Origin of the sequence: Streptomyces actuosus (assembly GCF_016921115.1) — a bacterium.
GTDB lineage: Bacteria > Actinomycetota > Actinomycetes > Streptomycetales > Streptomycetaceae > Streptomyces > Streptomyces actuosus_A.
The window spans coordinates 173,015-230,685 of sequence record NZ_JAFFZS010000004.1 but is presented as its reverse complement, the minus strand read 5'-3'; the positions used below and the strand labels follow the sequence as shown (position 1 = coordinate 230,685).

At 71.9% G+C, this 57,671-nt stretch carries 49 protein-coding genes and 1 pseudogene (1 of these 50 cut by a window edge); 20 read left to right on the top strand and 30 right to left on the bottom strand.

Annotation, left to right across the window (positions count from 1 at the left end):
* The 5 genes in view from tkt to pgl are tightly spaced (at most 34 nt apart) and all read left to right on the top strand, a layout consistent with a single transcriptional unit that may run on beyond the window.
* Positions 1-1,923, top strand: partial view of a transketolase gene (gene tkt / locus JS756_RS07955; RefSeq protein ID WP_205382289.1) — the 3' portion only. It extends 180 nt beyond the left edge of the window; the window shows 1,923 of its 2,103 coding nt (coding positions 181-2,103); its start codon lies off the left edge, out of view; its stop codon occupies positions 1,921-1,923.
* A gap of 34 nt (positions 1,924-1,957) precedes the next feature.
* The gene (gene tal, locus JS756_RS07950; protein WP_205382288.1) at positions 1,958-3,076 is read left to right on the top strand and encodes a transaldolase; all 1,119 of its coding nucleotides are present in this window, start codon (positions 1,958-1,960) and stop codon (positions 3,074-3,076) included.
* Position 3,077: 1 nt separating this feature from the next.
* Positions 3,078-4,601, top strand: a complete 1,524-nt coding sequence (zwf, locus tag JS756_RS07945) for a glucose-6-phosphate dehydrogenase (RefSeq protein WP_205382287.1) — start codon at positions 3,078-3,080, stop codon at positions 4,599-4,601.
* The gene (gene opcA / locus JS756_RS07940) at positions 4,598-5,698 is read left to right on the top strand and encodes a glucose-6-phosphate dehydrogenase assembly protein OpcA (RefSeq protein WP_205382286.1); all 1,101 of its coding nucleotides are present in this window, start codon (positions 4,598-4,600) and stop codon (positions 5,696-5,698) included. The genes zwf and opcA overlap by 4 nt, the downstream gene beginning before the upstream one ends.
* Complete coding sequence (gene pgl, locus JS756_RS07935; RefSeq protein ID WP_205382285.1) at positions 5,695-6,477, top strand: 6-phosphogluconolactonase; 783 nt, start codon at positions 5,695-5,697, stop codon at positions 6,475-6,477. The genes opcA and pgl overlap by 4 nt, the downstream gene beginning before the upstream one ends.
* 56 nt (positions 6,478-6,533) lie before the next feature.
* Here pgl and JS756_RS07930 read toward each other — a convergent pair whose 3' ends face one another.
* From JS756_RS07930 to JS756_RS07910, 5 genes are all read right to left on the bottom strand, one after another.
* Positions 6,534-7,373, bottom strand: coding sequence for a carbohydrate ABC transporter permease (locus tag JS756_RS07930; protein ID WP_205382284.1), 840 nt, complete (start codon positions 7,371-7,373; stop codon positions 6,534-6,536).
* A complete protein-coding gene (locus tag JS756_RS07925; protein WP_205382283.1) occupies positions 7,370-8,731 on the bottom strand; it encodes an ABC transporter permease in 1,362 nt (453 codons plus the stop codon). Before JS756_RS07925 ends, JS756_RS07930 begins: the two co-directional genes overlap by 4 nt.
* 6 nt (positions 8,732-8,737) lie before the next feature.
* Positions 8,738-10,060, bottom strand: a complete 1,323-nt coding sequence (locus tag JS756_RS07920) for an ABC transporter substrate-binding protein (protein WP_205382282.1) — start codon at positions 10,058-10,060, stop codon at positions 8,738-8,740.
* Positions 10,061-10,117: 57 nt separating this feature from the next.
* Complete coding sequence (locus JS756_RS07915) at positions 10,118-11,740, bottom strand: glycoside hydrolase family 13 protein (RefSeq protein WP_205382281.1); 1,623 nt, start codon at positions 11,738-11,740, stop codon at positions 10,118-10,120.
* A 171-nt stretch (positions 11,741-11,911) separates the two neighbouring features.
* Positions 11,912-13,180, bottom strand: coding sequence for an ABC transporter substrate-binding protein (locus JS756_RS07910; protein WP_205382280.1), 1,269 nt, complete (start codon positions 13,178-13,180; stop codon positions 11,912-11,914).
* A gap of 122 nt (positions 13,181-13,302) precedes the next feature.
* On the opposite strand from JS756_RS07910, the gene JS756_RS07905 reads away from it, so the two are divergent.
* The 3 genes from JS756_RS07905 to JS756_RS07895 all read left to right on the top strand — a co-directional run bounded on the left by JS756_RS07905 (position 13,303) and on the right by JS756_RS07895 (position 17,009).
* Entirely contained in the window at positions 13,303-13,818 is a 516-nt protein-coding gene (locus JS756_RS07905; protein WP_205382279.1) for a PadR family transcriptional regulator, read from the top strand.
* Entirely contained in the window at positions 13,815-14,582 is a 768-nt protein-coding gene (locus JS756_RS07900; RefSeq protein WP_205382278.1) for an ABC transporter ATP-binding protein, read from the top strand. Before JS756_RS07905 ends, JS756_RS07900 begins: the two co-directional genes overlap by 4 nt.
* Before the next feature lie 144 nt (positions 14,583-14,726).
* Positions 14,727-17,009, top strand: a complete 2,283-nt coding sequence (locus tag JS756_RS07895) for an ABC transporter permease (RefSeq protein ID WP_205382277.1) — start codon at positions 14,727-14,729, stop codon at positions 17,007-17,009.
* A gap of 18 nt (positions 17,010-17,027) precedes the next feature.
* Here JS756_RS07895 and JS756_RS07890 read toward each other — a convergent pair whose 3' ends face one another.
* The 11 genes from JS756_RS07890 to uvrC all read right to left on the bottom strand — a co-directional run bounded on the left by JS756_RS07890 (position 17,028) and on the right by uvrC (position 30,378).
* Positions 17,028-18,053, bottom strand: coding sequence for a sulfur globule family protein (locus JS756_RS07890; RefSeq protein WP_205382276.1), 1,026 nt, complete (start codon positions 18,051-18,053; stop codon positions 17,028-17,030).
* A gap of 93 nt (positions 18,054-18,146) precedes the next feature.
* Complete coding sequence (gene pgi, locus JS756_RS07885) at positions 18,147-19,802, bottom strand: glucose-6-phosphate isomerase (RefSeq protein WP_205382275.1); 1,656 nt, start codon at positions 19,800-19,802, stop codon at positions 18,147-18,149.
* A gap of 265 nt (positions 19,803-20,067) precedes the next feature.
* Positions 20,068-20,403 (bottom strand): RNA polymerase-binding protein RbpA, encoded by a 336-nt coding sequence (locus JS756_RS07880; protein ID WP_129797281.1) that lies wholly within the window; start codon positions 20,401-20,403, stop codon positions 20,068-20,070.
* Positions 20,404-20,631: 228 nt separating this feature from the next.
* The gene (gene secG / locus JS756_RS07875; protein WP_205382274.1) at positions 20,632-20,868 is read right to left on the bottom strand and encodes a preprotein translocase subunit SecG; all 237 of its coding nucleotides are present in this window, start codon (positions 20,866-20,868) and stop codon (positions 20,632-20,634) included.
* Positions 20,869-20,976: 108 nt separating this feature from the next.
* A complete protein-coding gene (gene tpiA, locus JS756_RS07870) occupies positions 20,977-21,753 on the bottom strand; it encodes a triose-phosphate isomerase (protein ID WP_205382273.1) in 777 nt (258 codons plus the stop codon).
* Positions 21,754-21,759: 6 nt separating this feature from the next.
* Positions 21,760-22,971, bottom strand: coding sequence for a phosphoglycerate kinase (locus JS756_RS07865; RefSeq protein ID WP_205382272.1), 1,212 nt, complete (start codon positions 22,969-22,971; stop codon positions 21,760-21,762).
* Positions 22,972-23,126: 155 nt separating this feature from the next.
* Complete coding sequence (gene gap / locus JS756_RS07860) at positions 23,127-24,134, bottom strand: type I glyceraldehyde-3-phosphate dehydrogenase (RefSeq protein ID WP_205382271.1); 1,008 nt, start codon at positions 24,132-24,134, stop codon at positions 23,127-23,129.
* 1,051 nt (positions 24,135-25,185) lie between these two features.
* Positions 25,186-26,175: a DNA-binding protein WhiA gene (whiA, locus tag JS756_RS07855; protein ID WP_205382270.1), complete on the bottom strand. Its 990-nt coding sequence runs from the start codon at positions 26,173-26,175 to the stop codon at positions 25,186-25,188.
* Positions 26,166-27,233, bottom strand: a complete 1,068-nt coding sequence (locus JS756_RS07850) for a gluconeogenesis factor YvcK family protein (RefSeq protein ID WP_205382269.1) — start codon at positions 27,231-27,233, stop codon at positions 26,166-26,168. The genes whiA and JS756_RS07850 overlap by 10 nt, the downstream gene beginning before the upstream one ends.
* Entirely contained in the window at positions 27,230-28,252 is a 1,023-nt protein-coding gene (gene rapZ / locus JS756_RS07845; protein WP_205382268.1) for an RNase adapter RapZ, read from the bottom strand. The genes JS756_RS07850 and rapZ overlap by 4 nt, the downstream gene beginning before the upstream one ends.
* A complete protein-coding gene (gene uvrC / locus JS756_RS07840; RefSeq protein ID WP_205382267.1) occupies positions 28,249-30,378 on the bottom strand; it encodes an excinuclease ABC subunit UvrC in 2,130 nt (709 codons plus the stop codon). The genes rapZ and uvrC overlap by 4 nt, the downstream gene beginning before the upstream one ends.
* Positions 30,379-30,675: 297 nt before the next feature.
* On the opposite strand from uvrC, the gene JS756_RS07835 reads away from it, so the two are divergent.
* On the top strand, positions 30,676-31,623 hold the full coding sequence (locus JS756_RS07835) for a hypothetical protein (protein ID WP_205382266.1): 948 nt from the start codon (positions 30,676-30,678) through the stop codon (positions 31,621-31,623).
* Between the two features lie 24 nt (positions 31,624-31,647).
* On the opposite strand, the gene JS756_RS07830 is transcribed toward JS756_RS07835, so the two are convergent.
* The gene (locus JS756_RS07830) at positions 31,648-32,067 is read right to left on the bottom strand and encodes a Rieske (2Fe-2S) protein (protein ID WP_205382265.1); all 420 of its coding nucleotides are present in this window, start codon (positions 32,065-32,067) and stop codon (positions 31,648-31,650) included.
* Between the two features lie 307 nt (positions 32,068-32,374).
* Between JS756_RS07830 and JS756_RS07825 the strand changes: the two genes are divergently transcribed.
* Positions 32,375-33,307 carry a carbohydrate kinase family protein gene (locus tag JS756_RS07825; RefSeq protein WP_205382264.1) on the top strand — a complete coding sequence of 311 codons (933 nt, stop codon included), beginning with the start codon at positions 32,375-32,377 and terminating at the stop codon, positions 33,305-33,307.
* A gap of 211 nt (positions 33,308-33,518) precedes the next feature.
* Here the strand turns inward: JS756_RS07825 and uvrA are convergent, their stop codons facing one another.
* Positions 33,519-36,650 (bottom strand): excinuclease ABC subunit UvrA, encoded by a 3,132-nt coding sequence (gene uvrA / locus JS756_RS07820; RefSeq protein ID WP_205382263.1) that lies wholly within the window; start codon positions 36,648-36,650, stop codon positions 33,519-33,521.
* Between the two features lie 222 nt (positions 36,651-36,872).
* Here uvrA and JS756_RS07815 point away from each other — a divergent pair, with 222 nt between their 5' ends.
* Both JS756_RS07815 and JS756_RS07810 read left to right on the top strand, forming a co-directional pair.
* Positions 36,873-37,559 carry a maleylpyruvate isomerase family mycothiol-dependent enzyme gene (locus tag JS756_RS07815; RefSeq protein ID WP_205382262.1) on the top strand — a complete coding sequence of 229 codons (687 nt, stop codon included), beginning with the start codon at positions 36,873-36,875 and terminating at the stop codon, positions 37,557-37,559.
* 45 nt (positions 37,560-37,604) lie between these two features.
* The gene (locus JS756_RS07810; protein ID WP_205382261.1) at positions 37,605-38,261 is read left to right on the top strand and encodes an MBL fold metallo-hydrolase; all 657 of its coding nucleotides are present in this window, start codon (positions 37,605-37,607) and stop codon (positions 38,259-38,261) included.
* Between the two features lie 350 nt (positions 38,262-38,611).
* Here JS756_RS07810 and aroQ read toward each other — a convergent pair whose 3' ends face one another.
* Positions 38,612-39,085 (bottom strand): type II 3-dehydroquinate dehydratase, encoded by a 474-nt coding sequence (gene aroQ, locus JS756_RS07805; RefSeq protein ID WP_205382260.1) that lies wholly within the window; start codon positions 39,083-39,085, stop codon positions 38,612-38,614.
* Between the two features lie 103 nt (positions 39,086-39,188).
* Between aroQ and JS756_RS07800 the strand changes: the two genes are divergently transcribed.
* Positions 39,189-40,235, top strand: coding sequence for a S66 family peptidase (locus JS756_RS07800; RefSeq protein ID WP_205382259.1), 1,047 nt, complete (start codon positions 39,189-39,191; stop codon positions 40,233-40,235).
* Here the strand turns inward: JS756_RS07800 and JS756_RS36620 are convergent.
* The 7 genes and pseudogenes from JS756_RS36620 to JS756_RS07770 all read right to left on the bottom strand — a co-directional run.
* Positions 40,225-40,556: pseudogene (locus tag JS756_RS36620) on the bottom strand (hypothetical protein); the annotation flags it as partial. The gene JS756_RS07800 and the pseudogene JS756_RS36620 overlap by 11 nt on opposite strands.
* A gap of 44 nt (positions 40,557-40,600) precedes the next feature.
* Positions 40,601-40,915, bottom strand: a complete 315-nt coding sequence (locus JS756_RS07795) for a hypothetical protein (protein WP_205382258.1) — start codon at positions 40,913-40,915, stop codon at positions 40,601-40,603.
* Positions 40,916-41,041: 126 nt separating this feature from the next.
* Entirely contained in the window at positions 41,042-42,043 is a 1,002-nt protein-coding gene (locus tag JS756_RS07790) for a TerC/Alx family metal homeostasis membrane protein (RefSeq protein ID WP_205382257.1), read from the bottom strand.
* A gap of 224 nt (positions 42,044-42,267) precedes the next feature.
* The gene (locus JS756_RS07785) at positions 42,268-44,319 is read right to left on the bottom strand and encodes a TerD family protein (protein WP_205382256.1); all 2,052 of its coding nucleotides are present in this window, start codon (positions 44,317-44,319) and stop codon (positions 42,268-42,270) included.
* Between the two features lie 82 nt (positions 44,320-44,401).
* Positions 44,402-44,980, bottom strand: a complete 579-nt coding sequence (locus JS756_RS07780; protein WP_205382255.1) for a TerD family protein — start codon at positions 44,978-44,980, stop codon at positions 44,402-44,404.
* 170 nt (positions 44,981-45,150) lie between these two features.
* Positions 45,151-47,304, bottom strand: coding sequence for an excinuclease ABC subunit UvrB (gene uvrB, locus JS756_RS07775; protein ID WP_205382254.1), 2,154 nt, complete (start codon positions 47,302-47,304; stop codon positions 45,151-45,153).
* Positions 47,305-47,354: 50 nt separating this feature from the next.
* Positions 47,355-48,212 (bottom strand): MHYT domain-containing protein, encoded by an 858-nt coding sequence (locus JS756_RS07770; protein ID WP_205382253.1) that lies wholly within the window; start codon positions 48,210-48,212, stop codon positions 47,355-47,357.
* A gap of 276 nt (positions 48,213-48,488) precedes the next feature.
* Between JS756_RS07770 and JS756_RS07765 the strand changes: the two genes are divergently transcribed.
* Positions 48,489-49,364 (top strand): glycerophosphodiester phosphodiesterase, encoded by an 876-nt coding sequence (locus JS756_RS07765; protein ID WP_205382252.1) that lies wholly within the window; start codon positions 48,489-48,491, stop codon positions 49,362-49,364.
* A gap of 71 nt (positions 49,365-49,435) precedes the next feature.
* Positions 49,436-49,990 (top strand): methylated-DNA--[protein]-cysteine S-methyltransferase, encoded by a 555-nt coding sequence (locus tag JS756_RS07760; RefSeq protein WP_205382251.1) that lies wholly within the window; start codon positions 49,436-49,438, stop codon positions 49,988-49,990.
* A gap of 105 nt (positions 49,991-50,095) precedes the next feature.
* Here the strand turns inward: JS756_RS07760 and JS756_RS07755 are convergent, their stop codons facing one another.
* On the bottom strand, positions 50,096-50,524 hold the full coding sequence (locus JS756_RS07755) for a VOC family protein (protein ID WP_205382250.1): 429 nt from the start codon (positions 50,522-50,524) through the stop codon (positions 50,096-50,098).
* Positions 50,525-50,624: 100 nt separating this feature from the next.
* On the opposite strand from JS756_RS07755, the gene JS756_RS36615 reads away from it, so the two are divergent.
* Positions 50,625-51,533: a pseudouridine-5'-phosphate glycosidase gene (locus JS756_RS36615; protein ID WP_307790400.1), complete on the top strand. Its 909-nt coding sequence runs from the start codon at positions 50,625-50,627 to the stop codon at positions 51,531-51,533.
* Complete coding sequence (locus tag JS756_RS07750) at positions 51,518-52,444, top strand: carbohydrate kinase family protein (RefSeq protein WP_240203456.1); 927 nt, start codon at positions 51,518-51,520, stop codon at positions 52,442-52,444. Before JS756_RS36615 ends, JS756_RS07750 begins: the two co-directional genes overlap by 16 nt.
* Before the next feature lie 52 nt (positions 52,445-52,496).
* Here the strand turns inward: JS756_RS07750 and JS756_RS07745 are convergent, their stop codons facing one another.
* Positions 52,497-53,291 carry a methyltransferase domain-containing protein gene (locus JS756_RS07745; RefSeq protein ID WP_205382248.1) on the bottom strand — a complete coding sequence of 265 codons (795 nt, stop codon included), beginning with the start codon at positions 53,289-53,291 and terminating at the stop codon, positions 52,497-52,499.
* 186 nt (positions 53,292-53,477) lie between these two features.
* Between JS756_RS07745 and JS756_RS07740 the strand changes: the two genes are divergently transcribed.
* Complete coding sequence (locus tag JS756_RS07740) at positions 53,478-54,596, top strand: magnesium and cobalt transport protein CorA (RefSeq protein ID WP_205382247.1); 1,119 nt, start codon at positions 53,478-53,480, stop codon at positions 54,594-54,596.
* Between the two features lie 24 nt (positions 54,597-54,620).
* Here the strand turns inward: JS756_RS07740 and JS756_RS07735 are convergent, their stop codons facing one another.
* Entirely contained in the window at positions 54,621-55,055 is a 435-nt protein-coding gene (locus JS756_RS07735; RefSeq protein ID WP_205382246.1) for a CBS domain-containing protein, read from the bottom strand.
* A gap of 106 nt (positions 55,056-55,161) precedes the next feature.
* The gene (locus tag JS756_RS07730) at positions 55,162-55,812 is read right to left on the bottom strand and encodes a nucleoside/nucleotide kinase family protein (protein WP_205382386.1); all 651 of its coding nucleotides are present in this window, start codon (positions 55,810-55,812) and stop codon (positions 55,162-55,164) included.
* A gap of 149 nt (positions 55,813-55,961) precedes the next feature.
* Between JS756_RS07730 and JS756_RS07725 the strand changes: the two genes are divergently transcribed.
* Together JS756_RS07725 and JS756_RS07720 are read left to right on the top strand one after the other, a co-directional pair.
* Complete coding sequence (locus JS756_RS07725) at positions 55,962-56,666, top strand: DUF2293 domain-containing protein (RefSeq protein ID WP_205382245.1); 705 nt, start codon at positions 55,962-55,964, stop codon at positions 56,664-56,666.
* 373 nt (positions 56,667-57,039) lie between these two features.
* A complete protein-coding gene (locus JS756_RS07720) occupies positions 57,040-57,519 on the top strand; it encodes an anthrone oxygenase family protein (RefSeq protein WP_205382244.1) in 480 nt (159 codons plus the stop codon).
* Positions 57,520-57,671: the final 152 nt, after the last annotated feature.

Here is a 57,671-nt window from a genome sequence, read left to right as displayed (position 1 = left end):
CCCGCCGACCCCGAGTGGGTCGGGCGCGACCGTTTCGTGCTGTCCGCCGGCCACTCGTCCCTGACCCTCTACACCCAGCTGTACCTGGCCGGCTTCGGCCTGGAGCTGGACGACCTCAAGTCCTTCCGCACCTGGGGCTCGAAGACTCCCGGCCACCCGGAGTACGGCCACACCAAGGGCGTGGAGACGACGACCGGCCCGCTGGGCCAGGGTGTCGCCAACGCGGTGGGCATGGCGATGGCCGCCCGCTACGAGCGCGGCCTGTTCGACCCCGAGGCACCGCAGGGCGAGTCGCCCTTCGACCACTTCGTCTACTGCATCGCCGGCGACGGCTGCCTGCAGGAGGGCATCTCCGCCGAGGCGTCCTCGCTCGCCGGCCACCAGAAGCTCGGCAACCTGGTCCTGCTGTGGGACGACAACCACATCTCGATCGAGGGCGACACCGAGACGGCCGTCTCCGAGGACACCGTCAAGCGGTACGAGGCCTACGGCTGGCACGTGCAGCGCGTCGCCCCGAAGCCGGACGGCGACCTGGACCCGCACGCCGTCTACAACGCGATCGAGGCCGCGAAGAAGGTCACCGACCGGCCGTCCTTCATCGCGATGCGCTCGATCATCGCCTGGCCCGCCCCGCACGCGCAGAACACCGAGGCCGCGCACGGCTCGGCGCTCGGCGACGACGAGGTGGCCGCCACCAAGCGCGTCCTCGGCTTCGACCCGGAGCAGTCCTTCGAGGTCGCCGACGAGGTCGTCGCCCACACCCGCAGGGCCGGCGAGCGCGGTGCGCAGGCGCGCACCGAGTGGGAGAAGTCGCTCCAGCAGTGGCGCGACGCCAACCCCCAGCGCGCCGCCGAGTTCGACCGCATCAGCGCCGGCGAGCTGCCCACGGGCTGGGAGGAGAAGCTCCCGGTCTTCGAGGCGGGCAAGGGCCTGGCCACCCGCGCCGCCTCCGGCAAGGTGCTCCAGGCGCTCGGCGCGGTCGTCCCCGAGCTGTGGGGCGGCTCGGCCGACCTGGCCGGCTCGAACAACACCACCATCGACAAGAACAGCTCGTTCCTCCCGGAGGGCAACCCGCTGCCGGAGGCCGACCCGTACGGCCGGACGATCCACTTCGGCATCCGCGAGCACGCGATGGGCGCCGAGATGAACGGCATCGCCCTGCACGGCAACACCCGCATCTACGGCGGCACCTTCCTGGTGTTCTCCGACTACATGCGCAACGCCGTCCGGCTGTCCGCGCTGATGCACCTGCCGGTGACCTTCGTGTGGACGCACGACTCCATCGGCCTCGGCGAGGACGGCCCGACCCACCAGCCGGTCGAGCACCTGGCCTCGCTGCGCGCCATTCCGGGCCTGAACATGGTCCGCCCGGCCGACGCCAACGAGACGGCGATCGCGTGGCGTGAGATCCTCCAGCGCTGGACGAAGGAGTTCGGCAAGGGCCAGCCGCACGGCCTGGCGCTGACCCGCCAGGGCGTGCCGACCTACGCGCCGAACGAGGACACCGCGCGCGGCGGCTACGTCATGTTCGAGGCCGAGGGCCCCGACGGGCAGACCACCGAGCCGCAGGTCCTCCTCATCGCCACAGGCTCCGAGGTGCACCTCGCCGTCGAGGCGCGGGAGCAGCTCCAGGGCGCGGGCGTGCCCACCCGGGTGGTGTCCATGCCGTGCGTGGAGTGGTTCGAGCAGCAGGACCAGGGGTACCGGGACAGCGTCCTGCCGCCGACCGTCACGGCGCGCGTCGCGGTGGAGGCCGGCATCGGTCTGACCTGGCACAAGTACGTCGGGGACGCCGGTCGCATCGTTTCCCTGGAGCACTTCGGTGCGTCGGCGGACGGCAAGGTCCTCTTCCGCGAGTTCGGCTTCACTCCCGAGAATGTGGCCGCGCAGGCCAGGGAATCCCTCGAAGCCGTTCAGCGCTGACGCCCATATATCGACACGTAGGAGATGTAATTCCATGACAGACGCACTCAAGCGCCTCTCCGACGAAGGCGTCGCGATCTGGCTGGACGACCTGTCGCGCAAGCGGATCACGTCCGGCAACCTGGCCGAGCTGATCGACCAGCAGCACGTCGTGGGCGTCACCACCAACCCGACGATCTTCCAGAAGGCGATCAGCTCGGGCGACGGCTACGAGCAGCAGGTCGCCGACCTCGCCGCACGCAAGGTCACCGTCGAAGAGGCCATCCGCATGATCACCACGGCGGACGTCCGGGACGCCGCCGACATCCTGCGCCCGGTCTTCGACGCCACGGACGGCCAGGACGGGCGGGTCTCCATCGAGGTGGACCCGCGCCTGGCGCACCGCACCCGGGCCACGATCGCCGAGGCCAAGCAGTTGGCCTGGCTCGTCGACCGCCCCAACACCCTGATCAAGATCCCCGCCACCAAGGCAGGGCTGCCGGCGATCACCGAGGTGATCGGCAACGGCATCAGCGTCAACGTGACCCTGATCTTCTCGCTGGAGCGCTACCGCGAGGTCATGGACGCGTACCTGGCCGGTCTGGAGAAGGCCTCGGAGAAGGGTCTCGACCTGTCGAAGATCCGTTCCGTGGCGTCCTTCTTCGTCTCCCGGGTGGACACCGAGGTCGACAAGCGGCTCGACACGCTCGGCACGCCCGAGGCGAAGGCGCTGCGCGGCCGGGCAGCGGTCGCCAACGCCCGCCTGGCCTACCAGGCCTACGAGGAGGTCTTCTCCTCGGACCGCTGGCAGGCCCTGGAGAAGGCGGGCGCCCGCAAGCAGCGTCCGCTGTGGGCCTCCACCGGCGTGAAGGACCCGGCGTACAAGGACACCCTGTACGTCGACGAGCTGGTGGCGCCGAACACGGTGAACACCATGCCGGAGGCGACCCTGGTGGCCACCGAGAGCCACGGCTCGATCAGCGGCGACACCGTGCGCGGCACCTACGAGCAGGCCCGCGCCGACCTCGACGGCCTAGAGAAGCTGGGCATCTCGTACGACGACGTGGTGCAGATCCTGGAGGACGAGGGCGTCGAGAAGTTCGAGACCTCCTGGAACGACCTGCTCGCCTCGACCGAGGCGGAGCTGAAGCGCCTCGCCCCTTCGGAGGGCTGAATTGTCAAGCAGCAACCCGCTGCGTGACCCCGCAGACCGACGGCTCCCGCGCATCGCGGGGCCGTCGGGTCTGGTCATCTTCGGCGTCACGGGCGATCTGTCACGCAAGAAGCTGATGCCGGCCGTGTACGACCTCGCCAACCGGGGTCTTCTGCCGCCGGGCTTCTCCCTGGTCGGCTTCGCCCGGCGCGACTGGGAGCACGAGGACTTCGCGCAGGTCGTGCACGACGCCGTCAAGGAACACGCCCGCACCCCCTTCCGCGAGGAAGTGTGGCAGCAGCTCATCCAGGGCATGCGCTTCGTCCAGGGCACCTTCGACGACGACGAGGCCTTCGAGCGGCTGCGCGGAACCATCGACGAGCTGGACAAGGCACAGGGCACGGGCGGCAACTTCGCCTTCTACCTCTCCGTGCCGCCGCGCTCCTTCCCGGTCGTGATCCAGCAGCTGAAGAAGCACGGCCTCGCGGACCAGACGGGCGGCTCGTGGCGCCGGGCGGTGATCGAGAAGCCGTTCGGCCACGACCTGAGGTCGGCCGAGGAGCTCAACGGGATCGTCCACGAGGTCTTCGCCCCCGACCAGGTCTTCCGCATCGACCACTACCTCGGCAAGGAGACCGTCCAGAACATCCTGGCGCTGCGGTTCGCCAACCAGATGTTCGAGCCGATCTGGAACCGGTCGTACGTGGACCACGTGCAGATCACCATGGCCGAGGACATCGGCATCGGCGGCCGGGCCGGCTACTACGACGGCATCGGCGCCGCCCGCGACGTCATCCAGAACCACCTGCTGCAGCTGTTGGCGCTGACCGCGATGGAGGAGCCCTCCTCCTTCGACGCCGACGCGCTCGCGGCGGAGAAGACCAAGGTGCTCGGCGCGGTGAAGCTGCCCAGCGACCTGGGTCGGGACACCGTGCGCGCCCAGTACGCGGCCGGCTGGCAGGGCGGCGCCAAGGCGGTCGGCTACCTGGAGGAGGACGGGATCGACCCGGACTCCAAGACCGACACCTACGCCGCGATCAAGCTCGGCATCGACAACCGCCGCTGGGCGGGCGTCCCCTTCTACCTGCGCACCGGCAAGCGGCTGGGCCGCCGGGTCACCGAGATCGCGGTGGTCTTCCAGCGCGCGCCGCACTCCCCCTTCGACACCACGGCGACGGAGGAGCTGGGCCAGAACGCGATCGTCGTCCGCGTCCAGCCCGACGAGGGCGTCACCGTCCGGTTCGGCTCCAAGGTGCCGGGCACCTCCATGGAGATCCGGGACGTGTCGATGGACTTCGCCTACGGCGAGTCGTTCACCGAGTCCAGCCCGGAGGCGTACGAGCGGCTCATCCTGGACGTGCTCCTCGGCGACGCCAACCTCTTCCCGCGCACCGAGGAGGTCGAGCTGTCCTGGAAGATCCTCGACCCGATCGAGCGGTACTGGGACACCAAGGGCCGGCCCGCGCAGTACCCGGCCGGCACCTGGGGGCCGGTCGAGGCCGACGAGATGCTGGAGCGAGACGGACGGAGCTGGCGCCGGCCATGAAGATAGACCTGACCGACACCACGGCCAGCAAGATCAACAAGGCGCTGGTGCAGGGCCGCCGGGCCATCGGCACGCCGGCCGTCGGCATGGTGCTCACGCTGGTCATCGTGACCGACGAGGAGAACGCCTACGACGCGCTCAAGGCGGCCGGCGACGCCTCGCACGAGCACCCCTCGCGCACGCTGGTCGTCATCAAGCGCATCTCGCGCACGCCCCGCGACCGCACGCAGTCCCGCCTGGACGCGGAGGTCCGGGTGGGCGCGGACGCGGGCACCGGCGAGACGGTCGTGCTGCGGCTGTACGGCGAGGTGGTCGACCACGCCCAGTCGGTGGTGCTGCCGCTGCTGCTGCCGGACGCCCCGGTGGTGGTCTGGTGGCCGGTCGGCGCCCCGCTCGACCCGGCGAGCGACCCGCTCGGCGCCCTGGCCCAGCGCCGGGTGACCGACTCCTACGCGGCGGAGCAGCCGGTGCGCGACCTCGCCGCCCGGGCGGGCACGTACACACCCGGCGACACCGATCTGGCGTGGACGCGCATCACACCGTGGCGCTCCATGCTGGCCGCCGCCCTCGACCAGGTCACCTGCGAGGTGCGGGGCGTCGAGGTGGAGGGCGAGGAGTTCAATCCGAGCTGCGAGCTGCTGGCCATGTGGCTGGCGGACCGCCTGGACGTCCCGGTGCGGCGTTCGCTGTCCGACGGTCCCGGTCTGACCGCGGTCCGCATGGACACCACGTGCGGTCCGATCGGTTTGGACCGTCCCGACGGCACCCTGGCGACCCTGTCCATCCAGGGCCAGCCGAACCGTGCGGTGGCGCTCAAGCGCCGCGAGACGGCCGAGCTGATCGCGGAGGAGCTGCGTCGCCTGGACCCGGACGACACCTACGCCTCGGCGCTGCGGTACGGGGTGGACCGGCTGCAGGGGGCGCCCGCCGGACCCCGGCCCGACGAGACGGCGCAGGCGGCAGCGGATGCCGGCGCGCCGGCGGACGATCCCGCCGCCGCGGACACCCCCGCCGAGTCGGCGGACGAGACGCCCGCGAAGAAGGCGGCGCAGAAGCCGGCCCGGAAGACCCCGGTGAGGAAGGCGGCGACGAAGTGAGCACCCCGCAGCTGGTCGTGCACCGCGACAAGGACCTGATGGCCCAGGCCGCGGCGGCCCGTCTGATCACGAAGATCGTGGACGCGCAGTCCTCCCGGGGCCACGCCTCGGTGGTGCTGACCGGCGGCCGCAACGGCAACGGCGTGCTGGCCGCGCTGGCCGCCGCGCCCGCCCGGGACGCCGTGGACTGGGGCCGGCTGGACCTGTGGTGGGGTGATGAGCGGTTCCTTCCCGAGGGGGACGCGGACCGCAATGTCACGCAGGCCCGCGAGGCGCTGCTGGACCGGGTGCCGCTGGACCCGAAGCGGGTGCACGCCATGCCCGCCTCAAACGGCCCGCACGGCGCGGACGCGGACGCGGCGGCGGCCGGCTACGCCGAGGAACTGGCCCGCGCCGCGGGCCCCGAGAACCACGGCGCGGTTCCGGTGTTCGACGTCCTGATGCTGGGCGTGGGCCCGGACACCCATGTGGCGTCGCTGTTCCCGGAGCTGCCCGCGGTGCGGGAGACCGAGCGCACGGTCGTCGGGGTCCACGGCGCGCCCAAGCCCCCGCCGACCCGGGTGACGCTGACCCTGCCGGCGATCCGGGCGGCGCGTGAGGTGTGGCTGCTGGCCGCCGGTGAGGACAAGGCCGGGGCCGCGGCGATCGCCCTTTCGGGCGCCGGGGAGATCCAGGCCCCGGCCGCCGGGGCCCGGGGACGGGCCCGGACCCTGTGGCTGATGGACACGGCGGCGGCTTCCCGGCTGCCGAGGTCGCTGTACCCGCCGGCATCGCCGTGACCGCGCTCCGGGCCCCGCCTCGCGGTGAGGCGGGGGCCCGGTGGCGGGGGCGGCCCCTACTTCACCGACCCCGCCATCACGCCTTGGACGAAGTGCCGCTGGAAGGCGAAGAACACCACGACGGGAACGACCAGGGACACGAACGCGCCGGGTGCGAGCACGTCCACGTTGCTGCCGAACTGCCGTATCTGCGACTGGAGCTGCACCGTCAGCGGCTGCGAGGAACTGTCCGCGAACAGCAGCGCCACGAGCATGTCGTTCCACACCCACAGGAACTGGAAGATCGCCAGGGAGGCGATCGCGGGCCGCCCCACCGGCAGCACCAGGCGCGTGAAGATCCGCCATTCACTGCCACCGTCCATCCGCGCCGCCTCCAGCATCTCCTTGGGCATCTCCGCGAAGTAGTTCCGCAGCAGGAACACCGCGAACGGCAGACCGTAGGCGACGTGGAAGAGGACCACCCCCGGGATCGTGCCGAACAGCCCGATCTGCCCGAAGAGTTTGGCGACCGGCAGGAGACCGATCTGCACGGGCACCACCAACAGGGCGACCACGACCAGGAAGAGCGCCTCCCGTCCGGGGAAGTCCAGCCAGGCGAAGGCGTACCCGGCGAGCGCGGCCAGCACGACGACCAGCACGGTCGCCGGAACCGAGATCAGCACGGTGTTCCAGAAGGCCCGGGTGATCCCGGCGTTGCCCAGCAGGGCCGAGTAGTTGTCGAAGGACAGCTGACCGGGGCTGGAGAACACCGTCCACCAGCCGCCCTTGGCCGTGTCCTGCGCGGACCTCAGCGACGACACGAACAGCCCCGCCAGCGGTGTCATCCACACCAGGCCGATCACCACGAGGCAGGCCTGCACCAGCCCGTTGCCCAGGCCGCGCCTGACCGCGTTCATCGCTGACTCCTTCGGAAACGACGGACGTTGAAGACCATGGCGGGGATCACCAGCAGCAACAGCAGCACTCCGAGCGCGCTGCCGAGGCCCTGGTTGTTGCCGCCGCCGAAGGACACCAGCCACATCTGCGTCGCGAGCACGGTCGCGTCCTGCTGCACCGGCCCCGGGGCGATGATGTAGACGAGGTCGAACACCTTCATCACGTTGATCACGAGGGTGACGAACACGACCGTCAGCACCGGCGCGAGCAGCGGAACGGTGATCCGGCGGAAGATCTGCCACTCGTTCGCGCCGTCCATCCGGGCCGCCTCCAGTGCGTCCCGCGGCAGGGCCGCCAGGCCGGCGCCGATCAGCACCATCGCGAACCCGGTCCAGATCCACAGGTAGGCGCCGATGATCGCCGGGGTGACGAGGGTCGGGCCGAGCCAGGAGACGCCCTGGTAGGGCTGGGCGAAGTTCGACGCCGGCAGCCGCACGGTGTACGACCCGTCGCCGAGGCCGGTGAAGCGGAACGAGCCGTCGGCGGCGGTGGTCGCCGAGGCGACCGCGCGGCCGTCGCGCACCGCTTCGACGCGCATCTCGGGCAGTCCGCTCTCCCCCGCGTCGACCGTGCCCGGCTTCCCTCCCCCACCGGGTGTGAAGTCGAGGTACACCACGCCGCGCACCTCGTCAGAGGCGGCGGCCCGTGCCGCAGCGGCGCGGGCCGGCTCGGCGTCCCGGGGCAGGTCGCCGGGGAGCACGCCGACCAGCCCCAGGGTCACCACCTGGCCGGGCCGCACGGCCGCGGTGGTCCGGTACGAGCCGTCGGCGCCCTCGGTCAGGCCCTGCCCGTCGCGGGCCCGGGCGGTGGGGTAGGTCGACGTGCCCGTGAAGGCGTCGTGGACGGAGACCACGGCGGCGTTGAGGACGCCCTTGTCCGGGTCCTGGTCGTAGGCGAGGCGGAAGATGATGCCCGCGGCGAGGAAGGACACCGCCATGGGCATGAACAGCAGCAGTTTGAAGGCGGTGGCCCAGCGGACCTTCTCCACCAGCACGGCCAGGATCAAGCCGAGGCCGGTGAGCAGGGCCGGGGCCACCACCACCCAGATCGTGGTGTTGCGGATGGCCTTGAGGGTGGCCGGGTCGCGGAACATCTCGGCGTAGTTCTCGCCGCCCACGAAGCGTGTGCCGGAGGCGTCGAAGAAGCTTCGGCCCACCGAGAACAGGACCGGATAGACGACGAGGGCGCCGAGCAGCAGCAGCGCGGGGAAGACGAAGAGGAGGGCGGCGATCCGCCCGCGCCGCCGGGCCCGCCGGACCCGCAGGGGTCCGGCGGCGGCAGGCGGACTCGCCTCTTTGACGACGGTGGAGGCGGTCACGGCCGGTCAGCCCTGGTAGGCCTTGGCCGCCGCGGACTCCAGCTGCGCCGCGGTCGCCTTCGGGTCGGACGGGTCGCGCAGGAAGTCCTGCAGGAGCTTCCACTCGCCGGCGCCCTTGGTGCCGCCGAAGGCAGCCGGGGCCTGGTCGGACATGTCGAAGCGGACGGTGTCCCCGGCGTCGATGAGGGACTTGGCGGTGGCGCGGGTGACGTCGTCGCCGTACTTGGCGAGGTCCAGCTTCCGGTTCGGGGACAGGAACCCGCCCGCACCGGCCCACACCGCGGCGGCGTCGGGCGTGGCCAGGTATTCCACGAGCTTCATGCCGGCGGCGGCGTTCTTGCCGTCCTTGAGCACGACGGCCGCGTCGCCGCCGCTGACGACGGGTGCCGTGCCGCCGCCGACCGCGGGGAAGGGGAAGAAGTCGGCGTCCTTGCCGATCGTCCGGCCGAACTGGTCCTTGGCGACACCGGCGACGAAGTCGCCCTCGTAGACCATGCCGGCGTCCGGCTTGGGCCCGAACACCTTCTCCACGGAGCCGGGGAAGTCGGTGTTGAGAGCCTCCGTCCGGCCGCCCGCGATCAGCTGCTTGTCCTTGAACAGCTTGCCGAGGGTGTCCAGGGCCGTGACCACGCTGGCGTCGGTCCACTTGAGCCGGTGGGCGGCGAGGGCGTCGTACTTCTCGGGCCCGGCCTGGGAGAGGTAGATGTTCTCGAACCAGTCGGTGAGCGTCCAGCCGTCCTGCCCGGCGACCGAGAACGCGGCGAGCCCGGAGTCGGACAGGGTGTGGCCGGCCTTGAGCATGTCGTCGTAGGTCTTCGGCGTGTCGACACCGGCCTGCGCGAGCGCGTCGGGGCTGTACCAGACCGTCGACTTGTGGGCGGCCTTGAAGTAGAGGCCGTACAGGGTGCCGTCGACGCTGCCGTACTTCTTCCACACGGGTGCGAAGCCGGCGTCGACGGTCGACTGCGCGGTCGCGGACAGCGGGGTGAGCCAGCCCTTCTGTGCGAACTGCTGGAGCACGCCGACCTGCGGGACCATGACGACGTCGGGCGCGTTGCCGCCCTCGATCTTGCTGCCGACGACGGTGGAGACGTTGTCGCCGGTCGAGACGAACTGGGTCTTGGCGCCGGTCTTCGCGCTGAAGGCGTCGAGGACCTTCTGGAAGTTCTTCTGCTCGCTGCCGGACCAGACGCCGGCCACGGTGACGGTCTGTCCGCTGAGCGGCTTGTCGTCGCCCGCGGAGACGGGCCCGCCGCCGCAGGCGGTGGCGCCGAGGGCGAGGGCGAGGGCGGTGCAGCCGGTGAGCAGGGTGGTACGTCGTCGCATCATCGTTGATGTCCCTTCGGGGGAGGGGGGAGTTGACGGGCCAACAGGGGGTTGGGGCGATCAGTCGTCGCTGATCCACCAGGCGGCCGTGTTGCCGGGGAGGACCCCGGCCGTGCAGGGGCCGCTGGCCAACAGGGGGGTGCCGGAGACGGGCGCCGGTGTGGGCGCCGTACCGAAGTTGACGGCGCACACCAGGCCGTCGCCGCGGACGAAGCCGAGGACGCCGGGCGGGGTGTCGAGCCAGCGCAGCGTGCCTTCGCCCAGCTGGGGCAGCTGCCTGCGCAGGTGGAGGCCGTCGCGGTACAGGTGCCAGAAGGAGCGGGTGTCGGCGAGGGCGCGGTCGGTGGCGTACTCGGCGAAGTAGTCGGGCTGTGGCAGCCACGGCTTGGCGCCCTCCGCTCCGGAGGTGAAGCCGAACGGGGAGGCCTGGCCCGACCAGGGCAGGGGCACCCGGCAGCCGTCGCGGATCCGGGCGCGGCTGCCGGTGCGGCGGAAGATCGGGTCGGTGAGCACGTCGTCGGGCAGGTCGACGACCTCGGGCAGACCCAGTTCCTCGCCCTGGTAGATGTAGGCCGCTCCGGGCAGCGCGAGCATCAGCAGTGCGGCAGCGCGGGCGCGGGCGGCGCCGAGGCCGCTGCCCTGGGGGGTGGGTTCGCCGTAGCGGGTGACGGTGCGCACCTGGTCGTGGTTGTTGAGGACCCAGGTGACCGTCGATCCGGTGCCCGCGATGTCCTGCATGGCCTCGGCGACGACCTTGCGGAAGGCGTCGGCGTCCCAGGGGGCGCTGAGCAGGTCGAAGAAGAAGGCCTGGTGCAGTTCGTCGGGACGGACGTACCGTGCGTGCTCGCGGGCCGTCGGCACGGAGACCTCGCCGACGAGGAGGCGCTCGCGGCCGTCACGGGCGGTGTACTCCTCGCAGACGGAGCGCCAGTGCCGCCACACACCGTGCACCTCCGGCTGGTTCCAGGCGAGCGGGTTGACCGAGTCGCGGGTGCGGGCGTCGGCCTCCGGATCGTCGGAGTCGGGCAGTTCGGGGTGCTTGTGGAGACCGGCGGCGACGTCGATGCGGAAGCCGTCGACGCCCCGGTCCAGCCAGAAGCGCAGGACGCGGTCGAACTCGGCGGGGACCTCGGGGGTACGCCAGTTCCAGTCGGGCTGCTCTGGCGTGAACATGTGCAGGTACCACTGGCCAGGCCGTCCGTCGGGCTCGGTGACGCGGGTCCAGGCGGGGCCGCCGAACATGGCGTGCCAGTTGTTCGGGGGCTCGTCTCCGTCCGGTCCGCGGCCGTCGGCGAAGTGGAAGCGGGCGCGGGCCGCGCTGCCGGGCTCGCTGCGCAGCGCCTGCCGGAACCACGGGTGCTCGGAGGAGCAGTGGTTGGGGACGATGTCCAGCAGCACCCTGACGCCCAGGCGCCGGGCCGACGCCATCAGCAGGTCGAATTCGGCGAGGTCGCCGAAGAGCGGGTCGACGCCGCAGTAGTCGGCCACGTCGTAGCCGTGGTCGTGCTGCGGCGACGGGTAGAAGGGGCTCAGCCAGATCCCGTCCACGCCCAGCTTCTTCAGGTACGGCAGTCCGGCCCGGACTCCGGCGAGGTCGCCGACGCCGTCACCGGTGCTGTCGAGGAAGCTGCGGACGTACACCTGGTAGATCACCGCGTCACGCCACCAGCGATGCCTGTTCACAATGCCTTGCCCTGTCTCTGCGGCGGAGCTTGTTATGCATGCATGTTAAGTAGCGGTGTCGTGAGGGTGTCAATGAACTGTTCACAAACTACTGGCCAGTTGGACCCTCAAATGCGGACATAGGAGGGCAGAAGAGGCAGAGATGAGATGTCCGCGTTACTTAACAAGTAACTAGCGGTGGGAAATGGCGGCCAGCTCCCGGGCCAGCCGCCGCACCGCGCTCTCGGGCGTCTCGCGCCCGGTCAGCGCGTCGTGCACGACCGCCTGCACCACCAGGCTGACCTGGTCGTAGTGAGGGCTCTTGGGCCGCGGGGCGGCGCTCAGCACGCTCTCGCGCAGGGTCGGCAGGTACGGGAACCGCCGGACGAGCTCGGGGTCCTCGTACAGGGCGGAGCGCACGGGCGGCAGCGCACCGCGCGTGAGGACCTGCCGCTGGACCGGCTCGCTGGTCAGGTAGGCGATCAGGCGGGCCGCGGACTCCGGGTGCCGGGCATGGCTGCTGACGGCGAGGTTGGAGCCGCCGAGCACACTGGTGCCCGGTCCGTGGGGGCCGGGCAGCGGCGCGACGCCGATCTTGCCGGCGACCGGGGAGCCCGGCGCCGAGGCGACGGCGTAGGCGTAGGGCCAGTTGCGCAGGAAGAGCAGCCGGCCGTCCTGGAAGGCCTGCTTGGACTCCTCCTCCTTGTAGGTCAGCGCTTCCTCGGGTATCCAGCCGTCGCGCACCCCGCGCACCAGGAACCCGATGCCCTCGCGGGCGGCGGAGGAGTCGACGGTCACCCGGGCGCCCTCGTCACCGAGGATGGTGCCGCCCGCCGAGTAGACGGCCTCGGCCGCATTGACGGTCAGGCCCTCGTACGGCAGGAACTGTCCCGCGTAGCCGCCCAGACCGTACTTCGGTGCGATGGTGCGCGCGTCGTGCTCCAGCTCGGCCCAGGTGCGCGGCGGCGGCACGCCCTCGGCGGCGAGGACGTCCTTGCGGTAGAGCAGCAGGCCCGCGTTGGTGACGTACGGGACCGCGTAGAGGCGTCCGTCGTAGGTGGCCGTGCCGACCACCGGCGGCAGGAACGCCTTCAGGGGGAAGCGGTCGCGCGGCAGCGGGCGGATCCAGCCGGCCGCGGCGAACTCCGAGGTCCAGTCGACGTCGATGTTGAGCACGTCGAACCGGCCCCGGCCGCGCCGCAGGTCGGTGACCATCTGCGCGCGGGTCTCGTCGGCGGAGTCCGGGAGCTCGACGAGGGTGACCTTCTCCGACGGGTGGGTGCGGTTCCAGCCCTCCAGCAGCGGGCCGAGGTAGCCGGTGAGATCGCCGGCGGTGGCGAGGGTCAGCGGTCCGCGACCGCCGCCCGGGTCCTCGTCGGCACGGGCGCCGGAGGCGACGTAACCGGTCAGAACGACGACGAGAACGAGGAGGCCCCTACCGGCGGCGTGTATCCACCGCATAGGTTCCTCCTTGCACACCGGCTCCGGGCCTCTTCGCCCGCAGTCAGAGGCCATGTATACCGGTTAGGTATGCGGGATACTAGGCCTTCGAGCACATTCGAGCAGACAGGAGGAGAGCACACGTGCGCCTGCCCCTCCTGGCGCTCCTGGCCCGTGGCCCGGCCCACGGCTACGAGCTCAAGCAGGACCTTGAGCAACTGCTGGGCTCGGCGTACCCTCAGCCGAACGTCGGCCAGATCTACGTCACCCTCGGACGCCTGGAGAAGTCGGGACTGATCGAGGGCGAGGACGTGGAGCAGTCCAGCCGACCCAACAAGAAGGTCTACCACCTCACCGACGCCGGGCGCGAGGCGCTGCACGCCTGGTTCGAGGAGACCGAGGACGAGCCTCGGGTGCGGGACGAGTTCTTCATGAAGCTGGCACTCGCCCCGCAGAGCGGGCTCGCCGACCAGATCGCCTTGATCAACAGACAGCGGCGCCAGTACCTGAACACCATGCGCAGTCTGTCGAAGCTGGCCACGGCCGAGAACCGGGACAACCGCATCGCCCATCTGCTGATAGAGGGCGCGATGCTGCATCTGCAGGCCGACCTCGACTGGCTGGAGCGGTGCCAGGAAGAGCTGGAGGAGCTGGAATGAGCGACGCTTCCGCTCCCGTGCCCGAGAACACACCCGTTCTGCGCGCCGAGGGCCTGCTCAAGACCCACTACGGCGAAGGCGCCCCGGCGCACGCCGTGCGCGGCGTCGACCTGTGTGTGCGGCAGGGCGAGTTCGTCGCCGTCACCGGCCCGTCCGGGGCCGGGAAGTCGACACTGCTGCATCTGCTGGGCGGGCTGCAGCGGCCGGACGGCGGCAGCCTCTGGCTGGACGGGGTCCGCACCGACGGCTGGCAGGAGGCCCGCTGGGCCGTCGAACGCCGCCGGCGGATCGGGATCGTCTTCCAGTTCTTCAACCTCGTGTCGAACCTCTCGGTCGCCGACAACGTGGAGCTGCCCGCCCTGCTCGCCGGCCTGCCGCCCAAGCAGGCCCGCGCCGAGCGGGAGGCGCTGCTGGCCGAGCTGGGGCTGGCGGGCAAGGAGCGGAGCCTGCCGGGCGAGCTGTCCGGCGGTGAGCAGCAGCGGGTGGCGCTGGCCCGCGCCCTGGTCAACCACCCTCCGCTGCTGCTCGCCGACGAGCCCGCCGGGAGCCTGGACAGCAAGGGCACCCGCGAGGTGATGCGGCTGCTGTCCCGGTTCCACCAGCGCGGCCAGACGATCGTCCTGGTCACCCACGACGCCCGGCTGGCGAGCGCCGCGGACCGGGTGATCAGCTTCTTCGACGGCCGGATGGCCGACGACGCGGAGCTGACGGCCGCACCGCCCCGCAGAAAGGGGATCTCCGGGGTGCTGGAGCTCAAGGACTGACATGCGAGCGACCGACATGCGGGCGACCGGCCCGGGAAGGCGACGCACCGGTCTGCCGGGCGCGTGCGGCTACCTCCCCGGCGCGGCGGGCCCGCGGGCGGGCGGCACGCGCCCCTGCAACGACCCCCGGAAGGCCTGACCGGCATGCGAGCCACGTTGCGCTGGGCGCACTCGGATCTGCGCACGCACCGCGGCGAGGCACTGTTCCTCGTCCTCGCCACCGCCGGGATCGTCGCGTCCCTGCTGCTGGCCACGGCCCTGTTCGGCTACGCCACCAACCCCTGGCAGCGCGTCTTCACCCAGGCACACGGCGCGCACGTGACGATCCACACCGGAGCCTCCGCGCAGGTCGACCGGCTGACGGGGCTGACCGGCGTCGAGTCCGTCGCCGGCCCCTACGCCACCGAGTCCGCCACCCTCGCCTCCCGCGGAGCCCGCGCCTTCGTCGAGCTGCGGTCGACCTCCCAGGAGCCGCCCGTCGGCCGCCCGCTGCTGACCGCCGGACGCTGGCTGGACCCCGCCGCCCCCGACGGCGTCGTCCTGGAGGCGCGGCTCGCCGGCGCCCTGCTGGCCGGCCCCGGCGACACCCTCACCCTGCAGGGCACCGGGCGCACGGTGACCGTCCTCGGCGTGGCCGACAGCGCCGAGCCGCGCTACCGCCCGGGCGAGCAGCCCGGACTGGTCTGGGCCCCGCCGTCGGTCGTGCGCGATCCGGGCGGGCAAGTCATCGGGCTGCGGCTGACCGACCCCGGCGACACCGACTACGCCGTCCAGCGCGCGGTCACCGTGCTCGGTGCCGGCGCCATCGGCAAGGTGTCCACCTGGCAGCAGGCCCGGGCCGAGGCGCAGGGCGACAACCGGCTGCTGGGCCAGGTGCTGGGTCTGTTCGGGCTCGGTGCGCTGGTCGCGGCCGGCTTCGCCGTCCACGGGGCGATCACCACCCGCATCCGCGGGCATCTGCGGGACATCTCGGTGCTGAAGGCGATCGGCTTCACCCCGGCGCAGGTCGTGCGCGTCTTCCTGCTCCAGCACACCGCCTACGCACTGCTCGGCGCCGTGGCCGCCGCCACGCTGGCGCAGGCACTGGGCAGCCGGATACCGGGCCGGCTCGGGGACGCGGTCGGGGTGTGGCAGGGGCTGCCCGGGCAGACGCTGGCCCTGTTCGCGATACCGGTGGCGGCGGTGCTGCTCATCGGCGCGACCACCGGTCTGGCGGCGTGGCGGGCGGGGCGCGTGCCACCGGTCCCGGTGCAGCGGCCCCTCGCCGCGCCGGGCGGCAGGCTGTCGCCGGTGGCGCGCCGGGCGCTCGGACTGCGGCTGCCGCCCGCGCTGGTGCTGGGCTGGCACAAGGCCTTCCCGCGCGGCCCGCGGTCGGTGGCGACGGTGGCGCGGCTGGCGCTGCCGCTGCTGCTGATCGTGATGGCGATGAACGCGTGGACGACCATCGACCGCTTCCACAGCAGCCCCGAACGGATCGGCCTGCCGACCGCACTCACCGTCCACGCGGACGCCGGCCTCGCCGACCGGGACACGCGCGCCCTGCTGGAACGCGACCCCCAGGTCGCCGCGGCCTATCCGGGTGTCGAGGTGGCCGCGCTGGTCCCGGGCCAGACGGCGACGATCGCCCTGCGCGGCCTGGGCACCCAGCGGGATCCCTACCCGTACGCCCTCGCCGAGGGCCGGCCCGCGCACGGCAGGGACGAGGCGGTTGCCGGGCAGGGCCTGCTCGACCTGCTGGACGTGCGGGTCGGGGACTGGGTGCGCATGACCGTGGGCGACCAGCCGCAGATCCTGCACATCGTGGGCCGCAGCATCGAACCGGAGAACGCCGGCCGGGTCATCTCCACCTCGCTGGACACCCTCCGCGACAACGACCCCCGCCTGGCCGCGGGCCTCTACGAGGTCCGGCTGCGGCCGGGCGCCGACCCGCACGAGGTGGCCGGCCGGCTGGCCGCCGCCGGGCACGGCCACCTGGACGTGCACGCCGTGACCAACCCGGCCGACGGGCTCTCCCCGCTGCGCGGCGTCGTCGTCGGCCTGATCGCCGTGCTGGCGCTGATCGGGCTGATCGAGCTGCTGACCGTGATCGGGGGCGCCGTGCGCGAGGGTGAGCGGGACGTCCTGGCGCTGAAGGCGATCGGGCTGTCGCCGCGCCAGATCACCGCGATCACCGTCACGGCCACCGCCTGCACCGCTCTGGCTGCGGTCCTCGCCGCCACGGCCCTCGGCACGCCCGTCGCGCACTGGCTGATCGACGCGCAGGGGCGGTCGAGCGGTATCGGCGCGGGGATCGCCGCGGGGCCGTCGCCGCTGCTGCTGGTGGTGTTCGGGACCGCCGCGGTGCTGGGCGCCGCCGCGCTCGCCGCCCTGCCGGCGGCCCGTGCGGCACGGCGGCGGCTGGCGGACACCCTCAGCGCGGTGGCCTGACCCCGGCAGCACGCCGGGTCAGCGGGCGTACGGGTTGCCGTGGCCGTACGGGTTGCCGTGGCCGTACGGGTTGCCGTGGCCGTACGGGTTGCCGTGGCCGTACGGTGCGCCCTGCCCGTGAGCGCTGCCCGAGCCGTAGGGGTTGCCTCCGCCGGACGTGCCCGGGGCCGGTGGGGTGCCGTAGGGGCCCGCGTACGGATACGGCTGGGTGTACGGGGCGGTGCGGGGAGGCGCCTGTGGCGGGACATGACCGGCGGGCGGGTACGGCCCGGTGGGCGGGGTCCTCGGCGGCGGGGGCTGCTGCGGCAGGGCGGCCGGGTGCACGGCCAGCCGGATCCCGTAGCGCCGGCGGAGCCGGCGCAGCTCCAGCAGGGCGATGGCGGTGACGGTCACCGGGGCGCCCAGGATGAAGACGACGCCCATGGTCAGACTCAGGCCGTGCAGATCGCCGGTGGCCAGGTCGGGGATGGCCATCAGCCAGGTCGTGACGGTGGCGAGGAGTGCCGGGAGACCGCGGTGGACGACCGCCGTGCCGAAGAAGTTCCCGGAGAGCCTGACGGCGCCCGCGATCACGAAGACGACCATCCAGAGCGCGACGAGCGAGAGGACGAGCCGCGCCAGGAGCGTGAAGTTCTCGCTGAGCAGGATGAGCAGGACGGTGACGACGACCGAGCCGACGAAGAGCAGCAGCAGTTTCAGCGAGCTGACCAGCGGTGCCCGCAGCTGCCGCGCCGTGCCGGTGCGCCGCCAGACGAAGAGCATCGCGCCGACCGTGAGGGGGGTGAGCAGCAGCAGGACGATGGAGGCCGTCACCGCGTTGTCGAGCATCTCGTCGAAGGCGAAGCCGCCCTCGACGAAGGTGTAGACGCCGAGGGCCGCGACCGCCCCGGCGATCATCCGCGCGCGCTTGAGCTGCTCGATCGACGGGTCGAGCGATTCCGGGATCCACCGCGGGTGGAAGAGCACCCGCGCCACCCGGTGGGGTTTCAGAAAGCTCCGCGCGGTCAGCTCGCCGCCGGTCCGGCTCCCCCGTGGATGTGCCACTCCGTGCTCCCCCGAGCCATCGCTTCCTCGACCGCCGGGGAGTCTACGGGAAGCGGAGGGCAACGCGCCGTCCGCTTCCCTCGGTACCCCACGTCACCGACGGCCGCGCAGTTCCCGGTACTTGGCGACCAGCGCCCGGCTGGAGGCGTCCAGACCCGGCACCTCGGCCCCCTCGGTGAGGGCGGGCTCGACACGCTTGGCGAGGACCTTGCCGAGCTCGACGCCCCACTGGTCGAAGGAGTCGATGTTCCACACCGCGCCCTGGACGAAGACCTTGTGCTCGTACAGCGCGACGAGCTGGCCGAGCACGGACGGGGTGAGCTCCCGGGCGAGGACGGTCGTCGTGGGGTGGTCGCCCTTGAACGTGCGGTGCGCCACCAGGTCCTCCGCGACGCCCTCCGCGCGCACCTCCTGCGGTGTCTTGCCGAAGGCGAGGGCCTGGGTCTGGGCGAAGAAGTTGGCCATCAGCAGGTCGTGCTGCGCCTTCAGTTCGTCGCCGAGTTCACCGACGGGCTCGGCGAATCCGATGAAGTCCGCCGGGATCAGCTTGGTGCCCTGGTGGATCAACTGGTAGTAGGCGTGCTGCCCGTTGGTGCCGGGCGTACCCCACACCACGGGGCCGGTCTGCCAGTCCACCTCGCGGCCGTCCCTGCCGACGTGCTTGCCGTTGGACTCCATGTCGAGCTGCTGGAGGTAGGCGGTGAACTTGGACAGGTAGTGGCTGTAGGGCAGCACCGCGTGCGACTGGGCGCCGAGGAAGTTGCCGTACCAGATGCCCAGCAGGCCGAGCAGGAGGGGCACGTTGGACTCGGCGGGCGCGGTGCGGAAGTGGTCGTCGACGAGCCGGAAACCGTCCAGCATCTCCCGGAAGCGGTCCGGCCCGATCGCGATCATGAGGGACAGGCCGATCGCCGAGTCGTAGGAGTACCGCCCGCCGACCCAGTCCCAGAACTCGAACATGTTGGCCGTGTCGATGCCGAAGTCGGCGACCTTGCCGGCGTTGGTCGACAGGGCGACGAAGTGCCGGGCGACGGCTTCCTGACCGGCTTTCAGCTCGGTGAGGAGCCAGTTGCGGGCCGAGGTGGCGTTGGTGATCGTCTCGATCGTGGTGAAGGTCTTCGAGGCGATGACGAACAGGGTCTCGGCCGCGTCCAGGTCGCGGGTGGCCTCGTGGAGGTCGGCGCCGTCGACGTTGGAGACGAAGCGGACCGTCAGGTCGCGGTCGGTGTAGCTGCGCAGCACCTCGTGGGCCATGGCGGGGCCGAGGTCGGAGCCGCCGATGCCGATGTTGACGACGTTCCTGATGCGCTTGCCGGTGTGGCCGGTCCAGGCGCCGGAGCGGACACGCTCGGCGAAGTCGGCCATCTTGTCGAGGACGGCGTGCACCGCGGGGACGACGTTCTCCCCGTCGACTTCGACCACCGCGCCGCGCGGTGCGCGCAGCGCGGTGTGCAGCACGGCGCGGTCCTCGGTGGTGTTGATCCTCTCGCCGCGGAACATCGCGTCCCGCAGGCCGAAGACATCGGTAGCGGCGGCCAGTTCGCGCAGCAGCCGCAGCGTCTCGTCGGTGACGAGGTGCTTGGAGTAGTCGACGTACAGGTCGCCGACCTGGAGTGCGTAGCCGGTACCGCGGGCGGGGTCGGCGTCGAACAGGTCGCGCAGCCGCACCTCGCCGAGCTCCTCGCGGTGCCTGGCCAGCGCGGTCCACTCGGGCAACTGGTTGAGCCTGATACGACCGTCTGCGTTCATGGGCGACTTCAGCCTTCCCTTCCGCCTGCTCTGGCGCGTCCCAACCTAGTTGATCGACGGGGGCGCGTTCGGCGAATGCGGGGGGTCGGCGAGGCGGGGTCGCGAGAGGGCTGCGGCCGGACAGGACCCGGTGCCCGGTCGGCCGCACGTCAAGGACGCCGTGACCGGTGTGGCGGCCCCTTCCGCCGTTCGCCCACGGAGCGGCCGGGAGGGCTCCCGGCCGCCGCGGCACCGGCACGGCGGCGGTGTGGGCGGGCGGCGGTCCTCAGATCTCTCCGCGCAGCTTGGCGAGCGCCTCGGCGAGGATCGCCTCGCCGTCGGCGTCGCTGCGCCGCTCGCGCACGTACGCCAGGTGTGTCTTGTAGGGCTCGGTGCGCGGGGGGGCCGGCGGGTTGTCCCGGTCCTGTCCTGCGGGGAAGCCGCAGCGCGGGCAGTCCCAGGTATCGGGCACCTGCGCGTCGCTGGCGAAGCTCGGCTGCGTCTCGTGCCCGTTGGAGCACCAGAAGGAGACGCGCAGCCGCGGCGCGGACTCGCCACGCTCGGCCTCGCCCATCGGCCCCGCCCCGACCCGGCTTCCCCGGATCGCGTTGCCACTTGCCACGGTCGTAACTCCCTGCGTGATGGTGCCGCAAAGCGAGTCGGCGTTTCGCTTCGCTGCGAGCGCCTCAGTCTACGTAAGGCCCAACGCGCGTCCAGTGATAGGAGTTACAAGACCCCCCGCTCCCAGACGCAAGCCCCATGATAGGCCGCGCCCGCAAGCGCGTACCGAACATGGGGCTTCTCCTGCGAAATGTGCGGAAAGTGCCGGATGTGAGCGGTGTGCGGACCGTCAGCTGTTCGACTTCATGAGGAGGCCGAGGACGATGACGCACGCGAACCACAGCAGACCGACCACCACGGTGATCCGGTCGAGGTTGCGCTCGGCGACCGACGAACCGCCGACGGACGACTGCATGCCACCACCGAACATGTCGGAGAGGCCGCCGCCCTTGCCCTTGTGCATCAGCACCAGCAGCATCATCAGCAGGCTGAAGACGATCAGGGCGATCGAGAACCCCAAAACCACAGCTGGACCAACTTCCTCGGATTCGGATGGACGACGGGGCCCAGCAGCGCACCACTGGACCCCGCAAGGGTACGACGAATCGTCGTCACCGCATACTCGCAGCTCGACTCACTGATCGCGGAAGCGCACGATCTTGACGAACTCGTCCGCGTCCAGGGAGGCGCCGCCGACCAGGGCGCCGTCGATGTCGGCCTGCGCCATGATCTCGGCGACGTTGCCGGCCTTGACGGAGCCGCCGTACTGGATGCGGACCTTGTCGGCCAGCTCCTGGGTGTACAGCTCGGCGATCTTGCCGCGGATGGCGGCGCAGACCTCCTGGGCGTCCCCCGCACCGCAGACCTTGCCGGTGCCGATGGCCCACACGGGCTCGTAGGCGATCACGACGGTCTCGGCCTGCTCGGCCGGGAGGTCCCTCAGACCGCCCTCGACCTGGGCGAGGGTGTGGGCGACGTGGTTGCCCGCCTCGCGGACCTCCAGTTCCTCGCCGACGCACAGGATCGGGGTCAGGCCGTGCTTGTAGGCGGCCTTGACCTTGGCGTTGACCAGCTCGTCGGTCTCGCCGTGGTACTGGCGGCGCTCGGAGTGGCCGATGGCCACGAAGGTGCACTTCAGCTTGGCGAGCATGGGGCCCGAGATCTCGCCGGTGTAGGCACCGCCGTCGTGCGCCGAGATGTCCTGGGCACCGTACTTGATCTTGAGCTTGTCGCCCTCGACCAGGGTCTGCACCGAGCGCAGGTCGGTGAAGGGGGGCAGGACGGCGACCTCGACGGCCTCGTAGTCCTTGTCGGCCAGGGCGAAGGCGAGCTTCTGGGTGTGGGCGATGGCCTCGAGGTGGTTGAGGTTCATCTTCCAGTTGCCCGCCATCAGCGGCGTGCGCGTGCTCATGTCTGGTCAGTCCTCCAGTGCGGCGAGGCCGGGGAGCGTCTTGCCCTCGAGGTATTCGAGGGAGGCGCCGCCACCGGTCGAGATGTGGCCGAAAGCGTTCTCGTCGAAACCGAGCGTGCGCACGGCCGCGGCCGAGTCGCCGCCGCCGACGACGGTGAAGCCGTCCGCGTCGACGAGTGCCTGCGCGACGGCACGGGTGCCGTCGGCGTAGTCGGGGTGCTCGAAGACGCCCATCGGGCCGTTCCAGAACACGGTGGCGGCGTCGGCGAGCTTCGACGCGTACAGCTCGCGGGTCTTCGGGCCGATGTCCAGGCCCTGCCGGTCGGCCGGGACGGCGTCCGCGTCGACGGTGGTGAACGTCGCCGGGGCCTTGGTCTTCAGGTCCGGGAACTCCGTGGCGACGAGGACGTCGACCGGCAGCACCAGCTCGACGCCCTCCTTCTCGGCGCGCGCCAGGTACTCCTGGACGACCGGAACCTGGTCCTCCTGGAGCAGCGAGATCCCGACCTCGTACCCCTTGGCCTTGAGGAAGGTGTAGGCCATGCCGCCGCCGATGAGGAGGCGGTCGGCCTTGGACAGGAGCTGGTCGATGACGGCCAGCTTGTCGGAGACCTTGGCGCCGCCGAGTGCGACGACGTAGGGCCGCTCGACGTCCTCGGTGAGCTTCTTCAGGACGCCGACCTCGGTGGCGATCAGGTGGCCGGCGTAGTGCGGCAGCCGGGCCGGCAGGTCGTACACCGAGGCGTGCTTGCGGTGCACGGCGCCGAAGCCGTCGCCGACGTACACGTCGACGAGGGCGGCGAGCTGCTCGGCGAAGGCGGCGCGCTCGGCGTCGTCCTTGGAGGTCTCGCCCGCGTTGAAGCGGAGGTTCTCCAGTACGGCGACCTGGCCCGCGCCCAGTCCGGCGACGACGGCGTGGGCGGAGTCGCCGACGGTGTCCGTCGCGAACGCCACGCCGCCGCCGAGCAGTTCGCCCAGCCGGGAAGCGGCGAGGGCCAGGGAGTAGGCCGGGTCCGGGGCACCCTTGGGGCGGCCGAGGTGCGAGGCGACGACCACCTTGGCGCCCGCGTCCACGAGCGCCTTGACGGTGGGGAGCACGGCGCGGATGCGGCCGTCGTCGGTGATGGTGCCGCCGTCCAGCGGCACGTTGAGGTCGGCGCGGACGAAGACCCGCTTGCCGTCCACTCCTTCGGCGAGAAGTTCGTCGATCGTCTTCATGGAAGAGGACTCCTGGTGAGGGCTTGTGCTGCTCTAGATCGTAGAGACGGCCGGCCGCCGCCGGGACGGCCGGCCCGCACGTGAGTCAGGGCCCGGACAGCGCGACGTTGCGCTGCCCGAGCCCTGCTCTCACAACGAGGTGCCTGATCTGCTGATCAGAGCTGGTTGCCGACGAAGACCGTGAGGTCGACGAGGCGGTTGGAGTAGCCCCACTCGTTGTCGTACCAGCCGATGACCTTCACGTTCTTGCCCTCCTGGACCATGGTCAGGGAGGAGTCGAAGGTGCAGGACGCCGGAGCGTTGACGATGTCGGAGGAGACGATCGGGTCCTCGGTGTACTCGAGGATGCCCTTGAGCTCGCCCTCGGCGGCCTTCTGGAAGGCGGCGTTGACCTCTTCCTTGGTGACCTCGCGGCCGAGCTCGACGACGAGGTCGGTGACCGAGCCGGTCGGGACCGGGACGCGCATGGCCATGCCGTCCAGCTTGCCCTTGAGCTGGGGCAGGACCAGCGAGGTGGCCTTGGCGGCACCGGTGGTGGTCGGGATGATGTTCTCCGCGGCGGCACGGGCGCGGCGCAGGTCCTTGTGCGGGAAGTCCAGGATGCGCTGGTCGTTCGTGTACGCGTGCACCGTCGTCATCAGGCCCTTGACGATGCCGAAGTTCTCGTCGAGGACCTTCGCCATCGGCGCCACGCAGTTGGTGGTGCAGGAGGCGTTGGAGATGACGTGGTGGCTCGCCGGGTCGTACTTGTCCTGGTTGACACCCATGACGACGGTGATGTCCTCGTCCTTGGCCGGAGCCGAGATGAGGACCTTCTTGGCGCCACCGGCGAGGTGCTTGGCGGCGTCCTCGCGCTTGGTGAAGATGCCGGTCGACTCGATGACGATGTCGACGCCCAGCTCGCCCCACGGGATGTCGGCGGGGTTGCGCTCGGAGAGCACCTTGATGGTCCTGCCGTCGACCGTGATGGTGTCGGCGGTGTGGGAGACCTCCTGCTTGAGGCGGCCCAGAATGGTGTCGTACTTCAGCAGGTGCGCGGTGGTGGCGGTGTCACCCAGGTCGTTGACAGCCACGATCTCGATGTCGGCCCCCTGCTCCAGCAGGGCGCGGAAGTAGTTACGACCGATGCGGCCAAACCCGTTGATGCCTACGCGGATCGTCACGAACCGATCTCCTCGTTGGTACGCCGGCTCTAGTCGCCGGCGAGCTGTATTTGGGATGTCCCCGACCACCCCCGACCCTACCTCTCCCGGGCCTTGCGGGTGACATCGAGTCGGCCCATACACGGCACTGTGGTTCGTACCCGCCAGTAGGGTACGGACCGCCCAGGCCGTGCGGCCCATTCGCTCCTTTCCGGTAGGTCCGTTCAGTCCTTGCGGACACACCTGGTCGTCGTCCGAGCGCACCTCGTGCTCGCCTGAGCGGGCCGTAACGGCGGGCCTCGACGGCCGTCGCTCCGGCCCGGGGCCGAGCGGCACGGTGGCGTCGGGGGTGACCTCGGGGACCGCCGTGCTCGCAGCGCCGCCCCTCGCCGTGGCCACTGCGCAGTGCGCGCGTCACGGACGGGTGGAGTCGGCCTCCGGGTCGTCGGGCATGATCCACTCGCGGGCGGGCTGGTCGGGCACAAGGAGGACGGCGGGCTCGGAGCCGTTCTCCGGCTTGCTCGCGTACCCGGTGAGTGTGGCGGCGGGGATCTCGTTCCTTCAAGACCGCCGCGATCGCCGCGCGGCCGAAGATCGCCCCTCGGACACCCACCGGCGCGGGATCCGGAGCTGCGGCGCCGGGGCGCCTGGGCCGGCGCCGGGGCCGGGCTGGTGGGCCCGGCGCCCGCCCGGGTCCGGCGCCGGGCGGGCGGGAGCCGGCGCGGTCCGAGGCGTGGGCCGGGGACGCTCCCGCGCGGCGGGCGGAGGCAGGGGCGACGGATCCCGGCAGCGGCGGGCCTTCGCCCGGCCGGGGCAGACGGCCGGGCGAAGCGGTGCCCGGGCACACGCCCTCGGACGATGACCCCGAAGGCAGGGCCACGGGGCGAACGTCGTGGGCACGGGCCCTCGCCGAACGACCCGCGCACCGAGCTGCCGGACGATGGGTGCGGCCGCCGGACCGCCGGACGAACGGTGCCCATACCGGGCCACCGGACAAGCGGTCCGCGCGCCGGGCCGTCGGAGGACCTGCAGGGGCGCACCGTGACCGGACGTGCGGACGCCGGGATCCCGGTCAGCCCGCGAGGTTGTCGGCGAGCTCGTCGGCGAGGTTGGCCTCCGTGCCGGGGATGCCGAGGTCCGCGGCGCGCTTGTCGGCCATCGCCAGCAGGCGACGGATGCGGCCCGCGACGGCGTCCTTGGTCAGCGGCGGGTCGGCGAGCGCACCCAGCTCCTCCAGTGAGGCCTGCTTGTGCTCCATGCGCAGCCGGCCGGCGGCGGCGAGGTGCTCGGGAACCTCGTCACCCAGGATCTCCAGTGCGCGCTGGACGCGGGCACCGGCGGCGACCGCCGCGCGGGCCGAGCGGCGCAGGTTGGCGTCGTCGAAGTTGGCGAGTCGGTTCGCCGTGGCCCGCACCTCGCGGCGCATCCGGCGCTCCTCCCAGGCCAGCACCGACTCGTGGGCGCCGAGGCGGGTGAGCAGGGCACCGATGGCGTCGCCGTCGCGGACGACGACCCGGTCGACGCCGCGCACCTCTCGGGCCTTCGCGGCGATCGACAGCCGGCGGGCGGCGCCGACCAGGGCGAGCGCGGCCTCAGGGCCCGGGCAGGTGACCTCCAAGGAGGAGGAGCGGCCGGGCTCGGTGAGCGAGCCGTGGGCCAGGAAGGCTCCACGCCAGGCCGCCTCGGCGTCGCAGGTGGCGCCGGAGACGACCTGCGGGGGCAGGCCGCGGATGGGACGCCCGCGCCCGTCCACCAGACCGGTCTGTCGCGCCAGCTGGTCACCGCCCGCGACGACGCGCACGACGTAGCGCGAGCCGCGACGCAGCCCGCCGGGCGCCATCACGATCAGTTCCGAGCTGTGCCCGAAGATCTCCAGGATGTCCCGTTTGAGGCGGCGTGCCGCCATCGCGGTGTCCAGCTCCGCCTCGATCACGATGCGCCCGCTGACCAGGTGAAGGCCGCCGGCGAACCGCAGGACGGCGGAGACCTCCGCCTTCCTGCAGCAGGTGCGGGTGACGGGGAGCCGGGAGATCTCGTCCTTCACCGCTGGCGTCATCGCCATGGGCCGATCCTTCCATGCATCCGAAAAATACGGTCGTACGCGGCGGCCAACAGCTCCGGGTCGTGCCTCGGGGTTCCGTCGGGCCGGGCCACCGGCGCCAGCTCGACCGCGGCGCCGAAGCGCTTGGCGGCGTCGATCAGCGAGTCGCGGTCGGGCACGGCGGCCTCGTCGGCCAGCACCACGTCCAGGGCGAGTTTAGGGGCGTGTCGCCCCAAAACCTCCAAATGACGCTGCGGTGAGAAGCCCTCGGTTTCACCGGGCTGCGGGACGAGGTTGAGCGAGAGGACCCTGCGGGCCTTGGTCTCCTGCAGGGCGTCGAAGAGCTCCGGAACGAGCAGGTGCGGAATGACCGAGGAGAACCAGGAGCCGGGGCCGAGCACCACCCAGTCCGCGTCGCGGACCGCCTCGACCGCCTCGGGGACGGCGGGCGGGTCGTGGGGCACCAGGTGCACGGACTGCACCTCGCCGGGGGTGAGCGCGACCGTCGCCTGGCCGCGGACGGTGTCCACGCCCTCCGGCCGCTCAGGGTCGTGACCCCTGACCAGGGCCTGCAGCTCCAAGGGCACGGCGGCCATGGGCAGTACCCGCCCGTGCGCCCCGAGCAGCCTGCCGACCAGGTCGAGGGCCTGCACGTGGTCGCCGAGCTGCTCCCACAGAGCGACGATCAGCAGATTGCCGACGGCGTGGCCGTGCATCTCGCCCTGGGACTGGAAGCGGTGCTGGATGACCCGGGACCAGGTCTGGCCCCAGTCGTCGTCCCCGCACAGCGCGGCCAGCGCCTTGCGCAGGTCGCCGGGGGGCAGCACACCCAGCTCGTCGCGCAGCCGTCCGCTGGAGCCTCCGTCGTCGGCGACGGTGACCACGGCGGTGAGGTCGCCGGTGATCCGGCGCAGCGCGGCGAGCGAGGCGGACAGGCCCATGCCGCCGCCGAGTGCGACGACCTTGGGCTGGGTGCCCCGGCGGCGCGGTCTGCCGCCGCGGGGCTCGACGGACCGGCTCGCGCGCCCTTCGGGCATCGCCCTGCGCAGCCGGCTCAGCCGCGGAGAACGTCCGGTCATTCGCGTCCCATGTCCCGGTGCACGACCACCGTCTCCACGCCCTCGGCGGCGAGCCGCGCGGCGAGCTTCTCCGACATGGCGACCGAACGGTGCTTGCCACCGGTGCAGCCGACCGCGATGGTCACGTAGCGCTTGCCCTCGCGGCGGTACCCCGCGGCGACCAGTTGGAGGAGTTCGGCGTACCGGTCCAGGAACTCCTTCGCCCCGGGCTGGTTGATGACGTACGTCGCGACCTCTTCGTTGAGGCCGGTGAAGGGACGCAGCTCCGGGACCCAGTGGGGGTTGGGCAGGAACCGCATGTCCGCGACCAGGTCGGCGTCGACGGGGAGGCCGTACTTGAAGCCGAACGACATCACGGTGGCCCGCAGCTCGGGCTCCTCGTCGCCCGCGAACTGGGCGTCCATCTTGGCGCGCAGCTCGTGCACGTTGAGGCTGGAGGTGTCGATCACCAGGTCGGCGTCGCCGCGCAGTTCGCGCAGCAGCTCCCGCTCGGCGGCGATGCCGTCGACGATGCGGCCGTCGCCCTGGAGGGGGTGCGGGCGGCGCACCGACTCGAAGCGGCGCACCAGGGCCTCGTCCGAGGACTCCAGGAACACGATCCGCCGGGTGACGCCCTTGCGGTCGAGGTCGGCGAGAGACTCGCGGAGATTGTCGAAGAAGCGGCGGCCCCGGACGTCGACGACGACCGCGATCCTGGCGACGTTGCCCTGGGAGCGGGCGCCGAGCTCCACCATGGTGGGGATGAGGGCGGGCGGCAGGTTGTCGACGACGAACCAGCCGAGGTCCTCCAGACACTTGGCCGCCGTGGAACGGCCGGCTCCGGACATGCCGGAGATGATCACCAGCTCGGGGATGGCCGTGTCGGGGACCCCGGCTGTTTCACTGCCCGTACTCACTTGTGCTCCGTTGTCGTGGCGTGCGGTCTGCTCGCCGTCGGCGTGGCGCTCGGCCCGCCCGTCGGTGTGGCCGGCCGCCCGTTCCCGGTCGGCCGCGGTTCCTGTCTCGTGCTGCTCGGTCATCTCTCCTGCCCCCGTCGATCCTCCGGGGCCCCCGCCGGGACGGGCGCCCCCGGGGAGCCCGGTGTCACGGGGTCCCCGTCTGTCGCGTCGTGCATGTCCTCCGCGTCGTCCGCGAGGTCCACGTCATCCATGATCTCTCCGGTGGCCGTGTTCACGGCGGGTGCCGAGGGCGTCGACCGGGCGAGCGCGACCGCGACGGTCTCGGCCGTTTTGCGGCCTACACCCGGAACCTCACAGATCTCATCGATTGTCGCCGATCGCAGCTTCTTCAACGAACCGAAGTGCTTGATCAGCGCCTGCCTGCGGGTCTCGCCGAGGCCCGGCACGTCGTCCAGGGGGCTGGAGCGGAAGCGCTTGGCGCGTTTGGCGCGCTGATAGGTGATCGCGAAGCGGTGCGCCTCGTCCCGCACGCGCTGCAGCAGGTAGAGGCCCTCGCTGCTGCGGGGCAGGACCACCGGGTCGTCGTCGTCCGGCAGCCAGACCTCCTCCAGGCGCTTGGCGAGGCCGCAGACGGCGATGTCGTCGATGCCCAGTTCGTCCAGGGCCCGGCGGGCGGCGGCGACCTGCGGCTGCCCGCCGTCGACGACGACCAGCTGGGGCGGGTAGGCGAACTTCCGCGGACGGCCGTCGTCGTCCTGCAGGCCGCTTCGCGCGGTGTCCGGGCCGTCGGGGGACGCGTCCGGGACGGCCCCGGGGTTCTCGTCGTCCCCCCACTCGCCGGTCTTCTCCTTCTCGGCGAGGTACCGCCGGAAGCGGCGGGTGATCACCTCGTGCATGGAGCGGACGTCGTCCTGGCCGGCGAAGCCCTTGATCTGGAAGCGGCGGTACTCGCTCTTGCGGGCCAGCCCGTCCTCGAAGACGACCATGGAGGCCACCACGTCGTCGCCCTGGAGATGGGAGATGTCGTAGCACTCGATGCGCAGCGGCGCGCTGTCGAGGACGAGGGCGTCGGCGATCTCCTCCAGCGCGCGCGAGCGCGTGGTCAGGTCGGAGGCGCGCTTGGTCTTGTGCAGGGCGAGGGACTGCTGCGCGTTGCGCTCCACCGTCTCCATGAGGGCCTTCTTGTCGCCGCGCTGCGGGACACGCAGCGAGACGTTCGCGCCCCGGCGGCCGGTCAGCCACTCCTGGACCGGTTCCACGGGGTCCGGCAGGGCCGGGACGAGGACCTCCTTGGGGACGGCGTCCCCGCTCTCCTCGCCGTACAGCTGCTGGAGTGCGTGTTCGACGAGGGCACCGGTGGTGACCTCCTCGACCTTGTCGGTGACCCAGCCGCGCTGGCCGCGCACCCGCCCGCCGCGCACGTGGAAGATCTGGACGGCCGCCTCCAGCTCGTCCTCGGCGACGGCGACGAGGTCGGCGTCGGTCGCGTCCGCGAGCACGACCGCGTTCTTCTCCATGGCCTTCTTCAGCGCCTCGATGTCGTCGCGCAGGCGGGCCGCCCGCTCGTACTCCATCTCCTCGGCCGCGTCCGACATCTGCCTCTCCAGACGGCGCAGATAGGTGCCGGTGCGGCCGGCCATGAAGTCGCAGAACTCCTCCGCCAGCTCCCGGTGGTCCTCGGGGGAGACCCGCTCGACGCAGGGCGCGGAACATTTTCCGATGTAGCCGAGCAGGCAGGGGCGGCCGGTGCGGGTGGCGTTCTTGAAGACGCCGGCCGAGCAGGTGCGCACCGGGAAGACGCGGAGCAACAGGTCGACGGTGTCGCGAATGGCCCATGCGTGCGCGTACGGGCCGAAATACCTGACGCCCTTCTTCTTGTGACCACGCATCACCTGCACCCGCGGGAACTCCTCGTTCATCGTCACCGCGAGGTACGGGTAGCTCTTGTCGTCGCGGTACTTGACGTTGAATCGGGGGTCGTACTCCTTGATCCAGGAGTACTCCAGCTGCAGGGCCTCCACCTCCGTGGACACCACCGTCCACTCCACGGACGCGGCGGTGGTCACCATCGTGCGGGTGCGCGGGTGGAGGTTCGCCAGGTCCTGGAAGTAGTTCGCCAGGCGCTGACGCAGGCTCTTCGCCTTTCCGACGTAGATCACCCGGCGGTGCTCGTCACGGAACCGGTACACCCCGGGAGAGTCCGGGATCTCGCCCGGCCTGGGGCGGTAGCTGGAGGGGTCGGCCATGTCTCACACCCTACTGGCGCGAAGTGACAGCGCGGCGGGCCTGTGGACAACGTCCGGGTCACCGTCGCCGGGGCGGGTGTCGCCCCACCGCCGAAGGCGCTCCGTCTCGGCCAGCAACGGGGTGCGGCCGGGGACCGGGTGTTGTCGGGACCGAGTCAACACGCTTCAATGCGGGGGAACTCGGGGCCCTGAGCGGCGAACGGATGTGAAGCACCGTCCTGCGCCCGCACCAACGTCCCGACGACCCACACGCACGGTCTGACCAGCCGTAGTGATCATTCACAGAAAGGCGCCTGCATGCCGCACGCCACACAGCACGCGGACGTCGCCACCGCCGAACTGGACACGGCCCTGCAAGGCGGCCCCTTCCATGTCGCGCTGCGCGCCGCGATCGCCGCCCGGGGACTTCCGCTGCAGCGCGTCCAGCACCATCTGTCGCGCTACGGGGTGAGAGTAGGCGTCACCAGCCTGAGCTACTGGCAGCAGGGCGCACGCCGCCCGCAGCGTCCCGAGTCCCTGCGTGCCGTGCGGGCGCTGGAGGAGATCCTCCAGTTGCCCGACGAATCGCTGATCCGGCTGCTGGCGGGGACCGACGAGGGCACGGCACCGGGCCGGCCCGCGGCCCGCTCCTACCGCTCCTTCGTGGAGGCGTCCGGCACGCTGGAGCGCCTGCTCGGAGAACTGGACGCCGCACCCGACGGGGGACTGCACACGCTCGGCCACCACGAGGAGGTGCGGATCGGGCCGCGGCGCGAACTGCTGACCCGCGAGTCGCACCACATCGTGCGGGCCCACCGCGACGGTGTCGACCGCTTCCTGGCCGTCCACCACGGGGATCCGGGGTGCGCGCCCGAGCGCATGGCCGTGCGCGCCCTGGAGAACTGCCGCATCGGGCGTGTCCGGCTGCACCACGACACCGGCATCCTCGTGGCCGAGATGCTCTTCGACACGCGTCTGCGGGCGGGCGACACGTTCCTGTTCCGGTACGCCGTCGAGGACGGCACCGCGGACGTCTGCCACGAGTTCGTCCGCGCCTTCGGCACCCCGGGCGGGCAGTACGCCCTGCAGGTCCGGTTCGACCAGAACGCACTTCCCGTGCGCTGCCACCGCTTCACCCAGCACTCGCCCGCGGCTCCCCGCAACAGCCGTCAGGAGCTGCGCCTGAGCGGGCGGCACCACTCCGTGCACCTGGTGGAACCCCGGGTGAGGTCGGGTGTCGTGGGGATCGGGTGGGACTGGGAGTGAGCCGGTGAACCGGCGGGGCCGGCCTCAGGCACCCGGCCCCGCGACCACCTTGCCGTTCGTCACCCGGACGGTCAGCTGCTGGAGCGGCGCCGTGGCCGGTGCGTGCAGCACCTCGCCGGTCGTCGCGTCGAACTCGCTGCCGTGGCACGGGCAGATCAGCTTGGTGCCCTCCAGCTCGTTGATCGGGCACCGTGCGTGCGTGCAGATCGTGCTGTAGGCCTTCAGCGCACCGGACGTGTCCCGGCTGACGACCACGTTGTGGTCCCGGTACAGCTTGGCGCCACCCTGGGCGATCTCGCTCTCGGCGCCGAGTTCCACGGGGCCGTCCGGCACCGCGGACGTGGAGGTGCCGAGTGAGCAGGAGGCCAGGCCGAGCCCGGCGACGGGCGTGACCGCGGCTCCCTTGAGAAGGGTGCGGCGGCTCGGGACGGGACGGCCGGTCATGCGGTTCTCCAGGATCGTGCGGGGATGCGTGCCGCACGATACCGGGGCCCGTGCGGAGCGGAGCGGAGCGGAGCGGGTACGTGCCGTCCGGGCGGGCCGGTGCCGCGGTGGGCGACGTGTGCCGGCCGAGGACGAAGGCGCCGGGACGTACGCCGAGGAACGCCCGGCGCGAGCGCGTCGGCTCCGGGCGTGAGTGTGAGCCTGAGCGATGGTGCGTTTCGTTTACCCGTCGCGCAGGGTGGGATACCTTCCGGTCCGGGGCCCGGGCGGCGGGTCCTCGGCGGCCGCCTCGGAAGGGAACCGACTCGTGATCGTCGTCGCCGGTGAAGCCCTGGTCGACCTGGTCCCGCGGGGCGAGGGCCCGCTGGCCGCGCTCACGCCGGCGCTCGGCGGCGGCCCGTACAACACGGCCGTGGCGCTGGGACGCCTCGGCTCCCCCACGGCGTTCTGCTCCCGGGTGTCCTCCGACGCCTACGGCGAGGCCCTGCTCGACGGACTGCGGCGGGCCCGGGTGGACGTGTCGGCGGTGCAGCGCGGGCCGGAACCGACCACCCTCGCCCTCGCCACGCTCGGCGCCGACGGCTCGGCCGCCTACTCGTTCTACGTGGAGGGCACCGCCGACCGGCTCTTCACGGCACCCGCGACGCTGCCCGCCGGCACCCGGGCGGTGTCCTTCGGCACGTGCTCGCTGGTCCTGGAGCCCGGAGCGAGCGCGTACGAGCAGGTGCTTCGGCGGGCCTCGGCACAGGGACTGTTCACCGCCCTCGACCCGAACGTCCGGCCCGGCCTCATCCCCGATCCGGACGCCTACCGGGCACGTTTCGCGGGCTGGCTGCCGTCGGTGACACTGCTCAAGCTCTCCGAGGAGGACGCCCGCTGGCTGGGCGGAAGCCCGCGGAAGTGGCTGGCCGCCGGGCCCGAGGCGGTCGTGATCACCGCGGGCGGCGACGGTCTCACCGCCTTCACGCGTGGCGGCGCGGTGTATTCCGTGCCGGGCGAGCAGGTCGATGTCGTCGACACCATCGGTGCCGGGGACACGGTGAACGCCGCACTGCTGCACGGTCTGGCCGCACAGGACGCCCTGGCGCCAAGAGCCCTGGACGCACTCGATCCGCAGGGCTGGTCGCGGCTGCTGCGGTTCGCGGCCCGCGCCGCGGCCGTCACCTGCTCCCGCGCGGGCGCCGAGCCCCCGTACGCCCATGAGCTGGAGCAGCCCTCCGACGGCGGACGGACCGGCTGACCCCTCCCCCGGCCACGGACCGCGGCCCCGCCGGGCGGCCCGGTGCGACGCCGGAACGTGAACCGGACCGCCCGCCCCCGTGGCCGGAGGCCGCGGGGGCGGGCGGGAAGGCGACAGTGACGTCGGTGGCGGGGCGCCACGAACGCCTCGCGCCCCACCGGAGCATGGAACTCCGCGGGACGCGTGGGTGCGCTGCGGCGCACGGTGGCGGTCAGGCCTTGGCCGAGCCGGTCGCCTTCTTCGCCGCCTTCCTGGTGGTCGTCTTCGCGGCCGCCGTCTTGGCCGTGCTTCCGGCGGTGGCCTCGGCGGCGGTCTTCTTCGCGGCCGCCGCCTTCTTCGTGGTGGACGCCTTCTTCGCAGACGCGGCCTTCTTCGCGGGCGCGGTGCCGGCCGAGCCCTCGACGGCCTCGGTGGCCGTCTTCCTGGCGGTCGCCCGGGCCGCGACGGTGGTCTTCGACGCCGTCTTCCGGCGGGCCGCCGGAATGGGAGCGTCGCTGATCCGGTCGGCGCCGAGGATCTCCCGCAGGAACTTGCCCGTGTGGCTGGTCGGGACCCCGGCGACCTGCTCCGGTGTGCCCTCGGCGACGACGAGGCCACCACCGGCGCCGCCCTCGGGACCCATGTCGACGAGCCAGTCGGCCGTCTTGATCACGTCGAGGTTGTGCTCGATGACGATGACCGTGTTGCCCTTGTCGACCAGCCCGGAGAGCACCTTCAGCAGCTTGCTGATGTCTTCGAAGTGCAGACCGGTGGTCGGCTCGTCGAGCACGTAGACCGTGCGCCCGGTGGACCGGCGCTGGAGCTCGCTGGCGAGCTTGACGCGCTGGGCCTCGCCGCCGGAGAGGGTGGTGGCGGACTGCCCGAGGCGGACGTAGCCGAGGCCGACGTCGTTGAGTGTCCGGAGGTGACGCGAGATGGCCGGGACCGCCTCGAAGAAGTCCATCGCCTCCTCGATCGGCATGTTGAGGACGTCGGCGATGGACTTGCCCTTGTAGTGGACCTCCAGGGTCTCCCGGTTGTAGCGGGCACCGTGGCAGACCTCGCACGGCACGTACACGTCCGGGAGGAAGTTCATCTCGATCTTGATCGTGCCGTCGCCGGCGCAGTTCTCGCAGCGGCCGCCCTTGACGTTGAAGGAGAAGCGGCCGGGCTGGTAACCGCGGACCTTCGCCTCGGTGGTCTCGGCGAACAGCTTGCGGACGTGGTCGAAGACACCGGTGTAGGTCGCCGGGTTCGATCGCGGGGTGCGTCCGATGGGCGACTGGTCGACGTGCACGACCTTGTCGACGAGGTCGTCGCCGTCCACGCGGGTGTGACGGCCGGGCACATTGCGCGCGCCGTTCAGCTCGCGCGCCAGGTGTGTGTACAGGATGTCGTTGACCAGCGTCGACTTACCCGAACCGGAGACACCGGTGACCGCGGTGAACACGCCCAGCGGGAAGGACACGTCGATGTCGCGCAAGTTGTTCTCGCGCGCGCCGTGCACGGTGAGCTGCCGGGAGAGGTCGAGCGGGCGCCGGACGTCGGGGACCGGGATGGACTTGCTGCCGGACAGGTACTGCCCGGTCTGCGACTCGGCGTTGGCCAGCAGTTCCTTCAGAGAACCGCTGTGCACGACCTTGCCGCCGTGCTCGCCGGCGCCGGGGCCGATGTCGACGATCCAGTCGGCCGTCTTGATGGTGTCCTCGTCGTGCTCGACGACGATGAGCGTGTTGCCCATGTCGCGCAGCCGGACCAGGGTCTCGATGAGGCGGTGGTTGTCGCGCTGGTGCAGGCCGATGGACGGCTCGTCGAGCACGTACAGGACGCCGACCAGGCCGGAGCCGATCTGGGTGGCCAGGCGGATGCGCTGCGCCTCGCCGCCGGAGAGCGTGCCGGCCGCGCGGTTGAGCGAGAGGTAGTCCAGTCCGACGTCGACGAGGAAGCGCAGGCGCTCGTTGACCTCCTTCAGCACGCGCTCGGCGATCTTCTTGTCGCGGGCGTTGAGCCGAAGCCGGCCCAGGAAGTCCGCGCAGTCGCTGATGGACATCGCGGAGACCTCGGCGATCGACTTCTCCATGATCGTGACGGCGAGGACGATCGGCTTCAGGCGCGTGCCCTCGCAGGTGGGGCAGGGCACCTCGCGCATGTAGCCCTCGAAGCGCTCGCGGCTGGCGTCGCTCTCGGCCTCGCTGTGACGGCGCTTGACGAAGGAGACGGCACCCTCGAACGGCGTGGTGTAGCGGCGCTCGCGGCCGTACCGGTTGCGGTAGCGGACCTCGATCTGCGTCTTGTGGCCGTGCAGCAGGGCCTTCCTCGCACGCTGCGGCAGGCCGGCGAAGGGGATGTCCGTGCGGAAGCCGAGGGCGTCGGCGAGGGCGCCGATCAGACGGCCGAAGTAGTCCTTGGTGTGCCCGTGCGACCAGGGGTGGATGGCGCCCTCGTCGAGGGACTTCTCCTCGTCAGGGACGATCAGCTCCGGGTCGACCTCCATGCGGGTGCCGATGCCGGTGCAGTCGGGACAGGCGCCGAAGGGCGAGTTGAAGGAGAAGGAGCGGGGCTCCAGCTCCTCGAAGGACAGGTCGTCGTACGGGCAGTACAGGTGCTCCGAGTACATGCGCTCGCGCTCGGGGTCGTCCTCGGGGAGGTCGACGAAGTCGAGCACGACCATGCCGCCGGACAGGCCGAGTGCGGTCTCCACGGAGTCGGTGAGCCGGCGCTTGGCGGAGTCCTTGACGGTGAGGCGGTCGACGACCACCTCGATGGTGTGCTTCTCCTGCTTCTTCAGCGTCGGCGGGCTGGACAGCTGGATGGTCTCGCCGTCCACGCGCGCACGGGAGTAGCCCTTGGTCTGCAGGTCGGCGAAGAGGTCGACGAACTCGCCCTTGCGCTCGCGCACCAGCGGCGAGAGCACCTGGAAGCGGCTGCCCTCCGGAAGTTCCAGCACCCTGTCGACGATGGCCTGGGGCGACTGGCGGGAGATGGGCCGGCCGCACTCCGGGCAGTGCGGCTTGCCGATGCGGGCGAAGAGCAGACGCAGGTAGTCGTAGACCTCGGTGATGGTGCCGACCGTGGAGCGCGGGTTGCGCGAGGTCGACTTCTGGTCGATGGAGACCGCGGGTGACAGGCCCTCGATGAAGTCGACGTCGGGCTTGTCCATCTGCCCGAGGAACTGGCGGGCGTACGAGGAGAGCGACTCCACGTAGCGCCGCTGGCCCTCGGCGAAGATCGTGTCGAAAGCCAGGGAGGACTTGCCCGACCCGGACAGGCCCGTGAAGACGATGAGCGAGTCCCGAGGCAGGTCGAGCGAGACATTCTTCAGGTTGTGCTCGCGCGCGCCACGGACGATGAGACGGTCGGCCACGCCGGTCCGCACCTTTCTTGAGAGAAGTGACAGGGGCGGGGCCCCCGTCCTTCTCAGACTAGGGCGAGCCACTGACAACGCCGGTCGGATTCACCGGATGCAAACAATCCCCGGCCCTCCAGCATGCCCGACGCCACGTCCGACCATATAGCACGTGCATTCGATTTACGGGCCGGCTTCACCACCTTCACCCGAAGGAGTGGCACGGCTAGGGTCAGCACCATGATTGATCACGCACGTGACCTGGAGTCCGTACGGGAAGCGACCGATCGGCTGCTGAGCGCGGTCGCCGAACTGGACGACGGAACCGCGGCCGAACCGTCACGCCTGCCCGGCTGGAGTCGCGGCCACGTCCTCGCCCACCTCGCCCGCAACGCCGACGCTCTCGTCAACGTCCTCGAGGGCCGTCCCATGTACGTGTCCGCCGAGGCCCGCGACGCCGACATCGAGAAGGGCGCCCCGCGCCCCCTCGACGCTCAGCTGGCCGACCTGCGCGAGACCGCGGCCCGTTTCCGCGCGACCGGGGACGCGCAGGCCGACTGGTCGCGCACGGTGGAACTGCGCAACGGCGTGACCGACACCGCGGCCCGGGTACCCTTCCGCCGCTGGGCGGAGGTCGAGCTGCACCACGTGGACCTCGGGATCGGCTACGAGCTGGAGGACGTACCGGCGGAGTTCACCGAGCGGGAGATCGTGTTCCTCGCCGCCCGTTTCACCGGCCGCACCGACGTTCCGCCCACGCGGCTCACGGACGGCACGCGCGCGTGGAGCACCGGCCGGGAGGCGGCGGAGCCGGAGATCACCGTCACGGGGACACCGGCGGAACTGCTCGGATGGCTCGCGGGGCGCCGCGACGGCTCCGGGCTGACCGTGCACGGCGGCGCGCTGCCGGCACTGCCCCCGCTGTAGGGCGAGGACGGGTCGCGGGACAGGCGCGGCGATAGGCTGACGTTCATGACGTACAGCGGACAGGTGACGGTCGGCGGCCCGGCGGACGTGCACGAGCTCAAGGACCTGATGATCACCAAGATCGCGGTCGGTCCCATGGACAACAACGCCTATCTGCTGCGCTGCCGGGCCACGGACGAGCAGCTTCTGATCGACGCGGCGAACGACGCGTCGGCCCTGCTCGGCATGATCGGTGACGACGGCATCGCGTCCGTCGTCACCACCCACCGGCACGGCGACCACTGGCAGGCGCTCGCCGAGGTCGTGGCCGCGACCGGGGCCCGCACCTATGCGGGCCGGTACGACGCCGACGGCATCCCGGTACCCACCGACGTCCTGGTGGACGACGGCGACACCGTCCGGGTGGGGCGCGTGGAACTGACCGCGCGCCATCTGGTCGGCCACACCCCGGGCTCGATCGCGCTGGTCTACGACGACCCGCACGGCCACCCTCATGTGTTCACGGGCGACTGCCTCTTCCCCGGCGGAGTCGGCAACACCCACAAGGACCCCGAGGCGTTCGCCAGCCTGATCCACGATGTGGAGACCAGGATCTTCGGCATGCTGCCGGACGAGACCTGGGTCTACCCCGGGCACGGCAACGACACGACGCTGGGCGCGGAGAGGCCGCATCTGCCGGAGTGGCACGCGCGCGGGTGGTGAACGTCCGCCCGGTGCAACGCCGTCGACCCGGTGCCGGCGCCACGGGCTCCGCGGCGGGGCCGCCCGGATCGAGGCGCGGGGCCGGGCGTGCGGCACGCCGCGTCGGGCGTTCGCGCCCCGTGTGAAAGCCGTGCACGCGCCGACACCCCGCGCACGCTCCCGCCGGGATGCGGCCGGGGGTCAACTGGAGGCCGCCCCGCGCGGGACAACGGCCCCCGCGCGGTGGGGCCGCCGGTCCGTTCCCCGCCCTCGGCCGGCGGCCCGGGCGACCTCCGGTCGCCCGCAGTCGTGAGCCCGCCGGGCGTGTACGGACGGCGGGCGCGCGGGAGCACTCGCCTCCTGGGCGGTCCTCACGCGTCTGCCCGCGCCGTCCCCGCGAGCGCGGCGACCCGCTCCACGCCGAACGCGTAGCCCTGCACCCCGCACCCGGCGATCACGCCGTCCGCGCGCAGCGAGACGTAGGAGTGGTGCCGGAACGACTCCCGCTTGTGCACGTTGGAGAGGTGCACCTCGATGACGGGTAGTCCGTCGCAGGCGTTGAGGGCGTCCAGAATCGCGACCGATGTGTGCGAGTACGCGGCCGGGTTGATGACGATCCCGCAGTGTCCGAGCCGCGCCTCGTGGATCCAGTCGACCAGTGTGCCCTCGTGGTTGGACTGCCGGAAGTCCACCGTTCCCCCGTGTGCGGCGGCCGTCCTCACGCAGAGGGCCTCGACGTCGGCGAGGGTGTCGGAGCCGTAGATCTCCGGCTGGCGCTGCCCGAGCAGGTTCAGGTTGGGGCCGTTGAGGATCATGATCGGGGCGTTGGCCAGGGTGCGGGGCACGGTTCCTCCGGTCCGTTCGCGGTGGGACGGCCCGGTGGGGGCCGCCGCTCGGACCCGGTTTATCACGGTGCGCGAGCGCTGCGGCGGGCCCTACCCTCGCGGCATGACCGTGATCGATTACCCGCCCAAGCCGTCGCCCGGCGACCGCATAGCCGTGATCTCACCCTCCACCGCGCTGCCGGGGGTTCTTCCGCTCCCCTACGAGCTGGGGCTGCGGCGGCTGCGGACGGACTTCGGCCTGGAGCCGGTGGAGTACCCGGCGACACGGAAGATGGGCTCCACACCGCAGGAGCGCGCCGGCGACATCCACGCCGCCTTCGCCGACCCGGAGATCAAGGCGATCATGGCGTCGATCGGGGGCGAGGATCAGCTCACTGTCCTGCCGCTGCTGGACCGGGAGCTGATCCGGGCCAATCCCAAGCCGTTCTTCGGGATGAGCGACAACACCAACCTGCTGGCGTTCCTGTACAACACGGGGATCGTCGGGTTTCACGGTGCCGGCGTGATGGCAGAGCTGGGCCGTCCCGGTGCGATGCACCCGCAGACGGAGGAGTCGCTGCGGGCCGCGCTGTTCACGCCGGGCGAGTTCGAGTTGCGCCCGGCCGAGCGGTGGCGTGACGTCAGCCGCGACTGGGCCGACCCCGCCACGTTCGATGCGGAGCCGGAGACCCGGCCCGGCACCGGCTGGGACTGGGTGAACCCCGACCGGGCCGTGGAGGGTCGCGGTTGGGGCGGTTGTCTGGAGATCGTGGCCTGGATGCTGGCGGCCGACCGCGAGGTCTCCCACGACCTGTCGGTGTACGAAGGCGGTGTGCTGCTCCTGGAGACCTCCGAGGAGTTGCCGAGCGGCACCGAGGTCTTTCGCACGCTGCGGAACATGGGCGAGCGCGGTCTGTTGCAGAAGTTCCCCGCGCTGCTGATGGGCCGACCGAAGACCTGGTCCTTCGAGCGGCCCCACACTCCGGAGGAGGCCGCCCGCTACGCGGCCGAGCAGCGGGAGGCCGTTGTTCGGGCGATGCGCGCCTACGCCCCCGACACGATGATCGTCTTCGACGTCGACTTCGGCCACACCGACCCGCAGCTCGTCCTCCCCTACGGCGGCACGATCCGCGTCGACGGACCCGCCCGCCGGATCACGGTCACCTACTGACCCATGGGCGCGCGCCCCGGGCCGAAGGCCGTCGTGGGTCGATCGCCGGCTCGCGATCGGCGGCGAACAGCACCAGGTGCACCCCTCCCTGCAACGGGGTCGCCCGGCCCGGCACCACGGTCAGCGAGCTGACCACGACGGTCAGGGCCAGCAGCATCATGTGCGTGGCGCCGAGTCCGAGGATCGGCGGGCCGGAGCGCCGGATCGACGCCAGGGCGACCGCGGGGACGGCCAGGCCGATCCCGGCCGTCGCGGAGCCGAGGCGAATTCGAGGCGGGTCTGCACGCGGTCACGGCGGGCGGCGCGGCGTGCGGCGAGGGTCCGCCTGCCGGTCGGGGTGCTCGGTTCCGGTCGGTTTGGGGCCGTCAGGTGAAATCGGCCCTCTCCTGTACGTCGCAGTCGGTGAACGCCGGCGGACGGGTGCACAGGGCAGCCATCTGCTCGGCGAGCTTGCCCGTGTCGGGGTCGTCGTTGTTGCGCACGGCGTCCTCGTGGGAGTCGAACTCGATCACCACGAGGTAGCGGTGGGGCTGGTTGCGGTCCTGCAGGACGAGACGTCGGACGGGGCCGTGCTCGCGGCCGGCGAAACGCTCGTCGGCTTCCTCGGCGAGTCGGCGTATCTCGTCGATGCGGTCGGTCTCGAACTCGATGATCTGTGCGAACCTCACGGGTGCGTCCATGCTTCCTCCGCCCGGCGGCGCTCCCGTGGACCGGGAACGTCCAGCACCCAAGGAACCACCGGGAGGGGTGGTGGGCAATTCGATCGGCACACCTCCCGGGGATGGTTGTTTCTACGCTCGACGCGGTCAGACCTCGACGCTGTCCTTCGGAGCGCCCTCGGCCCCGGCCTGCACCTCCTCGTCCGCCGCCTGTCTGCGGGAGGCCCGCAGGCTGGTCAGCGTGGTGACGACCAGGACGGTGCAGATCACGCCGAGCGAGACCGGGACACTGATCTCGGGGACGTGGACGCCGGACTCGTGCAGGGCGTGCAGCACCAGCTTGACGCCGATGAAGCCGAGGATGATCGACAGGCCGTAGGACAGATGGACCAGCTTCTTCAGCAGGCCGCCGATGAGGAAGTACAGCTGCCGAAGTCCCATCAGCGCGAAGGCGTTCGCCGTGAAGACGATGTACGGGTCCTGGGTCAGGCCGAAGATCGCGGGGATGGAGTCCAGGGCGAACAGCACGTCGGTGGTGCCGATGGCCAGCATCACGACGAGCATCGGGGTCATGACCCGCCTGCCGTTCTGCCGGATCCACAGCCTGGTGCCGTGATAGCGGTCGGCGACACCGAAGCGACGCTCGGCGGCCTTGAGCAGCCTGCTCTCCTCGTACTCCTCGTCGTCGGCCTCGGCACGGGCTTCCTGGACGAGCTTCCAGGCCGTCCAGATGAGGAAGGCGCCGAAGAGGTAGAAGACCCACGAGAAGCTCGCGACGATGGCCGCGCCCGCGGCGATGAAGGCGGCCCGCAGGACGAGCGCGATGAGCACGCCGACGAGGAGGACGCGCTGTTGGTAGCGCGACGGCACGGCGAACTTCGCCATGATCAGGACGAAGACGAAGAGGTTGTCGACGCTGAGCGACTTCTCGGTGATGAATCCGGCGAAGAACTCTCCGGTCGGCCGTGCGCCACCGAAGTGGAGCAGGCCGAGTCCGAAGAGGCCGGCGAGGGCGATCCAGACGCCCGTCCAGATCCCGGCTTCCTTGATCGACACCTCATGCGGCTTGCGTCCGATGAAGAAGTCGACCGCGATCAGGGCGGCCAGGCCCACGATGGTCAGGGCCCACAGGGTCATCGAGATCTCCACTGCGCCTCCGGCAGTCGTAACGGCATGTGATCAGCGTCGTCGCGCGGCCGGAGGTCTCTTCCACCCGTGAAGGGCCGGCGTCCCGGGATCAGGTGCGATCCGTATTGACGGGTGCGCCGCAGTGGCAGGGAGTACTCCCCTCCGTGGGAAGAGAGTACCCCGATCACCAAGAAAAGGTAAAGTGTCGAGTAAAAGAAAGCGCAAAGACGCAGTTCAGATGGACTTTACAAAGAGTTGGTGCGGGCTGCCGCGACCTGAGGGAGCACCTGCCCGAGGATCTGACTCCCCGGCGGCACGACGGCCGGCTCGTAGGTCCACGCGTGCCCGATCCAGGGGTCGGCGAGATGGTCGTCGGGCACGGGCGTGAGCCGGAGCAGGGAGCGCCACAGGGGGTCGAGCAACGGACCGTAACCGGCGGAGTCCTCGCGGTCGGCGACCATCAGCAGGTGCACGCCGACGGCCGGCCCCTCGTCCGCGAGGTAGCGGAGCCGGGTCACGGCACGCTCGTCGAAGCCGTGCGGGAAGTCGTTGATCAGGAGCAGCTGCTGGGAGGTGTCGAAGCCGGGCGGCAGGGCGTCGGCCGCGCCGCCGCGAACCGCCATGTGCAGCAGGTCGACCCGCTCGGTGAGCCCCGCCAGCACGTCCGCGACCCCCGCGGCACCGGTGGCCGGCGGTCCGGTCAGGGCACCGGACCGGGTGAGGGGCTCCAGCGGCTGCGCCGCCGAGCCGGCCGGGTCGACGACGTGGACCGTGAACTCGCCGGCCGGGTGGACGGCGAGCAGCCGGGCAGCCATGGCGACCGCGGTCTCCACGGCCAGCCGCCGCAGCGCGTGGGAGTCGGTGAAGGAGCCGTCGAGGGAACGGGGCCGCCCGCTGTCGATCCACAGGCCCCGCTCCAGCGGCAGCCGGAGCAGCATGGGGATGCGCAGGGGGTCGCTCTCGGGCAGGTGCAGGTCGCCGACGCGCAGCGCCATGGGGAACTCCATGGGGACCCGGTAGCCGTGCCAGACGGGGTTGTCCCACCGGGCGTACGCCGGTGGCAGCGCGGGCTCGACGACGTCGGCCTCGGCCCGGAGCTGGGCCAGGTCGCGGTCGAGCACCTCGCGGGCCTGGCCGACCAGCTCGGCGTGCCGGGCGCGGGCCGCCTCCCGCGCGGCGTCGCTCTGTCCGCCGATCCGGCTGCGCGGGTCCGACAGGGCCTGGTCGAGTTCCTTCTCCCTGCGCGTGTCCGCGAAATCGACCGCGCTGCGGTACGCCGCGGTGGCGCGGGCCAGGTCCTCGAACATGCCCCACACCTGGTTGTAGAGCCGCTCGTCCATGGACCAGCCGGTCGCGTCGCCCGCTACCGGCTGCCGGGGCTGCCCGGCAGGCGCAGCCGGAGCCGTCGGCGGGGGCGGCGGGGGCGCGGCGCTCCGCCGTCGGGGGTGGGTGTAGTCGACCGGCCCGGTGGTGGAGGAGGCCCCGGCGGCGCCGGGCAGGGCCGCGTCGGCGGTGAAGTGGGCCGCCGCGCCGGACGCAGCCCGTGCCGGGCGGGTGGTGCCGTCGACCGGCCGGGGTCCCGGCTCCGATGTGCCGTGCGGTTCGGCCGGACCGGGGGTGGTGGTGTGGGGCGGCGCTCCGGCGCCGTGGGCGGCCGGGCTGCCGCCGTCCGTGGCGGGGCCGTTCGGCCGGGGGGCGCGTTCGGTGTCCGTGGCGCCGGGTGCGGGTGCCGGGATCGCACGGGCCAGGCCCTGGGCCACGGCTTCCTCGATCTCCGCCGCCAGCCGGTGTGCCTCGGGCAGACCCCGGTCGGTGAGGAGTGCGGCGAGGCCGTCGGCGTACCCCTGGCCGACGGCGCGGACCTTCCAGGCGCCCTGGCGACGGTAGAGCTCCAGGGCGACCACGGCGCGTTCCGCGTCGAGACCGGTCAGGGTGTAGGTGGCGACCTCGGTGCCGTCGAGGCCCGTCACCGCGACGAAGGGCGCGGCGACCGCGCCGAAGCGGACGGGCCCGCGACCGCCGCCGGGCAGCGCGAGGAGCACATCGACGCGGTGCACGGTGTCCTGCAGGGCGTCGAGGTCGATCGCGAGGCGGTGGTCCGCGGCCGCCTGGCGGGGCACCTCCACCCCGGGCAGCGCCGGGGCTCCGGGGTGGACCACCCAGGCGGCACCGGGCACGGTGCCGTGCTCGTCGCCGAGGGTGGCTGCGGCCACGACCGGGCTGCCGGCCGAGATCCTGATCTCGAGGCGGACCTGGGTGAGCGGGTGGTTCTGCCCCCGCACCAGCTCGGCCGTCATCGCCTTCCGTCCCCCTGTGTCACCGTTCGTCCTCGGAACCGCTCACTGCGCGCCGGACGTGTCCCCGGCCGTACGCGGGCCTTTACAGCACCGGCAGGATCGCCGGCATCAGGTCCTGGAACGTGCGGCCGTTGGCCGGCGTGCCGAGGGCGGTCATCGTCCAGCCGGAACCCGCGCGGTGCACCTTGGCCATGATCTGAGCGGTGTAGGCGCCACCGCCGGCGAGGGTGTAGCGGGCGAGTTCCTGGCCGTTGGTCTCGTCGACCAGGCGGCAGAAGGCGTTCTGCACCTCCTGGAACGTCTGGCCCGTGAAGGAGTTCACGGTGAAGACGATCTGGTCGATGTGGACCGGGATGCGCTGCAGGTCGACGAGGATGGCCTCGTCGTCGCCGCCCTGGCCGACACCGCCGACGAGGTTGTCACCCGTGTGGCGCACGGAGCCGTCGTCGCTCACCAGGTGGCGGAAGAAGACGACGTCGACCGGCTGCTTGTCCGCGAACAGGACGGCGGAGGCGTCGAGGTCGATCTCCCTGGTGCGGGAGCCGAACAGGCCGCGACGGGGCGCCGCCTGCCAGCCGAGACCCATACGCACCGCGGACAGGCTGCCTCCGTCGTTCTTCTGCAGACTGATGGCCTGACCCTTGGTCATGTTGACGGTCACGCGCTGATTCCCCTCTCGAACGATCCCCTGTTAGCCGCAGTGTCCGCGGTTGATCAGAACCCTACGCAGCGGGGCCGACAATGCCGAACCCCGGTGCACGTTTTGTGTCGGTCCTGCAACACAGTCCGCGGGTCCGGGCCCGGCGCCGGTGACCGGGCCCGGACCCGCGGTCAGGCCAGACCCGCCTCCTTCATCTGCCGCAGCTCCTTCTTCATCTCCGCGACCTCGTCGCGCAGCCGGGCCGCGATCTCGAACTGCAGATCCGCGGCAGCAGCGCGCATGCGCTCCGTCAGCTCCTCGATCTGCCCGGCGAGTTCGGCGGCCGGCTGGTCGGTGGGGACGGCTTCCTGGGCCCTCCCCCTGGCGGACCTGGCCGGCTTCGCGGAGGAGCCCTTGGCCGCCTTGCCGCCGAGCGAGGGCACGGGGGCCTTGGCGCCCCGGCCGTCCTTCGACGCCCGGTAACCGGTGCCGAGCAGCTGCTCGGTGTCGACGTCCTCGCGCGCGATCTGCGCGACGATGTCGTTGATCTTCTTGCGCAGCGGCTGGGGGTCGATCCCGTTGGCCTTGTTGTACGCCACCTGCTTCTCGCGGCGCCGGTTGGTCTCGTCGATGGCCTTCTCCATCGCCGGGGTGATCTTGTCGGCGTACATGTGGACCTGGCCGGAGACGTTGCGGGCGGCGCGGCCGATGGTCTGGATCAGCGAGGTGCCCGAGCGCAGGAAACCTTCCTTGTCGGCGTCCAGGATCGCCACCAGGGACACTTCGGGCAGGTCCAGGCCCTCGCGCAGGAGGTTGATGCCGACCAGGACGTCGAACTCGCCGGCACGCAGTTCGCGCAGCAGCTCCACGCGGCGCAGGGTGTCGACGTCGCTGTGCAGGTAGCGCACCTGGATGCCGAGCTCCAGGAAGTAGTCGGTGAGGTCCTCCGCCATCTTCTTGGTGAGGGTGGTGACCAGGACACGCTCGTCCTTCTCGGTGCGCATGCGGATCTCGTGCACCAGGTCGTCGATCTGGCCCTCGGTCGGCTTGACGACGACCTCGGGGTCGACGAGACCGGTGGGGCGGATGATCTGCTCGACGGTCCCCTGGGAACGCGACAGCTCGTACGTGCCGGGGGTCGCCGACAGGTAGACGGTCTGGCCGATGCGCTCCTGGAACTCCTCCCACTTCAGCGGGCGGTTGTCCAGTGCGGAGGGCAGCCGGAAACCGTGGTCGACGAGGGTCCGCTTGCGGGAGGCGTCGCCCTCGTACATCGCGCCGATCTGGGGCACGGTGACGTGCGACTCGTCGATGACGAGGAGGAAGTCCTCGGGGAAGTAGTCGAGGAGGGTGTTCGGCGGGGTACCGGGCGAGCGGCCGTCGAAGTGCATCGAGTAGTTCTCGACGCCGGAGCAGCTGCCGATCTGGCGGAGCATCTCGATGTCGTACGTGGTGCGCATCCGCAGCCGCTGGGCCTCCAGCAGCCTGCCCTGCTTCTCCAGCTCGGCCAGGCGCTGCTGCAGTTCCTCCTCGATGCCCTTGACGGCCCGCTCCATGCGCTCGGGGCCGGCGACGTAGTGGGAGGCGGGGAAGACGTACAGCTTGTCGTCGTCGCTGATGATCTCGCCGGTGACCGGGTGCAGCGTGGAGAGCGCCTCGATCTCGTCGCCGAACATCTCGATGCGGACGGCCAGCTCCTCGTAGACCGGGAAGATCTCGATGGTGTCGCCGCGGACCCGGAAGGTGCCGCGGGTGAACGCCGTGTCGTTGCGCGCGTACTGGATGTCCACGAAGCGGCGCAGCAGTTCGTCCCGGTCGATCTCGTCGCCCACGCGGAGGGGGACCATCCGGTCGACGTACTCCTGCGGGGTGCCGAGGCCGTAGATGCAGGACACCGAGGCGACCACGACCACGTCGCGGCGGGTGAGCAGGGAGTTCGTCGCGGAGTGGCGCAGACGCTCGACCTCCTCGTTGATCGAGGAGTCCTTCTCGATGTAGGTGTCGGACTGCGGGACGTAGGCCTCGGGCTGGTAGTAGTCGTAGTACGAGACGAAGTACTCGACGGCGTTGTCCGGCAGGAGCTCGCGGAACTCGTTCGCCAGCTGGGCGGCCAGCGTCTTGTTCGGCGCCATCACGAGCGTGGGGCGCTGGAGCTTCTCGATCATCCACGCGGTGGTGGCCGACTTGCCGGTGCCGGTCGCGCCCAGCAGGACGACGTCCTTCTCACCGGCCTCGATGCGGCGCGCGAGCTCGGCGATGGCCGCCGGCTGGTCGCCGCTGGGCTGGTAGGGGCTGACGACCTCGAAGGGCGCCACCGTGCGTTCGATGTGGGAAACGGGCCGCATGAAGTCCACCGTACGACCCGGCACTGACATCGCCGCCCTGATCGACGGTTCTACGAGGTGCGGGAGGGCCGCCGCCCCAGGTCGCGGCGGGGGCGGGGCTGGTCGCGGCGGTCGACGTGGCCGGCGACGGTGTGGGCGGGGACGCCGGGTCTGCGTTCGGCCGGGGACCAGTCGGCGCGGCCCGGCACCGTCAGCGGGTCGAAGATGACGACGACCCCGGCGAGGCAGAGGAAGGCGAGCGGACCGATCAGCATGGGGGCGAGCAGGGCTGCGGGCGAGTCGCCCGTGGAGGGGGTGGCGGTGCCGTGGAGGTGGACCGTGACGGCGGCCATGCCCATGTAGTGCATGCCGGTGACGGCGACCCCCATGCCGAGGCTGGCCGCGACGCTCCGGACGAAACCCCGGACCTGACCGGCCGCCCACAGCGCGGCGGTGGCGGCGACCATGGCGACGGCGACGGAGGCGGCCACGGTGAGCGTGTCGTACTCCAGCCGTCCGTCGATGCGCATGCCCGCCATGCCGAGGTAGTGCATCGAGGCGATACCGAGGCCGGTGACGGTCCCCCCGGTGAACAGGGCGGTTCCGTGGGCGCCCCGGTAGCCCACGATGAAGATCCCGATGCCGACTATGACGATGGCGAGGCCGAGGCTCGCGAACGTCGTCGCCTTGTCGTAGCGGACCGGGGCCTCCGCGACGGTGAACCCCGTCATCGCGATGAAATGCATGGTCCATATGCCGGAGCCCATGGCGGCGGAGGCCAGGGCGAGCCAGCCGGGCCGCCAGGACCCGGCGACGAGCAGGGCTCTCCCGGTGCAGCGCAGACCGAGGGCGCCGCCCAGGCAGGCCATGAGGTAGGCCACCAGCGGCGTGACGAGTCCGTAGCTGAAACCGTCGACCGTGCCCTGCATGCGCGGTTGCCCTTCCGCCCTGATCCGGAAATTCCCTGCAATCCCACCCCTCCCGGCGCCGTGCGAGCGGTCAGGGCCGAGTGCGAAGAGTATGACCCCCACCGGAACGGTCGAACGATTTTCCGGCAAAGAAACACGGCCCTGCCGCAGATGTGGGGCACCGGTGAGCGGACTTGAGCACCTCTCTTCGCTCGGTGACCGCGATCCACTCCTCCGTCACTCACTCTCTGCTGTCACAGTGGAACCGACCGTGATCGCTCGACGTGAGGAGTACGCATGCACGCGCGCGCAGTTGCCGTCACGGCCACCGCGCTCCTGGCCACCCTGTGCCTGCTGGTCACCGCTCCCGGTGCCCGGGCCGGCGACGGCGGCGGGCCGCCCGGGATCGTCGCCCACCGGGGCGCCTCCGCCTATGCCCCCGAGAACACCCTGGCCGCCGTCGACAAGGCGGCGCAGCTGGGCATCCGGTGGGTGGAGAACGACGTCCAGCGCACCCGGGACGGCGCGCTCGTGGTGATGCACGACGAGAGCCTGGAGCGCACCACCGACGCCGAGGAGGTCTACCCCGGCCGCGTCCCGTGGAAGGTGAAGGACTTCACCGCCGCCGAGATCGCCCGCCTGGACGCGGGCAGCTGGTTCGGTCCCGCGTACGCGGGGGTGCGCGTGCCGACGCTGGAGCAGTATCTGCGCCGGGTGGAGCACAACCACCAGAGGCTGCTGCTGGAGATCAAGAGCCCCGAGCTGTACCCGGGCATCGAGCAGCAGATCCTGAAGGTGCTCGCCGACGAGGGGTGGCTCGACCGCGGACACGTGGCGGACGAGCTGATCGTGCAGAGCTTCAGCGCGGACAGCGTCCGCGCCGTGCACGACCTGGCGCCCGCGATCCGGACGGGCCTCCTCGGCACACCGCCCCTGGCCGACCTGCCCGCCTACTCCGGCTTCACCGACCAGATCAACCCCTCCCACGGGACGATCTCGGCCGCCTACGTGGCCGCGGTGCACGCGTTCACCGGGGCCCACGGACGGGCCATGGAGGTGTTCACCTGGACCGTCGACGACGCGGCGACGGCCCGGCAGGCGGCCGGATACGGCGTCGACGGCGTCATCTCCAACAGGCCCGATCTGGTGGAGGACGCGGTTCTCGGCGACTGACCCCCGGCTGGGTCAGGGGGTGCGGGCCGGCTCCCGGCGGCGTTGTCGGCGGCGGGCCGTACGGTGGTCGCATGGACAGCGACGGGCAGTACGGGCAGCAGGTCGTGTGGGCGGTCGTCGGCACCGACGCGGGTCCACTGCTGCTGGCCTCGACCGGTGCGGGTCTGGTCAACGTGGTGTTCCACGCGACGGGTGCGGTGCGCGAGCGGGCCCTGCGGCAGCTGGCGGAGCGGCTGGGCACCGAGCCCGTCGAGGCACCCGGCGCTCCGCTGCTCGCCGAGGCGATACGGCAGGTGCGGGAGTACTTCGCCGGGGCGCGGCGGGACTTCGGGCTGCCGCTGGACTGGTCGCTGGTCTCCGGCTTCAACCGGCAGGTGCTGCGCGAGCTGGCGTCCGGGGTGCCCTTCGGCTCGGTCGTGGGTTACGGCGATCTCGCCCGCCGGGTGGGTCAGCCGGGTGCCGCGCAGGCGGTGGGCACGGCCATGGGCGCCAATCCGCTGCCGGTCGTGGTGCCCTGCCACCGTGTCGTGGAGAGCGACGGCGGGATCGGCGGGTTCGGCGGCGGTCTGGAGACCAAGCGGAAACTGCTCGCCCTGGAGGGCGTGCTGCCGGAGCCGCTCTTCTGACGCTCGGGCGGAGACGGTGCGACCGCGCCCGCGACGCGGTGTGCCGGGCCCGGGCCGGTCCCGCCGCTGCCGCGGGGCGCGGCGTCATCACGAGCATCATCACGGTCAGTCGTAGTGGCGGGCCTCCAGGACGTTGCCGTCGGGGTCGCGGAAGTAGAAGCTGCGCCGGGCCGGGCCTCGGGCGCCGAAGGAGTCGTGGGCGAGGTCGGACACCGGCACGGCGTATTCCTGCAGCCGGGTGCGCAGGGCGTCGAAGTCGGTCTCCGGCAGGGACAGGCAGACGTGGTTGACGGGATGTCCCGCGCTGTCCGCGGTTCCGGTGAGGGAGGCGACGCGCTCCGCCGCGGCCCGTGGCATGAGGTCGAGGATCGTTTCACTGTTGACGCGCACGGAGGGGAAGGGTGCCTCGCCGGCCGTGTACTCGGTGAGCCGGACCGGCTCCAGGCCGACCACCCGCTCGTAGAAGCCGGTGGCGGCGGCCGGGTCGGCCACCCAGAGGACGACGTGGTCGAGACGCAGGGAGTTGTCCGTCATGTCTCCAGGCTGGCGCCTGCTCCCGCGGGGCGGCAAGGGTTTGACCGGCCGTGCGGCCCGCCAGAGATGAAGAAGGGACCGAACGACGGGAGGCAGGCGCGTGGTGCTGGTGGTGTCCGAAGAGGTGCGGGAGGCGATCGGCGCGGGGCGCCCGGTGGTGGCGCTCGAGTCCACGATCATCGCGCACGGGTTGCCGCGCCCCCGCAATCTGCAGGTGGCAGTGGAGCTGGAGGCGGCGGTCCGGCGTGAGGGCGCCGTGCCGGCGACGATCGCCGTACTGGACGGGCGACCGCACGTCGGCCTGGACAAGGAGCAGTTGGAGCGGGTCGCGAACGAGGACGGGCTGCGCAAGCTGGGCCACCGTGACCTGCCGCTCGCGGTGGCCTCGGGGGCCAGCGGGGCGACCACGGTGTCGGGAACCGCGCAGCTGGCGGCGCTGGCGGGGATCCGGGTCTTCGCGACCGGCGGGCTCGGCGGGGTGCACCGGCAGTGGACGGTGACGCAGGACGAGTCGGCCGACCTGGGGCTGCTGGCGCGCACGCGGATCACCGTGGTGTGCGCGGGCGTGAAGTCCATCCTGGACGTCCCGGCCACCCTGCAGCGGCTGGAGACGCTGGGTGTCGCGGTGGCCGGTTTCGGCACGGACAGCTTCCCCGGCTTCTACCTGTCCGACTCGGGGCACCCCGTCCCGTGGCGGCTCGACACGCCGGACCAGGTGGCCGGGGTCATGCGCGCGCAGGACGCGCTCGGCGGGCCCGAGTCGGCGCTGATCGTCGCCCGGCCGGTCCCGGAGGCGGAGCAGCTGGACCCCGGTCTGCACGCGCGTGTGCTCGCGGACGCGCTCGCGGCATGCGACGCGGAGGGCGTCACCGGGCAGGCGGTCACCCCGTTCCTCCTCGACTACCTGGTGCGGCACACCGACGGCGCGTCGCTGACCGCCAATCTGGCCGCGGTGCGGGGCAATGTGCAGTTGGCCGGGCGGATCGCGGCGGCCTGGACGGGGGTGTGACGGCGCAGCCGCACGGCGCGCTGCTGGTGGTCGGGGACGTGGTCACCGATGTCGTGGCCCGGCATCGGGGGCCGCTCGCGGCGGGGACCGACACGGCCGCGGGGATCCGCACCCTGCCCGGTGGTGCGGGCGCGAACGTGGCGTGCTGGGCGGCGCACCACGGATGCGCGGACGTCCGGCTGCTCGGGCGGGTCGGTGCGGACACTGCGGCGTGGCACGAGCGGGAACTGTCGGCCTGCGGGGTGCGACCGCGGCTCGTGGTGGATCCGCACGCACCGACGGGCACGGTGATCTGCCTGGTCGACGCGGACGCCGCGGCCGAACGGACGTTCCTCACCGACAGCGGCGCGTCGCTGCGGCTGGATCCCGGTGACTGGTCTGACGAACTGCTCGACGGGGTGGCCCGGCTGCATCTGTCGGGCTATCTGCTCTTCGCCGAGCCGAGCCGAGCCCTGGTGGCGACGGCCGGTGCGGCGGCACGCGCGCGGGGTGTGCCGGTGAGCCTGGACCCGGCGTCGGCCGGGTTCCTGGCGGAGCTGGGGGCCGACCGGTTCCTGGAACTCGCGGGCGGAGTGGACGTCCTGCTGCCCAGTCGCGACGAGGCGTGCCTGCTCACCGGGCTGTCCGACGCGGCGGACGCGGCGGCGGCGCTGAGCCGGCGTGTGCCGCTGGTCGTCGCCAAGCTGGGTCCGCTCGGTGCCCTGGTCGCCCGCGGCGGCGCCGTCACGGCCCGGATCGCCGCCGTCACGGCGACGCCCTGCGACACCACGGGCGCCGGCGACGCCTTCACCGGTGCCTTCCTCGCCGCGCTGCTGGCGGGGGCACCGCCCGAGGCGGCGGCGGAGACGGGGTGCGGGGCGGGGGCTGCCGCGGTCGAGCGGGTGGGAGGGAGACCGGCGCCGCGGGGATGAGGGGGGTATCGGCTCGGCCCGGGGCGGCGGAGTCCCGACCCGGCTGCGGTCGCTACCGCTTGCGGCCCCAGGCGGAGATCAACGGGGCCGTGGCCAGGTCCATCGCTCCGGAGGCGATGTTGGACAGGTGGCGGTCGACGTCCCCGTCCGTCGCGAGCCCGGCGGCGACGAGCCGGCCGCGGACCTGACGGATCGCCGCGGACTCCAGGGCGACGCAGGCGGCCGAGGCGAGGGGGAAGTAGGCGTCGGCCTCGACGCGCTGGAGGCCGGCCTCGCGCAGCAGGCGCGGGAGCCGGCGGCCGTAGGACAGGTCGGCGCCGCTGTCGGCGAGCAGCGTGCGGAAGCCGTGTCGCAGCCGGTTGGCGAGTTGCTGCTCGGGGCCGTGCTCGTCGGGGCAGGCCAGTGGCTGCAGGGAGGGGTCGGCGTCCTCCAGCAGCAGCCGTCCGCCGGGCCGCAGGACCTCGACCATGTGCGCCAACGCCCGCTCCCGGTCCGGCACATGAACGAGCACGAGCCGGGCATGGACCAGGTCGAAGCTCTCCGCAGGGGGCTCGTCCGACCCGACGTCGTGGACGCGCACCTCCACCGGCTGACGGGCCACCCCGGCCAGCCGTGTGGTGTCGATGTCGGTGGCGACGACCTTGCCGGTGGGCCCGACCTTCTTGGCCAGCCAGGACACCACCGACGTGCCTCCGGCGCCGACCTCCCAGCAGCGCCAGCCGGGTCCGACGCCGAGCCCCTCGAGGTGCCGGAAGGTGGTCGGGTCGAAAAGGTCGGCGAAGGCGCCGAAGCGCTCCGCCGCCTCACTCTGCCGGTTGTCCAGGAGATACCCGTCGGTTCGCGTCATGCCGTGATCATCCCAGTTTGCGCGTCGGTCCGGACAGGACGACGCTCCGGAGCGCCCGCGTCCACGGGCGGGAACCAAGTGGAACCTGCCCTTTCCACAGGCTCGCACGAGGGTGTCACCGCCCTGGCAGACTGACGTGCCACGCCGCCGAACGCGGCGCGAGGAGATCGACGCGAGGAGATCCCCATGACGATGGCAGGGAACCTGCGGAAGGTCACGGGCAGGGTCGGTGGCCTGCGCAGGGTGGCCCGGCTGACCCGGCGGCGCGTCCGCGTCGACCTCAGCCATCCGGCCCGCTCCCCGCTGGGGTCCGCGGTGGTGAACTGCGTGACCTATCAGGACGGCGTCCGGGAGGCCGGAGACGACCTGCTCGACTCCGTACGCCGGGTCCGCAGGAGCGGGGACGGCTTCGTCTGGCTCGGACTGCACGAGCCCACCGACGAGGAGTTCGCGGGCATCGCCGAGTTGTTCGACCTGCACCCGCTGGCGGTGGAGGACGCCATCGAGGCCCATCAGCGCCCCAAGGTCGAGCGGTACGGCGAGACGCTGTTCGCGGTGTTCAAGACGGTCTGCTACGTCGAGCACGAGGAACTCACCGCGACGAGCGAGGTGGTGCACACCGGCGAGATCATGGTCTTCGTCGGCCAGGACTTCGTCGTCACCGTACGGCACGGCCGGCACGGATCCCTGGGCCCGCTGCGCGAGGAGCTGGAGTCCGATCCGCAGCAGCTCGCCAAGGGGCCGTCGGCGGTGCTGCACGCGGTGGCGGACCACGTCGTCGACGAGTACCTCAATGCCACCGACGCCGTGCAGGCGGACATCGAACAGGTCGAGACCGACGTGTTCGCGGAGGACGGCGCGCGGGTCGATCCGGGGCGGATCTACCAGCTCAAGCGTGAACTGCTGGAGCTGAAGCGGGCCGTGGTCCCGCTCGGCCGGCCGTTGCTGGATCTCGCCGGCCGGCCGATGCGGGTCGTCGACCCGGAGATACAGGCCTACTTCCGCGACGTCTCCGACCACCTCCTGCGGGCGACCGAGCAGATAGCCGCCTTCGACGAGTTGCTCAACTCGATCCTCCAGGCGCACCTCGCCCAGGTCACGGTCGCGCAGAACGAGGACATGCGGAAGATCACGGCGTGGGCGGCGGTCATCGCCGTGCCGACGATGGTGTGCGGTGTGTACGGGATGAACTTCGACCACATGCCGGAGCTGCACTGGCGGTACGGCTACGGCCTGGTGATCGCAGTGATATCCGTGGCCTGTCTGGTGCTCTACCGGGGCTTCCGGCGCAACGGCTGGCTCTGACTGGCCGGGGCCGGAGCCGCGGCGTCAGTGCGCCGAGGGCGCGGACCTGGCGTAGACGTGCTCGGCCCAGGATCCGATCTGCTCCTCGGTGAGGTGCTGGGCGAGGTCCGCCTCGCTGATCATGCCGACCAGGCGCTTGTTGTCGATGACGGGCAGCCTGCGGATCTGGTGATCCTGCATCTCGCGCAGCACGTCGCCGACGTCGGCGTCCGCGTCGATCCAGCGCGGGGTGCCCTGGGCGAGTTCGCCCGCGGTGACCTTGGACGGGTCGCGGCCCATGGCGACGCAGCCGACGACGATGTCGCGGTCGGTGAGGATGCCGCAGAGCCGCTCGTTGTGGTCGCTGATCGGCAGGGCGCCGACGCCGAGCTCGCGCATCAGTTGTGCTGCGCGGTCCAGGGTCTCGTGGGTGGGGATCCACTGGGCGCCCCGGTGCATGATGTCTCGGGCGGTGGTCATGGAATACCTCCCTGAGCCGGGCGGCCGGCGCGGCGCAGGACGCACCACTGTCCCGGCGTCCTACATTCTCGCCGCGCCGAACGCCGCCCGCACCTCTGCCGCGGGCTCAGCCGCCGAAGCCGCCCCACGCCGGACGCCGGGGGTCGTCGGCGCGCACCAGGACGTCGGCCGTGGCGCCCGGGTCGGTCTCCTGCTCGTAGCGCGCGTAGGCGGGCAGGGTCCAGTGCTCGGACGCGGGGGTACGCCGGCGCAGGGCGGCCGGGGAGAGGAGGACGTGGACCGAGAGGTCGAAGGGGAACCAGTGCCTGAGGAGGAGCGGGCCGTGCAGCAACAGCATTCCTCCGGGCGGGAGTCGGACGTAGGGGCTGCGGGTGGCGCGGTCGGTGTCGGGGTCGCGGAGGTCGGGCAGGATCCGCCCGTCACCGCCCGGTTCGAGCGGGCCGAACACCTCGCGCCACAGCGCGCCGGTGTCGAGCCAGCCGTCGTAGTAGGCCTCGACGTCCTGCCGGCCGTGCTCCAGGCGGAGCGAGGCGGGCCGCAGGAAGCCGTGTGTGCCGACGACGCGGGAGGCGCGGCCGCGCAGGCGCAGTGCCTCGGCGACGCGGTCGGCGAGGTCTCCGGGGCGGGCGGCCGGGGCGCCGTCGAAAGCGACGCGCGGCCAGGGTCCGCCGTCCGCCGGCTCCAGGTCGAGCAGCCGCTCGGCGAGGCGGTCGGCGAGCCGGTCCCAGGTGATCGCTTCGAGTCGCACGGGCCCCATCATGCGCCGCCGGCAGCGTGCCGTGGAGCCCGGCCCCGGGGCGGCACGGCTCCGTGCGTCCGCGACGGGCCCCGCGGTCGATTCTCCGAGGGGACGGATCGCGAGGGTGCCGGGGTGGATCGCGGCGGCGTCGCGGGCATGAACGGGGTATGGCAGGCACCGCCGTCCCGTGGGCCCGTACCTCGCTCGTCGTCGTGCAACCGCTGCGGCGCAAGCACTGTGCGGCGTGCCGGCGCGGCCCGCTGCCGCTGCTGGTGCTGGAGGACCGGGCGCCCCGCTGCCTGGGCTGCGCAGACCTCGGTCACCTGGTGTTCCTGCCGCGCGGGGACACGGCGTTGACCCGCAGGTCGCGGGAGGAGAGCGCGCTGTCGGTGGTCGTCGTGCGGTTCAACCGGCGCAGGGGGCGGTACGAACGGCAGGGCGTTCTCGTCGAGGAGGCGGGTCTCGCGCGGGCGGAGGCGCGGTGCCTGGCGGACGCGGAGGCGAGGCGGCGCCGTCGGGCGCGGGACGCCGGACGGCGGTCCGCGGAGGATGCCAGGTTCGCGGAGGCGTTCGCGGCCGAGGTACGGCGGGTGTTCCCCCGCTGCCCGGCCGAGCGGGCCGGAGCGATCGCCTGGCACGCCTCGGTGCGGGGCAGCGGGCGCGTGGGGCGGAGCGCGGAGGGACGGGCGCTGACCGAGCGGGCGGTGGTCTCGGCGGTGGCGGCCTCCGTGCGGCACCTGGACACGCCGTACGACGCGCTGCTGATGAGCGGGGTCCCGCGGCAGGAGGCCCGGCGGCGGATCGCTGCGGGTGTGGAGAGGGTGCTGAGGGACTGGCGGAGCAGCGATGGGGACGGAGGCAGGGGCGGGTGAGAGGTTGCCGGGTTCAGCGTCCTCCCGGGGCCGTGCCCGATCGCCCCGGTGGCCGGCTCCGTACCCGGCGCTCGTGCCGATGCCGGGGTCGGGCGACCGGTCCGGGCGGGCCCGGGCCGGTCGGCGCAGGCCGGTTTCCGGGCCGAGCGGCCGGGGCGGAGGGCAGATCCCTCCGACCGGACCGGCAGGCGGGAATGCGCGCGAGGGGCCGTATCGGACGGCCGGCGCCGGGGGCGATGCTGGACGGCCGCGTATGCGGCCGGGCGACTCGGCCATGGTCGTCGGGCGCGCTGTGCGGATTGACTGAGGTGTGCCGGACGGCGCCGGGCTCCGGGCGGGGCCCACGGCTCTACGGGCGGGAGTTGACGCTGAGATGATCCACGGACCGTATTGGGTCATGACCGTGCTGGGGGTCCTGGCGACGGGTTTGATGGCCGGTGTCTTCGCCGCGTTCTCGCTGCTGGTCATGCGCGGCCTGGCGGCGCTTCCGCCGGCTCAGGGCGTCGCGGCGATGAACGCGATCAACGCGGCCGCGACGACACCGGCGTTCATGGTCGTGTTCGCCGGGGCGGGCGTGGTGTGCGCGGTGATCGCGGTGGTCACGTTCGTGCTGTGGCCGGACGGGGGAACGGCCGAGCTGCTGCTGGGCAGTGCGATGTACCTGGTCGGGGCGTTCGGGGTGACCGCGGTGGCGAACGTCCCGCGCAACGACACGCTGATGCGGCTGGAACCGGGCGCCCCGCAGGCGGTGGCCTACTGGCCGTCGTACGTGCGCCAGTGGACGCGGTGGAACCACGTCCGGACCGCTTCCTCGGCCGCGGCGGCGCTGACGTACCTGCTCGCCCTGGTCTGAGCCGCCTGATCGTCCCGGCCCGTGCGGGCGGGGAGCGCCCGCGGGCACCGGCCGGACCCCTGGGGAAAGCGCTGTCCGTCCCTCTGCGCACGGGACCGGCCGGACGTATCGTGGCCGGAAGGGTGTGCCGCCCGATGACGCACGGCCTGTCG

Bases quoted from the DNA above. Each gene is read 5' to 3' on its own strand.
- JS756_RS07770 (WP_205382253.1), bottom strand. From the start codon at position 48,212: ATGCAGGGCACGGTCGACGGTTTCAGCTACGGACTCGTCACGCCGCTG.
- JS756_RS07720 (WP_205382244.1), top strand. From the start codon at position 57,040: ATGATCCACGGACCGTATTGGGTCATGACCGTGCTGGGGGTCCTGGCG.
- uvrB (WP_205382254.1), bottom strand. From the start codon at position 47,304: ATGCGGCCCGTTTCCCACATCGAACGCACGGTGGCGCCCTTCGAGGTC.
- tal (WP_205382288.1), top strand. From the start codon at position 1,958: ATGACAGACGCACTCAAGCGCCTCTCCGACGAAGGCGTCGCGATCTGG.
- JS756_RS07740 (WP_205382247.1), top strand. From the start codon at position 53,478: ATGACGATGGCAGGGAACCTGCGGAAGGTCACGGGCAGGGTCGGTGGC.
- uvrC (WP_205382267.1), bottom strand. From the start codon at position 30,378: ATGGCCGACCCCTCCAGCTACCGCCCCAGGCCGGGCGAGATCCCGGAC.
- JS756_RS07810 (WP_205382261.1), top strand. From the start codon at position 37,605: ATGACGTACAGCGGACAGGTGACGGTCGGCGGCCCGGCGGACGTGCAC.
- JS756_RS07765 (WP_205382252.1), top strand. From the start codon at position 48,489: ATGCACGCGCGCGCAGTTGCCGTCACGGCCACCGCGCTCCTGGCCACC.
- JS756_RS07800 (WP_205382259.1), top strand. From the start codon at position 39,189: ATGACCGTGATCGATTACCCGCCCAAGCCGTCGCCCGGCGACCGCATA.
- JS756_RS07910 (WP_205382280.1), bottom strand. From the start codon at position 13,180: ATGCGGTGGATACACGCCGCCGGTAGGGGCCTCCTCGTTCTCGTCGTC.
- JS756_RS07850 (WP_205382269.1), bottom strand. From the start codon at position 27,233: ATGACCGGACGTTCTCCGCGGCTGAGCCGGCTGCGCAGGGCGATGCCC.
- JS756_RS07760 (WP_205382251.1), top strand. From the start codon at position 49,436: ATGGACAGCGACGGGCAGTACGGGCAGCAGGTCGTGTGGGCGGTCGTC.
- JS756_RS07735 (WP_205382246.1), bottom strand. From the start codon at position 55,055: ATGACCACCGCCCGAGACATCATGCACCGGGGCGCCCAGTGGATCCCC.
- opcA (WP_205382286.1), top strand. From the start codon at position 4,598: ATGAAGATAGACCTGACCGACACCACGGCCAGCAAGATCAACAAGGCG.
- JS756_RS07785 (WP_205382256.1), bottom strand. From the start codon at position 44,319: ATGACGGCCGAGCTGGTGCGGGGGCAGAACCACCCGCTCACCCAGGTC.
- JS756_RS07895 (WP_205382277.1), top strand. From the start codon at position 14,727: ATGCGAGCCACGTTGCGCTGGGCGCACTCGGATCTGCGCACGCACCGC.
- tpiA (WP_205382273.1), bottom strand. From the start codon at position 21,753: ATGAGCACGCGCACGCCGCTGATGGCGGGCAACTGGAAGATGAACCTC.
- JS756_RS07730 (WP_205382386.1), bottom strand. From the start codon at position 55,812: ATGGGGCCCGTGCGACTCGAAGCGATCACCTGGGACCGGCTCGCCGAC.
- pgi (WP_205382275.1), bottom strand. From the start codon at position 19,802: ATGAACGCAGACGGTCGTATCAGGCTCAACCAGTTGCCCGAGTGGACC.
- JS756_RS07745 (WP_205382248.1), bottom strand. From the start codon at position 53,291: ATGACGCGAACCGACGGGTATCTCCTGGACAACCGGCAGAGTGAGGCG.
- JS756_RS07930 (WP_205382284.1), bottom strand. From the start codon at position 7,373: ATGAACGCGGTCAGGCGCGGCCTGGGCAACGGGCTGGTGCAGGCCTGC.
- rapZ (WP_205382268.1), bottom strand. From the start codon at position 28,252: ATGACCGAGCAGCACGAGACAGGAACCGCGGCCGACCGGGAACGGGCG.
- whiA (WP_205382270.1), bottom strand. From the start codon at position 26,175: ATGGCGATGACGCCAGCGGTGAAGGACGAGATCTCCCGGCTCCCCGTC.
- JS756_RS07920 (WP_205382282.1), bottom strand. From the start codon at position 10,060: ATGATGCGACGACGTACCACCCTGCTCACCGGCTGCACCGCCCTCGCC.
- JS756_RS07795 (WP_205382258.1), bottom strand. From the start codon at position 40,915: ATGGACGCACCCGTGAGGTTCGCACAGATCATCGAGTTCGAGACCGAC.
- JS756_RS07815 (WP_205382262.1), top strand. From the start codon at position 36,873: ATGATTGATCACGCACGTGACCTGGAGTCCGTACGGGAAGCGACCGAT.
- JS756_RS07865 (WP_205382272.1), bottom strand. From the start codon at position 22,971: ATGAAGACGATCGACGAACTTCTCGCCGAAGGAGTGGACGGCAAGCGG.
- JS756_RS07755 (WP_205382250.1), bottom strand. From the start codon at position 50,524: ATGACGGACAACTCCCTGCGTCTCGACCACGTCGTCCTCTGGGTGGCC.
- JS756_RS07835 (WP_205382266.1), top strand. From the start codon at position 30,676: ATGCCGCACGCCACACAGCACGCGGACGTCGCCACCGCCGAACTGGAC.
- JS756_RS07725 (WP_205382245.1), top strand. From the start codon at position 55,962: ATGGCAGGCACCGCCGTCCCGTGGGCCCGTACCTCGCTCGTCGTCGTG.
- JS756_RS07830 (WP_205382265.1), bottom strand. From the start codon at position 32,067: ATGACCGGCCGTCCCGTCCCGAGCCGCCGCACCCTTCTCAAGGGAGCC.
- JS756_RS07900 (WP_205382278.1), top strand. From the start codon at position 13,815: ATGAGCGACGCTTCCGCTCCCGTGCCCGAGAACACACCCGTTCTGCGC.